The following is a 57671-nucleotide window of genomic DNA, read 5'->3' as shown; positions in this document are numbered from 1 at the left end:
TCTTTCACAATTACAACGTATAAACTCAATATGCTCAGGTGCCTTTTGCGGGTATGGTGTTGCTGTAAAGGATTTTCATAATCCTGTAATTGATTTTGATCGAAACGATACCTACATTCAGAGCGAGGGCATTAACCATGACTTCGGAATTTATGATTGTCCGGATGAGTTACTAAAAGATCATAATCAAGAACTGTCAGTACTTAAAGGCTTCTTGTATAGAAATTTGGGAAGGCATTTAATGAATAACAATATCAGAAAAATAAGAAATGCTGAATAACAACTTGAATGTTTGTGACCGATTGTCTAAACTTGATGAAGGGATTCAATGATTATTCAAATGAACGGTAGGAGGGATTTTATGTTTAAGATGTTTAAAAATTCTTTTTGGGTGCCCTATGAAAATGGCGATATTTATCCGACTGTTGCAAAAGCGCAACAGGCAATTTCTAAATACTGCGAGGAAAATGGATACTCCTATTCTTTTAATGGTGATGATGAAGTTATAATAAATGAGAAAACATATGAAATATATCGAGGATACGAGAATGGGAGCCGGGGAAGTTACGGAATTAAGTGCAGAGAAAGATAATTAAATGATAATTCACAGTTTGTCCAGAAAACTTAGAAGTTGTAGAGGAGGGTTCATAATGAAAAAAATTGGATTAGGCGTTGCAATACTACTTTTTGCAATTGTAATTTCTCTTTCTTCATCGGGTATGGGATTGCTTGCTATCGGAATAGGTGTCGTTGGATTAATTTTTTCAATCATTGGATTTATAGAACATCAGTAAAATAACTTACAGTTTGTGGTAAGGAAAATTTGAATATGGAGAGATAGCGTTTATAAACCCTCTTACGTTTTGACTAAGTTCAAGGATTGTATCCATAAATTAAAGGAGAGTAGTTATGGAAGTGAGAATAAATACACTATCACCAGAACTGTTTCTGGATTTATACACGTCAGTTGGATGGGAAGCGCCATGTATTGGACAAGTCGAAAAGGCTTTGAGCAATACTATTGCAACATTTACAGCTTATGATAAAAAACAGCCGATAGGAATGGTGCGGTTGATTGGAGATGGGGGTATGTCATTTTATATCAAAGATTTTGTTGTAATACCAGACTATCAGGCAATGGGAGTAGGAACGTTGCTAATAGAATGTTTAGAAAATTATATAAGAGAAAATATCAATCCTGATTGGGCTGTCAGTTTAGAATTGATCAGTACGAAAGATGCACTCTTGTTTTATAAGAAAAAGGGATTTGAAGAAAGACCTTGTGAATGGGATGGTCCGGGAATGTTCAAAATGATTAGATAAATCCCAGTTTGATTTGATGATATCGGCATCGGCATTGAAAATTATTATAGATAGCTTCCCGCACACAAAAAGGAAAGCTGCTGTCCGGCGCAGTCATGAGCCCCGGACAACAGCATCTTTCTTTTTTATGCTTTTATTTCCTCTTTTCTGAACACCCGTGAAAATAAGAATCCCCCGAAGATCACCCCATTTAATATCAAAGCCGGAACCAGCATCGCCCAGCTGACCGACTGGTCCTGAATGACTGATGCACTATAGCTCCCGGATATAACCGGAACAAGATTATTATTCAAAAAGTGTAAAATAACAGGCACCCATATATTTTCAGTCTTCATATATGCATATGCGAAGAATATTCCCAGAGTGATGCAGGTGATTTGCTGTCCTGCCATACTGATTATTCCATCAGCAGGATTCGTATAGTAAAAGAAGTTCACCGGCATATGCCATAATCCCCATACAACGCCCAGAAGCAGCACACCGGCACGCTTTCCGAATCTTTTTTGCAGAAGCGGCTGCAAATAATATCTCCAGCCATATTCTTCTCCGAAAAAAGCGATAAACGCGAAGAAAAAGTTAACCAGAATGCTGATCAGCATTACCCATGTAAGAGGGTTTACTGCAATCTCACCCAGCATCCACAGCTGTCCTGATACCCCATAGGATATCGCCGTCCGCAGAATATAAAGCACTACAAAAAGCAGGATGCAGAATACAGACAGTTTTGCATTTTTACCTCTTAAACCATACCGTGAACGGCGCTCTTTTTTATCCGTCAGAAGCAGGATACCGCATACAATACTGCCGCCTATAAGGATAAACTGGCAGATGAGTAACCAGTTTCCCCCGATCCCAGTCACACTGCATATAGCACACAGGATCATCAGGGCCGTCGCAATCAGATAAGAAACAAAAAATCTGCGCGGCATATTACTGTCAGTTTTTCTTGTGATGAGATATGCCAGCATGACGCCTGCTGCCGGATAAAGCATCTGTGCATTCGGAAAAACACTGACATCCTTTCCGGCCGAGTAACTATACCCCATAAGCACACCCAGCAGATAAGTGATACCATATGCGATAATCACAAATATCATAAGCTGCTTCTTTTCTATTTTTGTCAGTTTCATATTGTATCCGTCCCCTCTATTTAATCAAAAACTGTACAAGCTTCATATCCTCGTCAAAACCAATGGTAAACTGGATCTTCCCGTCTTCATATGTCCCTACCATGACAGCCCCGCCGTACTCGGCACCCGTCTTTTTATCCTTGCTTCCCATAACCACGGTCTTGCTGATCTCCTTAAACTCACCACATTTATCTAAAAAGGGATCACACTGCTCTTTATATTCTTCATAGGTCAGTAAATCTTTGAACTCCTGTGTTCCCATGTCACATATTCCTTCATAATCACGGTCATTAAACAGCTCAATAGCCTTCATCGCCTCACTCTTTACCGTTTCCTCATCAAACTTATCCGACAGCTCTGTACCGGCACTCTGGCAGCCTGTCAGTGCTGCTGTCAAAAACATTGCCGCCGCGAGGATACTCAAAATCTTTGTCACCCTTCTCATTTTACCCTTCTGTTTCATCACACATCACTCCTTTTGTCTGTTCTTATTTGCTTTGTTACAAAACTAACTGCTTCTGGCAAACAGCAGTGTTACGGAAAACATCTGTCCATCCGTCTGTATCTGCATCTCTCCCTGATATTTTTCCACTGCTTTTTTTACATTCTGCAGCCCGATTCCTTCGTGTCCTGACTTTGCAGATTTTCCTTCCTGATAGGGCACGTACAGCGGGTTGCTAATCTTCACAATGGTGAAATCCTGAATCTCCTCTCCGCGGATTTTCAGCCGGAAATCATCGTGTCCCCTCCCGGCTTCCACGGCATTTTCCAACAGGTTGGCGAAAATGGTTGTGATATCAATATCGGCTATAAACTCCAGTCCGATTCCTCCCAGATTGCAGTCCACCCGGTCCTGGGGAATTCCTTTTAGCTTATCATTCAATATGATATTAAGCATCCGGTTCTCTGTATAGAACTTCATGCCCATTGAATTCAGCATGGTATGGACGTCATCGATATATTCCCGGTCTTCTATTTTATACTTCTGCTCAATAGCATTAAGATGATTTCGTATATCATGAATAATAGTCCTGGATTTATCATAGTTTTTTTCCATCTCCTTATAATACTGCAGTGTCAGCTCCCTCTGCTGCTCCATCAGTTCCACCGTATGTCTCAATTCCTTATTCTTTGCCACATCATACCAGAAATACAGGCAGTACAGGTTCATCACGATTAAAAGCAGACCAAACACAAGGCACCAGTAGTAGCCATATCTGACAAAGAAAACATCTCCTGCAATCAGATACATAAATATCAATATCGCGCTGAACATCGGAACAATAACCATTCCTTTTATTTTCAGATGCGGTGCATCCTGAAATCCCTTACGAATCACATATCTTAAGATCAATGTCATGCCGATCAACAGGATACACCTTAATGTCTCAAGCATTAAAATATACGTCTGTAACTCCACCTGAAGAATTGAAAAGATGTCTGCCGCTATCATCAATGCCATATACTGTGCCAGCATCAGAAATGCATGGTACATAATCTGGCATACCATCCCCATTTTACTGTGGAAGTAAAGCAAATAACCTGTCAGAACATTCCATACTGCAAGAACCAGAATAGTCAAAAGATCATTTCCCAGCATTGGAAGGAACAGCGCCAGTGCACCGTATATAATCCAGGCAGCCGCCTTTTTCCATCTCTTCTCCTCTATCCCTCCCGGAATCGCACGGGTCACACTCATAACACAGCCAATCAGTACAGCCATATCAATGATTTGGATAAAGAATAAAACCACTGTATTCATTCCCTTTTTCCCTCCAATCTCCCTGCAAGATAATTCAGAAGTTCCTGTTTCCAGACTTTCTGCTTTTTCTGGGCCAGAGGGATTTCCATTCCGTTATCCAGCAGAATCCTCCCCGTCAGAACATTTTTTACATGAAGCATGTTCACGACAAAACTCTGGTGTGGCATGGAAAAACCAAATGGTTCCATCCGCTCTGCAACACTGCCGATCTTCTCCTGCATCGTATATCTGCCGTTCTCCGTAACAATCTGCACTTTCCTGCTCAGATATTCAAAATAATAAATTTCTTCCACAGGAAGGCACAGAAGCCCCTGTCCAGTCTGGAAATCCAGTACTTCTCCCTTCGAAGTGTGAAGGTAATCAAATATATCTTTTAAAACCTGACTGATTTCCTGCCTGTTAACCGGCTTTATCAGATACTGGAACGCATGGACCCTGAATGCGCCTGCCACATAATCCCGGTAAGCCGTCAGATACACAATCTTAACGGATTTGTCCATTTCCCTGATACGCATTCCCGTCTCAATCCCATTCATCCCGTTCATATCAATATCCAGAAATACCGCCTGACACGGCTGGTAATTCTCAAGCAGTTCCTCTCCTGACGTGAAACACTCTGTCATCAGCGCAGGATTACACTCCCGTATGATAGAAGCCACCAGTTCTGCCGTCTTTTTATCATCATCGCATACTGCGACTCTGTACATATGTTTTCTCCCTTTCCTTTGTTGATTGTTATTAGTGTAACATAGTCTGTCAAATTGTAAATATGTACTGCATGATTGACAAAAACAATGTATTAAATGACCGGAAAACCCAAAAAGGACAGAAGCATCTGTAAATTATACAAATACTTCCGCCCTTTTTATCTTTCTGCTTATAAGGAAGAATGACTCTGTCCTTCTGTTATTTTACCTTTTTCCTCCAAGCTGCCGCAAATGCGATCCCTGCCAGAGCCAATATGGTCATAACTGCCGGCACAACAGGTGATGCACCGTCTCCGGTTTTTACACTTGTGCTGGTTGTCCCTGCCTTTACAGGCGTTTTTCCCGCCGGGGAATTTCCGTTTGACCCTTGGTCTTTATTTCCGCTGCCGTTCCCCGTACTGCCGCTGCCGTTTCCATTATCGTTGTTTCCATCATTACTGTTTCCATCGTTACCCGGTTCCTGATTTTCATTGCCGTCGCCGGACCCTCCTTCTTTCTTTACAAGCTTCTCCATCGCCTGTGCCAGTTCTGCTGACGCCTTATCCACTGCACTCTGGTCGGAAACATTCTCATCTGAGTTAATTTTCTTTGCATTCTCGAAAGCAGCAGTAAACGCCGATACACTTTCCTTTGTATACTCCTCCGTCTTAATCATGGAAGCCTTTGCAAGCTGGATGAGTAATTCTGTCTTGTCGGCCCTGTTTACTACTTTTCCCAGTAATGTTTCTAAACCGGATATTGCTGCCTTTAAAGCCTCTTCATCTGCCTGGCCGGAATCTGCAAGCTGCTTTGCCTCATCTCTTAACTCCTGAAGGCCTGAGATGCTGTCCGGTGTATATTTCGCCTGCTCCATAAGAACTGCATCCGCTTTTGCTATTGTGCTGTACAGCTGTGACAGCTGTTCCTCAGACTTTTCCTGCAGCCCGGCCGCTGCCGTACTCAGGTTATCAAGTGCTGTATTAACTCTGTCCGCATCTGCCGATGCTGTTTTACTTCCTCCTCCAAGGTCTGCCGGCACGGCCTCTGGTTCTGCTTCGTTTTGCTCTGCCTCGCTTAGTTCCTGTAAAAGTGCTTTGCCTTCTTCGACAGCTGTTTCAAATATCGCCCAGCTGTTCTGTGTATATCTGCCTGAATTCAGGACTTCGGCGGACTGTATGGCCTGTGTAAGCCCTGCTATATTTGCAGTTCCCGGATTCAGATTTCCTACGGCTTTCAGCACCTCGATTGCACCTGCTGCCATTTCATGTTCTTTGGCCATGCCGCTGTCCAGCATCTGCTGTACCTTTGCGATTGCCTCATCCAGCTGTGCGGCTGCCTCCTCTGTGGCGTTTGTACGGTCAGCCTCTGCTGCGGCTGCCAGAATGTCTTCCGCATATTTCTTTACTGCCGCGGGCTTTAGTTCTTCTTTCCTGCTCATCAACTCATCATATGCCTTATTGACTGCTGTCTGGCCTGCATCTTTATCTGTCAGGATTTCTTCCGCCCTGGTACGCGCCGCATCAAATGCCGCATAACTTTCTTCCGTATAACCGTCACCTGTAATATCCTTTACTTCATCAAATAAGTCCTGCAGTGCCGATTTGTCAGCCTGTGGTACTTCTTCCTTTTTCACAAGGCCGTCAACTGCATCGTTCAGCTGTTTAGTTACAGAATCAATCTCATCCTGAAGAGATTCGTCTGTAATCAGCATTGCATTCTGCAGCGCCTCCATCAGCTTTGCAACGCTCTCTTCTGTATATGTCTCCAGTTCATCGTTTCCGATTGACAGCACTCTGAGCATTGCTTCTTCAAATTTGCTGTGATCTCCTGCTTTTACCCGGATCTCATAGCTCTTTGTTTCGACATTGCCGGAACGGTCTTCTGCTTTATAAAGCAGCTTATATGTACCTGCCTTTTCTAATTTCACAGTCTTTGCTTCCGTCTTTCCATTCTCCCCGGTCAGTGCGGCAAGTTCGCTTCCGTCCGGTGCCGTCAGGACGGTCTTTAACGTAACAATTGTACTGTTATCCGCCGCCTGTGCCGCCGGTATCGTGTAATCCTTGTTCATTGTTCCGGTACCGGCCGGCTCGGATTCCAGCTGTATAACCGGTTTGGTTGTGTCAATCGTCTGAAGCTCCCTGTTTGCAAGCATGGAAACCTGTTTTGCCGTCAGGGCCTTGCTGTACATACGTGCCGTAGAAATCGCGCCGGTCATTGGTGACTGAACACTGCCGTTAGAACCGGAATCTCCGCCGATTACATAATATTGTGAACTCTTGGCCGGTGTCTTCACCTTGCCTGTTGCTTCTCTCGAGGCGATCTTAACGCCGTTTACATAAAGTGTTACTTTACTACCGTCATAAGTGATGACTCCATGATTCCACTCACCGTATTTTAAAGCACCTGCCGCCGTCGGTTTCTGATAGGAGCCCCCGACATGTACCCATGCCTCCAGACTTGCCGATTCATCGTCATAAGGAGGAATCTCAAAACCAATTCCTGCAGACTCCATATTGGCAAACAGGTCTACATAACTTCCGGAGAACTTGTCTACCTTAAACGTACTTTCAATTGTAAAGTCGTCATTTGTCTGATCATACTGCTCGGCTGACCAGTCTGTCAGAAATGCTTCTTCTGCTTTTCCGGTAAATCTGGCCGTATATTTCCCTAGCTCCTCGTCCATAGCTATATTACTGCCGTCACTTCCATAGAACGTATTGCCTGACACAGAATGATCTGAAATGGCTCCGTCTGAGAAATCTACATCCAGAAGGTCTGCTTTCGGCACACCCTCGACCATGTCATCAAATCCCGGCTCGGAAGAAGATTCCCCGGTTGTCTTAAATGTCTGTGACAGATAGTTTTCACTCACCTTCTGGTAGGCATCAATCGCATAAATCCTTACCTCATAAGACATTCCGCCTTCCAGGTCCGGAGCCTTCTGCGTGATCTGCTCCGGCATAGGCTGCAGATAATATTCAGACCATGTTTTGAATGTCTTCACGACTTTCTGTGTCTCCGTATTGATAAAGTCATATCTGTAGGAATGCACGATATCCCCTACGTTATTCTCTGCCACTTCTGCCTGGTCAAATGTCAGTTTTGCAGAATTCTCCCCAACCTCACTGACCGTCAGCTGTGCATCGTCTGCAAAATAAGGTGCCTGTGCAGATTCCGCTCTTTCGTCTGTATAAGGCAGCGTTTCCGTCACATCAAACGTCCATGTCTGGGGAATCCACTTGTCTGCGAGAAAATCATAGTTTTTAATCGTAACCCTGCTGCCGTTCGCCTCCACAACAAGTCCCTGTGCAATCTGGCTTGCATTAGGCGGTACAGAGCCATAGATCATCCCGGATTCCATTTCCATATAGGACAAAGTTACCGTGTTTACTGCCGTATAGCCGCCGTCCTGCCAGATACTTGTTGGCATGTTATTTGGACTGTGAATATGTCCGGAGAATGTCACCGCATGCGGATGGTTTTTAAAAATCTCATCCAGCCCGCTTCCATACCATTCCGTGGAAACGTAAAATGTGTTTTTAATCGGATGGTGGAAAAATACAAAAATCGGTTTGTCCGGTGTGTCTGCCTCCGCCTGCGAAAGCTGCTCCTCAAGCCAGTCCAGCGTATAGGTATAATTTCCGCCTCCCTGCTTTGTACCTTTGCCTGTCTCTGCATCCAGTTCCCCGCTTCCCGGACTCAGCGTGATAAAATGATACCCATTCACAACCTGATGGTCATTCGGCTTATTTCCCGTTGTCTCGGTAAATGCATCAGCGCTGTTATTCTCATGGTTTCCCATTGACGCGATCAGAGGTATTGTCAGATTCTCTTCTTTGATCTGTTTCCATGCCGCATACTCGCTGGCAGCCCCGTTATCTGTCAGGTCTCCGGCTACTACCATACGGTCCATGCCGGATTCACTAAAAAACGAAAATGCCTTCGCAAGTCTGCTTTTCTCCGTCGCCTTATCCTGGCGTACATGTGTATCGGATACGACTCCGAAACTAACTTCTGCAGCCGGATCAGATACAGAATCTATATCCCCCTCCGGTGAAATAAAGCCATTGGCCTCCATCGGCTGGCTGTCACTGCCTGTTTCCTGAGTCCCTCCCATATCCTGGGTGTTCTCATATGCGGGCTGGGCCACATTTCCGGCGGCGCTTACCGCAAGCACTGACGGTGATGACATCACGCCTGCCACAGTAAGGAACAACGCCAGTAATTTGTTGATTGTCTTCCCTTTCATTGCATTTTCCTCTCCTTCTCATCTTGAAAGTTGTCCCGTCTTTTATGGACGGCCACCTCTCACAGGTTAACGAAAGCAAATAAGAGATAAATCATTACGGTGTTAATACTTAGTTAATGTTTTTATTGCCTAAATAAAATTTTTGTATATTTTTTTAACATTTCCTTTTCGCTTTATATAAAACAGATGCTGCCGCAGAGGTCAAAGGAACTGTCAGGATCACCGCTATCGTCCCTGACAATCCCTGTCCAATCTCAATCGCCAGAAAGTCTGAGCTGACAAGCTGATGGTACTTGATCCCGTATCCTGTCAGGACCAGCAGCGTGCTCAGGCCGCTTCCGGTAAACGCGAGAATGAGCGTATTGCTCATGGTCCCGATCATATCTTTGCCGATATTAAGCCCGGACCTGAATAATTCTCCGCGGCCAAGCTCCGGACTCACGGCGTGCACCTCATATAAAGCAGATGCAATCGACATCCCTACATCCATCACCGCTCCCAGAGAAGCAATCAGTACTCCCGCAAAAAGTACCTGTGAAATCTGAAGATGTGTGTTCTTTGAAATCAGGACCATAAATTCTGTCTCGTCAGTATTGTATCCGGAGATATGAAGCACTGCTGCAAAAACTGCAAATATAACCCCTACCAGAATCACGCCTGACGCCGTACCGCAGATTGCCGCCATCGTTTTCCTGCCGGTCCCGTTCAGCAGGACCAGTGCACATGCTGTTGTCATGACAACCGTAAGGACTGCCATTACAACCGGGGAGTGCCCCAGATAGATCATCGGTATCATCCACATCACAATCGTAAATAAAGTAAACCCGAGTCCCAGAAGCGCTCGGATGCCCTTTTTCCCGCCGATGAGGATCATGAAAAAGAAAAACACAAGAATGATCCCATATATAGCAGGCGATCTGTAATAATTATAAATGACAAAGTAAGGAGCCGTATCCTCGGGTTCATCCTGTGAAACAATCACCCTTGTGCCCGGCTTTACATAGATATTATTTGCCGCCGTCAGGTAGTTCTCCGTCTCCACTGTCTCTCCCTTATATTTCCCGCTTAACAGCTTAATCTTAGCAGTCTGCATCCCCAGATATCTGTCCGGATTTGTCTCATCCACAGTCAGTTCATCATTGCCTGTCTCTGTCACAATCCCCTTTTCATATGTAATATTCGTATTATTATAATGCTCGTACTGATCCTGAATCCCCCTGTTCCATATAATGACAGCTACGGAAAAAATCAAAATCAGTACAACACTGGCCAATTCTGCCCGGTGAGAATGAATCCAATGATTCTTTTCCTTACTCACTTCCCCTTTTAATTTTGCCATCTGTTTTTCCTCTTTTCTTAAAAATATATCCTGTATCTCTTTGATGCTGACACGGGATATCCTCTATTATAAAAATGAAAGATTAAAAACAGATCAAATATGGATTAAATATTCTGCTTCTGCCACCCGTCTGTAACCCCGGGCACAATCAGAATGGGCACCCGGAAAAGATATTCCCGGGTGCCCATTCTTTCTTATATAAAATTATGCAAGCCCTATTCTCCCAGAGCCCTGACTTCCTGATATTTCCTCAGATCTGTATACAGCTCTCCCTTATAAGGGTTCTTCTTTGTCTTTACGATCCGGTAAATCATATACGCAAATACAGCCACGTTAGCCAGCAGTGCCAGCAGGCTCATTACGAATAAAAATGTGGTATTCGGAGCTGCGCCTGCCACCTGATAGATTCCTGCGTCTTTGAGCATGGTAATTCCGTCAGATGCCAGAATGCCTTCCTGAATTGCTGCATCCGCAATGGCCTTGCTGGATGTGGAATGGACGAGCCATCTGCTCGCATCCTGAAATGCAGGGAATGTCTGGGCAAACATGCACCACAGGGCAAGTGTATGTGCACGGTGCTGGAGCCATGCCCCTTTACCAATCGTAAATGCACATACCGTAGGTGCCAGCAGAAGTGCGAATCCGCAGTACCATGCATGAGTAGGCAGGCAGTTGTATGTATAGGCGAAGTTCCACAAATCATAAGCCACGATCCAGAACCACATCATATCCGGCCAGAGCATATCCCTGCTGTTGTCCTTCGCAGTTTTCTTGCGGATACAGATTCCGAACCATCCTGTAATCGTGATAATATTCAGGATTCCTGCAATCCCGTTCATGATATTCCATGAACCGCCGACATAATACTGGACCTGGTTGTTCATATATTCTACAACCGGAGTTGCATACCGGCTGATCTGGAAATCTCTGGAGCATGCTTCCAGAATATTAATTGCAAGAATCAGTGGCGGAAAACACAATGCAATCTTGTTATGCTGCAGTTTTTTGATATGGCGGATACACCAGAAACCGATACACCCTGCTGTAGACGAATATACTTTTGCAAGATGGAACCAGTCCATATAGGACGTATCTTTCAAAACGGTCAGCCACAGGATCGTCAGAACAACCGGCAGAACCACGAAACATCCGAATCCAACCCATTTAAAGCGGCGGCTTAATTCATTTGCCGCAAACAGTGACACAAACACACCAATCCATACGAGCCAGACTAATATATCCGGCACATTTTCTGTAAATACAAACATAATAACACTCCTCTTCTCCCATTCCTCTTAACAGGCAGCTATTTCCTTAATATTAAACTCATTCCCCGCTGACAGATATGTATTCTCACTCCCGCAGTACGGACATATCTTCTTATATTCCAGTGTTGAATATGTTTTCTGGCAGTCCTCACAAAGGGTAACCGCCGGAATCGTCTCAATTTCCAGCTCTGCCTCTTTTAATAAGTCCGACCTTACGCGGAAATACTTCCAGCAGTCGGTAAGATAATCGGGTATAACGCCGCTCACCTCACCGATTTCCAGCGTGACGGAAGCGACTTCCGTCAGCTTTTCTTCCCTGCCGATCTCCTCGATGGTTCGGACAACATGCGTGACAAGACCTAATTCATGCATATCTCATTCATCTTCTTCCTTATTTTTTATTACGCATAATCTTAATCTGACGCTTCGCTGCATAAGGCAGGATTGCCTTCATCTTGTCTTCGCTCTTCATCATTCTGCTTGCATCAGGCAGTTCCCTGCTTAGATGGATTGCATCAAATTCACATTTCGTTGTGCAGACACCGCATCCGATACACCGGTTTTCGTCCACCACTGTTGCGCCGCATCCGAGGCAGCGTGCCGTCTCCGCTTTCACCTGCTCCTCTGTAAATGTAAGACGTGTATCGCGGAATGTAGTCTTCGCATCGATACCAGACTGATGTCCCGGAACCTGTCTTACAGAATTATCATAACTGTCTGAAGGGATATCCAGCTTCTTCTTATCCAGTTCCACAAATTCCCGTCTGTTACGTCCGATCGTCAGACTCTGCCCTTCATGTACAAAACGGTGGATCGATACTGCCGCCTCTTTGCCCGCTGCAATCGCATCGATTGCAAACTTCGGTCCCGTATAGACATCGCCGCCGACAAAGATATCCGGCTCCGCAGTCTGGTACGTCAGGGAATCTGCCACTGCTCCGTTCCCGCGTCCCAGCTTCACTTTCGAGCCTTCCAGAAGATTTCCCCAGATTATGCTCTGGCCGATACTCATGAGAACATTTTCACATTCCACTGTCTTGAGTTCGTTTTCATCATACTGTGGGCAGAACCGTCCATCTGCATCGAAAACGGAAATACATTTCTTAAACACGATTCCTGTCACTTTTCCGTCCGCAGTCAGGATTTCTTTCGGTCCCCAGCCGTGATTCACGGCAATGCCTTCACTCTCAGCCTCTTCCACTTCATCCGCTGCTGCCGGCATGGAATCCTTATCCTCCAGACAGTACATGGATACGTCTGAACTACCCGCACGCACGGCACTGCGTGCAACATCAACGGCCACATTTCCGCCGCCGACAACGATGGTACGCCCTGTCAGGCCTGTCGTCTCATCCGTATTGACCATATGGAGGAATTCTACTCCCGTCAGCACGCCCACTGCCTCTTCGCCGGGAACTCCTGCTTTTCTTCCCCCCTGGCATCCAATTGCAATATAAAATGCTTTATAATCCTGTGCACGGAGTTCTGCAAGTGTTACGTCTTTTCCAACTTCTACACCGCACTTAAACTCGACGCCCATCTCACGCAGGACTTCAATCTCTGCATCCACAACATCCTTCTCAAGCCTAAAGCCCGGAATTCCGTGCGTCAGCATTCCGCCTGGATGACGATGCTTTTCAAATACAGTGACCGGATACCCTTTTTGTGCAAGGAAGAAGGCACAGGACATTCCGGCCGGGCCGGCACCGATAACGGCTACCTTCTGCGGATACATCTTTCCGATCTGGTTGACCATCGGCGGGATGTAACGTGTCTCTGCATTCAGTTCCTGCATGGCAATGAATTTCTTCACTTCATCAATCGCCACTGCCTGATCAATTTCGCCCCTTGTACATGCCTGCTCACAGCGGCGGTTGCAGATACTTCCGCAGACTGCCGGGAACGGGTTTTCCTTCTTGATCAGTTTCAATGCATCCAGATATCTTCCCTGAGATGCCATCTTAATATATCCCTGCACCGCAATATGTGCCGGGCAGTTCGTCTTACACGGAGATGTTCCTGTATCATAACAGTTGATCTGGTTGTCGTCCCTGTAATTTTCATTCCACTTCTCCGGTCCCCATTTCACGGCATCCGGAAGCTCCTGCTTCGGATATACGACCGGGCCCTCCTTCGTACACAGCTTTTGTCCCAGTTTGGCTGCGCCGGACGGACAGTATTCCACACACTGTCCGCATGCCACGCAGTTATCGGCATCCACTCGCGCGATATAAGCGGAACGGGACAAGTTTGGCGTGTTAAAAAGCTGTGAGGTGCGCAGAGCATAACAGGAACAGACACAACAGTTGCAGATGGCAAAGATCTTATCTTCCCCGTCTATGTTGGTGATCTGGTGTACCAGCCCGTTGTCCTCTGCACGCTGAAGAATCTCCATCACTTCTGCTTCATCGATATACCTTCCCTTCCCGGTCTCGACGAGGTAATCCGCCATATCCCCTACACCAATGCACATATCGTCCTCAAGATGCCCGCAGCCTTCCCCCTGGATCCTGCGTGAACGGCGGCAGGAACAGGCACCCACTGCATATTTCCCTTTATACTTCTGTACCCAGTGGGATATATGTTCCACACTGACAGACTTCTGCTCCGTCGGGATCGCTTTTTCCACCGGAATCACGTGCATCCCTACCCCGGCCCCGCCAAGAGGCACCATCGGTGTGACTTTCTCCAGCGGAAGGCGTGACATTCTCTCGAAAAACCGTGCGATCTCCGGATGTTCTTCCACCTGTTCTTTATTCATGTTCATAAATTCCGCACAGCCCGGTACGAACATCGGAAGTATGTACTGCTTATGGTGGTCAGCATTCTCCCAGTTATATTCCAGAAGACCGATCACACTCATTTCCTGCAGAAGTTCTTCTGTCCGCTTCAGCGGTTTTTTACACTTCTTTGCGATCTCCTGCGCGCTGGCCGGTCTGCGTACCTTCATGGCCAGCGCCACTTCCGCCATCTCATCCGTAATTACACAGGCAAGCCCCCAGTATTCCGGATCATCCACAGTCACCTTGTGCCCGATACGGTCCGTAATCTTCTGCCCCAGCTTTAATATTAATTTTCTCTCTTCTGCCATCACTTTCACTCCTTCCCCCGGGTATATCCATACCCGGATTCAGACAGCCGTCTTTACGACTGCCAGCCTCTCACTTCTTCCTTCAGCCAGTTGGTCCATTCCTCTATCCCTTCCCCTGTGCGGGCACAAATTGGAATAATCTTTGCATTGGGATTCCTCATCAGAATGTTCTTCCGGCATTTTTCCATATCAAAGTCGAAATACGGGAGCACATCGATCTTGTTGATCAGCACCACATCACAGATGGAAAACATCAGGGGATACTTCAATGGCTTATCATCCCCTTCCGGCACACTCAGGATCATGGCATTCTTTACTGCCCCTGTATCAAACTCTGCCGGGCAGACAAGGTTTCCCACATTCTCCAGAATCGCCAGGTCAAGATCCCCGGTCTTTAGCCCTTCCAGTCCCTGACGCGTCATATCCGCATCCAGATGGCACATTCCCCCTGTATGAAGCTGGATTGCCCTCACACCAAGATTGGAAATCGTCTCTGCATCCACATCTGAATCGATATCCGCCTCCATCACGCCGATCTTCAGTTCGTCTTTCAGCTGTTCGATTGTCCTCGATAATGTCGTCGTCTTACCCGACCCCGGGGAAGACATCAGATTTAGCAGAAAGACTTTTTTCTCTTTCAGCTCGTCTCTTAATTCCTGTGCCCGTTTATCATTGTCTGCAAATACACTCTGCTTGATTTCCAGTACCCTGAATTCTCCCATCTCATTTCCTCCTTCATTCAGTAAATCTGGCTGTACCAGATAATGTTATCTTTTTAACATTATACTATGCCACGAAATACATGTCAATTTCAGCCTTTATTTTTGTGCACTATGCTGTTATTTCGGAATGTTTTTCGTGCATTTCCACCTTATGTTTTCAATGTGGTTTCTGGTATAACCACATCCACGATTCGGAAAATAGTTTATTTACGAAACGAATGCTTCATCTTTCTTCAATATAAAAAAACCACATAACAAAATGCCCTTTCAGTAACAGAGCAATTTGTTATGTGGTTTTTGTGTCAGTCATTCTTTTATAATTGTATATCTGTCAAAGACTGTACAGTCAGGATATCATTATGTTGCTGTTTTCCCGTACGGTCCACCAGTATAGGCCGTATTCCCGCCGCCTGTGCACCCAGAACATCTGAATCGTAAGAATCCCCGATGTGGACCGTCTCCTCCGCCCTGCATCCGCTTATCTGCAGCGCCTTTTCGAAGACTTCCCGATGCGGCTTATATGCCCTTACCATATCTGCGGAAATAATCCCTGCCGGAGAAAGTCCTTTTTTCTTCATGCTTTCCTCGACATAGGGAACTCCATTATTCGTAATTACATAGACAGGAACTTCACATCTATTATAAAATCTTTCTGCGTCATCAAACAACGGTGCATTCACCCAGAATCCCCGGAACAGCTCATGCAGTTCATCCACATTCTCCTTAAGGCCGTCCCTCCTGCACAAATCTGCCAGCACCTTCTCGACAATCTCATCTTCGGTCAGATACGCTTCTTTGTAACTGCTTTCTTCATACTGCTTCATAAGTTCCCACCAGCGGCCTACAGCCTCTTTTGGGTCATGGATATTGCTGTTCCTGCAGATTCTCATAATGATCTCCTGCAGTTCATCCCCGCCTTCCTGTACCGTTGTCCCTGTATAATCAATAAATACCGCTTTTACCATCTCTGCCGCGTCCCTTCAGTTCTCTAGTATTTTGCTTCTATTTAGCGTCCATTAATTATTATAAGTGTTTCCGGGATGAGTTGCAACGGGTTTCTATGGACGGCGCTTTACAGCCCCGCCGGCTGTTTCAGCTTTTCCGTAAAATCATGCATCGCATCTGCAATCGCCAGCTGCTGTGGACAGACAGCCTCACAGCTCTTACAGCCGATACACTGGCCCGGCCTTTTCTCTTCATCAAGTGCATCTACTGCCATATGCGTAATCGCTCCATTAACAAATCTTGTTTCATTATAAAGTGACAGCAGTACCGGTATATCCAGCCCCTTGGGACAATGTGCCACGCAATAGCGGCATGCTGTGCAAGGAAGAATATCCAGCATACTATCTGCCACTTCCATCAATGCCTTCATTTCCGTTTCATCAAGCGGCTTATCTTCCTCAAAGGTACGGACATTGTCTACCATCTGTTCCATGTCAGACATTCCTGACAGAGTTACTGCTACTCCTTTCACGCTCTGCAAAAATCGGAATGCCCATGCAGGAATGTCCTCTTCCGGACGGAGCGCTTTTAATTTTTTCTCGTTCTCTTCGGAAAGAGAGACTAGCTTTCCTCCCCGAAGCGGCTCCATTACCCATACCGGAATCTGATATTCACCCAGCAATTCCACCTTTGCTTTTGCATCCTGCAGCTTCCAGTCCAAATAATTCAGCTGGATCTGGCAGAATTCCATATGCCTTCCATATGTATCCAGAAAACGTTTGATCGTATCATAACGCCCATGTGCCGAAAACCCGAGATGTCTGATGCGTCCGTTTTCCTTCTGCTTTAACAGATACTCCATAATCCCGTAATCAGGGTCCATATATGGATCAATATTTTTCTCATACACATTGTGAAACAGGTAAAAATCAAAATACTCTACGCCGCATCTTTCCAGCTGTTCCTCAAAAATCTCCTCTACTTTTCCCATATTGGAGAGATCATATCCGGGAAACTTATCCGCTAGATAATAGCTTTCCCTCGGGTATGAGGAAAGAACTTTTCCCATAACGACTTCTGATTTTCCGTCGTGGTAACCATATGCAGTGTCAAAATAATTCACACCGTGTTCTATTGCATAAGCAGTCATTCTGGCCGTCTGTTCCTCATCAATCTGTCCGTCACCAGTAAGCGGCAGACGCATTGCCCCAAACCCTAATGCAGAAAGCTTTAAATCCTGAAAATCTCTGTATACCATGTTTTAGTCCCTCTTTCTTAAATCCTGTCCGATATGCTTCTTTTTTACTATAGACCTTTGAGTGAACTCCATGTCAATACTTTTTTGCAATTTCCTCTATTGCCCGGCCCCCTGTATCATCTGCACCACTGCTGCAGCCGTTTGCTCCTGCTGTTTCTCACGGCTGATCCCCGCCGCACCGTCGCCTTTTTGTTTCCCGTAGTTACCAAAGTAAGCATGGCATCCGCCCTCAATACACAACTCCGTATAACGATCCGGCATCCATTTAAGCCCCTCCTCATACTTCGTCATATTCAGGACGCCGTCTTCACTGCCGTATACGGACAGCACGGAAAAATCCTCCGACTTCAGGCTTTTCGTTGGGTATGCCGCCAAAAGGACCAGACCGTCCAGATCTTCCAGGTGTTTTGACGCATAAGATGCCGCCATAGCCCCTCCCAGAGAATGCCCTGCCAGATACCAGTGATCGTACTTGTATCCATCTAAAATGGAATCTGCTTTATTCTGCCCCATAATAGCAAGATTGCATGGCATTTTAATCAGGAAACAGTCTATCCCCTGCTCTGCCAGCTGATAAAGCAGCGGTACATATGCGGTGTATTCCACCTTTGCTCCCGGATAAAAAACAACAGCATCCTCAGTTCCCGGCCCGTCAAGGAATAGGCCTTCCTTTATCTCATTGACCTTCACATCCCCTTCTTTCTGCATGTATGTCTGTACACTGTCATCGCTATGGTAATAATCCCCCACATACCATGCCCCCGCCCCGGCAAGCACAATTATAATAATCAGGGGAATCAAAATCTTTTTCTTCATACAGCACTCTCCAATTCTGTCTTATAATCTTATTCTTTCAATTATATGTCCTATTGTACCATTAATATCATAAAAAGGACTACCGTAAAATCTATATTGAGCATTGATATACACAATATTATTTTACGGCAGCCCCTGATTATTTCTTTTAATTTTCCTACTATTTTATTCCATCCGCAGCCATGACCAGTTCTTTTATCCAGACAGTCATTTCTCCTATGCCCCTGTTATTCCAATAGGCATACGGGATTGCTTTTAATGTTGCATCGGAGAAAGTTAACGGATGTTCACCATACAATTCCGATTCCTTCCATGCAGTTTCTTCCATTCGCTTCCCCTTCAGTATAAGTTCCGTGACTCCCGCGAATGCGGAAGATTCCTGCTCCCTGATTTTCTGGTCCGTACTGACATACAATGCAGACAGATTTTTACCGTTGTCAGCCTCCTCCAGACAATATACGAGTGGGCCTTTCATAACAGCAGTCTTACCGCAGTCCGCCCGCACATTCGGATTTGCACGGACAAATCTTGCCGGTGCCTCAAAGGAAACTGTAATCACGGCATCTGCCATCAGTGTCACGTATGCATATCCCTTTTCTATTCTGCAGTTCACTGGCTGCCCATTTACATCTGTGCGGTAATCCTTCGCATATGCGGGAATTCTGACTGCCACTGTCATGCCTTCTGCCGGAATGTTCTGAATATTTATATCAATCCTGTTGTCAAACGGGAATCTGGTTTCCATCGAAATGCCGACAGTATTTCCATTCACCTCCGTTTCCGTTTTGTTTGAGACAAACAGGTTAATATACAGTTCTCCCTTACCGACAGAGTATACATACTGTCCAATAGAAGCAAGCGTTCTTGCGATATTAGGCGGGCAGCATGCCACACCGAACCATTTCTGTCTGACAGGTTTTACATGTTCCTTTGAAGTACGTTCCAGACAATTGTCCGGCCACACCTCAAGCGGATTCACATAGAAGAAGCTCTTCCCATCCAGAGCGATTCCTGCAAGTACAGTGTTATAAAGGGCTTTCTCGACGATATCCATATAGGATGCATCTCTTGTAATGTTTGCCATCCTGCTCCCAAACATTGCCAGGCCAATCGATGCACAGGACTCTGCATAGTTGCAGTCGTTGGGCAGGTCATAATCCACAGTGAACCGCTCCAGAATGCCGGACGCCCCGATTCCCCCTGTGATGTACATTTGTTTCTGTACGATATTATTCCAGAGTCTGGTGCACGCGTCCATCAGTTCCTGATCCTGATATTCGCAGGCAAGATCAGCCATTGCAGAATACATATATACTGCTCTGACCGCGTGTCCTTCCGCCGCTGTCTGTTCTCTTACCGGACGGTCCGACTGGGAGTATGCTGGCTGGTAGTCCGCAAATTCAGGAAAAATCTGCCGGTAATCCGGTTTATCCATCTCCTCCAGAAAATAATTTTTCCCGACGCCCCTCGCATCAATAAAGTATTTTGCCAGATCCACATACTTCTTATTTCCTGTCACCTGATAAAGCTTGATCAGTCCAATCTCTACTTCCTGATGCCCGGGATAACCGTGGATTTTCCCCTCTTCACTGCCGAAGGTGTCACAGAGCAGGTCTGCAAGCTTTCGTACTACATTCAGAAACTTATCCTTACCGGTCCCCTGATAGTAAGCCACTGCTGCCTCCATCATATGTCCCGCCGTATATAATTCATGTCCTTCACAGAGATTCTTCCACTTGCGGTCCGGTTCTTTGATGATAAAATAGGTGTCCAGATATCCATTTTCCTGCTGTGCCTCCGCGATCAGGTCAATAACCTCATCCGCAGTTTTTTCCAGTTCCGGGTCCCTGTCATAGGCCAGAGTAAAGCCTGCAGCCTCCAGCCACTTTGCAATATCAGTGTCCTGAAAAACGGCCCCGTAAAACTCACCTTTTTTTCTCCCTGCCGCTATTTTAAAGTTCTCCAGACAGTGAGACGGCTCGGCATCCGGTATGAGGTCATTCATTGCATTCCACTGGTAAGGGATAATTGCATCCTTTACCAGATTGATATGTTTTGACCAAAATGAATCATGAATCTTTATTTTCTTTAAATCCACTGGATGTAATTTCATTTCAAAACCTCCTGATTATGCTTTAACTGCCCCGTTCGTCAGACCGCTTACAATGTATTTCTGCATGAATATGAATATCAGTACTACCGGCAGAATTGCGATGATTCCGAACGCCATCGTCGCATTCCACAGCGTCTGGTACTGCTGTACATAATTGTAAATGCTGGATGTAATTGGCCGTTTATTGGGATCTGTTATGAATGTAATACCATAAATCAGGTCACCCCATGCATATACAAATGAGAATACGGCAGCTACTACTACACCCGGCTTTGCAATCGGCAGCATGACTTTTGTAAACGAGGTAATGCTGTTGCATCCGTCGATTTTTGCGGCCTCGTCCAGTTCCTTCGGTATGGACAGGAAATATGTCCTTAGTATAATAATACTGAACGGAATTCCCAAAGTAGCGTCTGCCAGCATCGGTGCCAGATAGGAATTCAAAATCCCCATTTTTGAAAACATAATATACAGGGAAGTCAGGATCAGTGTGGACGGAAGCATCTGTGTCATCAGGAAGTAAAGGATCAGTACCTTTCTGCCGCTGAATTTAAATCTTGCCAGCCCGTAAGCCGCGGGAATGGAAAGAATCGTAGCTATAACGGTCGCCCCGCAGCCGATAATCAGACTGTTTTTAAATCCCCGGAGTGTATCACTGGAAGAGGACAGCTGGGCTGCGAAGGCGTCAAACGTCAGAGCTTTCGGCCAGAGTGGTGTCGGGATCTGAAAGATTTCCACCTGTGTCTTTAACGCTGTAACTACCATCCAGTACAGAGGGAAGATAAAGATGACAAATACAATTGCACCGATTATAAAAAATTTCCAATTTCCTTTCTCATTCTTCATCTTACATCACCTCATCCTCATCATTGATTAATTTAATATAGAAAATACCCACTACGAACAGAATCAGAAACAGAATATTGGCTGCTGCCGCACCTTTGCTGAACTGGAACTGTTCGAAGGATAACTTATATGCATATGTAGATACAAGTTCTGTTGAATTCACCGGTCCTCCCTTGGTCATAACCCATACAAGGTCGAATACCTTAAATGTATAGACAAATCCGAGTGTCAGCACAGACATGATTGCCGGGCGGATCATCGGTATTGTAATCTTAAACAGAGTCTGGAACTTATTCGCCCCGTCCAGTTTGGAGCTTTCATAGATTTCTTCCGGTATGGTCGTAAGTCCTGTGATTAAAAGCATCATATTGAACGGGATACCGATCCAGATATTTGCAACCACGATCGCAATCATTGCAAGTTTTGGCTCCAGAAGCCATTCCAGCGGTGCATTGATTAAATGCAGTGACATAAATATCTGATTGATAATACCGCCCTTACTTGCAAACATAAACTTAAACAGCAGTCCGGCAACGGTAACCGGAAGCAGCCATGATATCATCGTAACCCCTCTGAAAAACGAGCTCCCCTTGAACTTTTTGCTAAACAGCAGCGCCAGACCGAATCCGATGAAAAACTGAAAGAAGATTGATGCCACGGTAAAGATCAGCGTATTGCCGATTGCTGTCGTCAGGATGGCATTCTCTCCTGCAAACAGTTCTTTATAATTGTCAAATCCTACGAAAGCCTGTTTGGAGGCATCAGCAAACGTATATACGTCAACATTTTTAAAGCTCAGGATAAAGTTCTGTATCATCGGATATCCTACGAATACCAGCATATATAAAGCTGCAGGAAGTGCAAATAAAAGCCCTGCCTTCATACTGGTGCGATTCCCTTTTTTCATTTTGTCTCATCCTTTCTGATTCACGAACTGGATTCTGAAAAACAAAGCAGACAGCTCCGTTTTACATTCTCCGTTTTTTAAAAAAGGGACAGGGGTCACCTGTCCCTCTATGATATTTTATTCTGCAGTTGTACTGCCTTCCCGCACTGACGGACCTGAGCATCATTATTTTTCTGATGCTTTTACCTTATCGACTGCCGCCTGGGTATCTTCTGCTGCTTTCTCCGGTGTCTTTGCAGAAGTCATCACTTCCTGAAAACCTGTCTGGATTGCATCTGAGTATGCCGGCCAGGATGCGCTTGGTCCTCTCGGAATGGAAGTATCAAGCTGCTGGATAAATGATTTCTGGATCGGGTCATCTGTCCAGTAGGAATCCTGTGCTGCTTCTGTCTTCGGTGGGAATGAGCCATACTCTTTCATTGCAGCTACCATGACATCTGTCTGGTCATAATATTCTAAGAATGCAATTGCGCCGTCCATGTTGTCCTGTTTTACTGCCCCCATGTTCTCGCCGCCCAGAATAGAAGTTGCCTGTCCTGATGCTGCATCTTTTTTCGGGAGAACCGTAACCCCGTAGTTTAAGTCCGGTGCATCTTTTTCAATACCCGGAATCTGCCACGGCCCGTTCTGCTGCATTGCCAGGTTGCCTGCAACGAAATTATTATTTACGTCTGACTGTGTCCAGTTTACGCAGTCCTTAGACCATGAGCCCTCTGACACCATTTCCTGCATCAGCTTATAAGCGTCGATTCCGTCCCCGATATTCTGATAATCCCCGCCTGCCGTATATAACCACTGCAGACACTGGAATGTTCCTTCATCTGTTCCCGTCGCTGCATTTCCGAAGCCTGCCACTCCATCTTTGGTCAGTGTCTGTGCCATCTTGCGGAAATCTTCCCATGTTGTATTCTCATCCGGATAAGCAACACCTGCGGCATCAAATAAATCTTTATTGTAGAACAATGCGGTACAGTTTGTTGCAAACGGAATGCCGTAATGTTTGCCGTCAGCCATTGTAGATTCCATCGGTCCTTCCAGATATTCATCCCATTTAATATCTGCATCTGATACGTCGCCGAACAGGTCCATTTCTATGAATGATGCCATGCCGCATCCATCCAGTATCACCAGGTCCGGAAGTTCTCCGGATGCCATGCCGAGTGTCAGCTGTTTCTCGTAATCCGCAAACGGAACATAGACATGAGTTGCCTCGTACTTGTCCTGTGAACTGTTGAAACCGTCAAGCATCTCCTCCATCATGCTTTTCTGGGCATCCGTCTCAAAATAATCCCAGATCACAACTTCTTCTTTCCCTCCGTCGGATTTTTTGCCGTCTGATGAAGAATCTGAAGATTTGTTTCCTCCGCTGCATCCTGTCACTAATCCTGCTGCCATCGTCAGGCACAGAAGCGCACTTACAATTTTCTTTCTCATGATTTCTCTCCCTTTCTTGAATCATTTTTCTGTAGCTGTTAAATAGAGTATAAGAAAATCATGTATCCTTTCGTAGTCTAAATAATTAAACAAGGTGGACATTTTTCAACTGAATTTTGAAACTGAAATTCTGCAGAAGGCATATGCCGGAAAAAGGGGACTGCAGAATGAACATCCGCAGCCCCCCCTTTTCCCGGGAACATCAATCCGTTATATCTTTTTCTCCTCCCATATTCTGCCTGATCTCTGTGCATACCTCTTGTGGCGTGCTTTCTCCTGTAATAATGCGGTACTGCCCGTCTGAAAGCAGCGGGGACAGCTTCGACCAGCCGGTATAGGCTGCCCTTGATATACAGTGTTCCATTTGGGACAGTATCACTTTATATTCTGGTTTCGCCTTCAGAAAAAGCTGCGCCACATCCTGCCTCGGTGGAAGGGAGTTTGCTCTGAGATTTGCATTCAGCATAATATCAATCTGGCTGTAATACTTCAGGAAAGCGATACTCCCCTCTACATTCTTCCCTTTCAGCACTGCGATGTCCTCTCCCCCAAGAAGGCCCATAGCCCTCTGGTCAGACGGGAAAGCAGCGATCCCATAGTTAATCCCTGATTCATCCAGTTCCGGGAAAACCCACGGCCCGTTTTCCATCATGGCACATTTTCCCGCGATAAATGTCCTTGCCACATCGTTTTGTGACCAGTTTACGCAGTCTCTCGACATCAATCCCTCTTCGGCCATATCCTGTATGAACCGGAAAGCTTTTAACGTTCCCTCCCCGCCTGCCTGTTCCAGGTCATCTCCTGCCGAAAGCATGTATGTTCCGAATTGGAACGCTCCCTGTTCCCCACTGATTGCAGACATGGCAAATCCATACCGCCCCGGCACTGTCAGTTTTTCCGCTGCCGCCCTCAGTTCTTCCCATGTCTCCGGTACATTTACTCCTGCCTCTTTCAGCATATCTTTGTTGTAAATCAGAGCGACATTGTTGCAGCAAAACGGCAGTCCGTAATATCTTCCGCCATACTCCACGGATTCCATGCTGCTGGGAAAATACTGGTCCAGATCCTCTATCGTGTTTACTGCATCTGTAATATCCTCCAGCTTCCCCATTTTCACATAAGAGGACATGTCCGGATTATCAAGGATCACCATATCCGGCAGCTGATTCTGTGTCATCCCTATTGCCAGCCTTTTGTTAAATTCTGTGACCGGCCCGTGATATTCCCATGTCAAATGATATTGATCCTGAGACTTGTTGAATCCGGCAGTAAGATCGTCCATTGTTGTTCTCTGCATTTCGGTCTCATAGTAAGTCCACAGCACCAGTTCCTCACGCTTTTCAGTCCCTCGTCCCTCTCCCTCATTTGGAAGGCCGGCACACCCCGTAAAACAAAAAAGGCCGGCCGCACATACACAGGCCATTACTCTCCTTAAACTACTTTTCATAAATTCCTCCCCGAATGCGCTGGTCCCACACATTAATTCATCTGCCTGTATTCCCCGGGCGAAATACCAATCTCTTCTTTGAATACCCGCTGGAAATACTTTGGATCGCTGTACCCGACTGCTCCTGCAATCTCATATATTTTCATATTACTTCCCTTTAACAGCCGCTTTGCATGGCTCATCCTGAACTGCTTCAGGAATGTGGAAAAATTGATTCCTACTTCCCGGTTAAACAGTGTACTTAAGTATTCAGGAGTAATCTCCAGAACAGATGCAACCTCATCCAGTGTAAGGCCCGTCTGATAATTTTCACGAATATAGCTGATTGCCTTTTTTATGACATAATTGCTGATGTCCTCACGCTTTGATTTCGTCGATGTCACAGCCTGTATCAGATCACGGTAAGCATACTCCAGTTCACGCCATGTCACAGCTGTCTCGATATTACGCAGCAGATTCCCGTTTTTCAGGTGCTCGTAAAGAGAGGGGTCTATATCCTGCAGCGTATCAGCGATTAAATAGTAGCTTTTCGAAAATGCCCTGTATATTTCCGCCACTTCAAACCGTCCCTTTTCCATATAATCCAGAAAGTCTTTCGCACTCTTTAAGAGTCCGTCCGTATCCCCCTGGCAGACTGCATTGCGTATCCGGTTATAAATCTCTGTAGGAGCCGTGAATGGCTGTGGACAGTACTGTAAGCAGTCCTCTGGTTCAAGCCACCCTTCCGGCTGAAGAACAAGCGCATAAGAAAGCATACCACTTAGCTGTTCCTCCGCCTTTTTCAGCCCGCTAAGCCTACTAAAGCGCTGTCTGCACCAAAGCGCCCGTTCAGGCTTATTCATACAGCAAAGAATCAGCCTGTTATAGAAAGACTTTTCCAGAGCAGGAATCCGGCCCGTATCTTTTTCCCCGTAAGCAGCAACATAGGCTTTCTGAGTATTTTCAATATAAATATAATAGATTTTCAACTCTGGGTATTTATCCTTCAATTGTTCCAGTGAATGCTCCATCTCGTCCCTGTAGGATGCCGGCGCTGAACCGATATATCCTTCGAACAGCACATAATCACCCTCTTTGGGGAATCCGCATATATCTGTCAGAATCTCACAGTTCTTCTGCTCCTTCTCTTCCCCCGAAATCAAATTTCTGATATACAACTCCGGCGTGCCATTGGTAAGCTCTTCCTTCCTGATCCTTTCATCAATCTTTGCCAGCATTTCCTGCACATCTTCCGCCGCAAGAGGCTTCAGCAGGTAATCATCGACCCCGTAGCGTATTCCCTTCTGTGCATATTCGAATTCCGAATAGCCGCTTAAGATAATCGTATGTACCGGTATTTTCCTCTCATACAGTTCCTTGATCATCTCCAGACCGTCCATTTTAGGCATACGGATATCTGTAATCACGAGGTCCGGCTTGAACCGCTGAATCATCTCGAGTCCTTCTTCTCCGTTTGACGCTTCTCCCAGCACGATATGTTCCGTCTGGGATCCGATCAGCTTCCCCATGCCTTCACGGATTTTCACTTCATCTTCAACGATTACAATTCTCATATTTCGCCCCCCTCTTTATCCGCTGTCCCTGATGTTCGTGCCTGTATCGGGATCTTCAGTGTAATAACCGTCCCCATCCCGGAGATGCTGCTCACATCCCATGAAACACTCTCCCCGTAATACATACGCATACGCGTAAATGCATTATGCAGTCCGATGCTTCTGCCATCGTCTGTTACCGCGGTTTCCGGATTGTTATACTTCTGGGTCATCTCACGGGGCATTCCTTTTCCGTTATCCTCTATAATAATATCCAGCTCATCCTTCTCCTCTGACCGCATAACGTCGATCCTGAGAATACCTCCGCTCTCGATTCCTTTAAAACCATGTATAATCGCATTTTCTACAAACGGCTGGATCAGCAGCTTATGCACCCTCACCTTTTCCGCCGCCTTATCCACATGCACTTCGCAGATAAAGGCATCGTTAAAACGCATTCTCTGCAGACTTATATACTTTTCCAGCCAGTCAGCCATCTCCCCAATCGTCACCATCTTATTGCTCTTACTAATGCTGTATCGTAAGATCACCCCGAGGTTTCTCAGCATCCTGCTGATCTCATACTCCTCTTTTTCAATCGCCATCCAATTAATGGAATCCAGTGTATTATATAAGAAGTGGGGATTGATCTGTGCCTCCAGTGCACGGATTTCTGCGTCCTTCTGCTTTTCGGTAACTTCCCTGACCTCCTCAATCAGCCCCTTGACCTTTCCCGTCATCGTATTAAAATTATCCGCAATCTGCCCCATCTCATCTTCACTATCAACGGTCACCTGCACATCCAGATTTCCCTGCTGTACCTCCCGGATTCCTCCTACGATGCTTCTGGTAGATTTTTCAATCAGGCTGACCGTGTAGCGGATCAGCAGGATGGATGCAACAAAAAGAACCGCCCCGATCAGGATGGTCAGATACTGAATATGCCTGACATCACGTAAAATATAGTCTTTGTCATATGCATTATAGAAAATCCACCCCAGATTTTCATCTTTATAGCTGTTAACCGCTATTTTCTTCCCTTTCAGCTCTCCTGTATTTTCCACAAACGCCTTGATTGTCCTGTCTTTTGTCAATGTAATTCCGGAATAAAAGGAATCCGGGTAAGTAAGCACATTTCCCTGCTTGTCCGTGATGAAATTAATTGTATATACATCCGCTCCCTCCTGCGCGGTGCTGCACACGGCGTTCAGTACCGATTCATTGATACTCATGACAATCGTCCCGATGAAGCCCTCCTGTATATTTTTAAAATCATACATCTGCTTCGAGATATGGAAAATCCTCTGCTCCTGACCGCCGCGCAGAATACGCTCCGTTGGCAGAATTACCATATTAGACTCGTCCTCCTGTGCCTGCCTGTACGCCTCTATATTCCTTTTATCTGTATAACTGTTCCAAAGATTATCAACCGCGGATGCCAGTCCGAAATCATACGTAATATCATCTCCATCCTTTAAAATGATACTGATGCATTCGATCCCGCTTGTGGAAATACCATACTGCTGTATCCGGTCACAGATTTCGCGATATGCCCTTGCACGCATTTCCGGCTCAGCTTCTTCATATGCATTCACCCCGTCTATAATCTGGTTGTCCGAATAAATCTGATAGACCAGATTCGTATATACGTCCAGCGTCAAATTTGTTCTCTCCGAAATCTGTGCAAGCTGGCTCACCATCAGGTCATCAATCTTCTGCTCCATATTGTTTGAAATCACATAGAGCATCAGCACCTGAGCTGCCAAAAGCGGAATGACCGTGGCAGGGATAAATGTATAAAGTATTTTTTTGCCTAGCTTCTGGTTCTTAAACCACTGCAGAAAACCTGTCTTTTGCTTCATAGGCCGCTCCACTTCTTGTTATTTCGGATCATGCTGATACAATTATATGCTGTACAACTCGTTTTTTCAAGATACCTTTCATATTCGTCGGCTCCATTCCGATTTCATAGAAAAAAGACGCCGAATTCTTATCCGCGTCTTTCCCTATTCTTATCTACCTTACTATCCCAATATCTCTTCCAGATCTTTAGTAGGATCACCTATAGGAGCAATCTTATAATTATCGACCAGATAATCCCGCACATTTCTGGAAATGAAAGCCGGGAGTGTCGGCCCGAGTTTTATATTCCTGATCCCAAGATGCAGCAGTGTCAGCAGTATGCAGACCGCTTTCTGTTCATACCATGACAGGATCATTGACAGCGGCAGGTCATTCACGCTGCATTCAAATGCTTCTGCCAGTGCCGCCGCAACCTTGACCGCACTGTAGGCATCATTACACTGTCCCATATCCATGAGCCTCGGAAGGCCCCCAATCGTCCCGAGGTCCAGATCATTGAATCTGTACTTGCCGCATGCCAGCGTCAGAACGACAGAATCCTTCGGAGTCATTTTCACAAAATCAGTGTAGTAATTCCGTCCCGGCCGCGCGCCGTCGCATCCACCCACGAGGAAGAAATGTCTGATCTCCCCTGCCTTTACAGCCTCAACCACTTTATCCGCCGCATCCAGAACAGTGCCATGCCCGAACCCTGTCAGCACTGTCCTGCCTCCGTTTATTCCGGTAAATTCTGTATCCTCTGAAAAACCGCCAAGTTCCAGCGCCTTTTCGATCACCGGTGTGAAATCTTTCTCATCTCCCACATGCACCATTTCAGGATAAGAGACTACCTCTGTCGTAAACACTCTGTCCGAATAACTGTCCTTCACAGGCATCAGGCAGTTTGTTGTAAATAAAACCGGAGCCGGAAGATTAGCAAATTCTTTCTGCTGGTTCTGCCATGCCGTGCCGAAGTTTCCCTTCAGGTGCGGATACTTTTTTAGTTCCGGGTAAGCATGGGCCGGAAGCATTTCCCCATGTGTATACACATGGATTCCTTTCCCTTCCGTCTGTTCGAGCAATAGCTTCAGATCATAGAGGTCATGTCCTGTGATTACTATAAACGGCCCCTTCTCGACCGTCAGCGGCACCTCTGTAGGAATCGGCGTTCCGAATGTCTCTGTATTGGCACGGTCAAGCAGTTCCATACACTCCAGATTGACTTCTCCAACCTCCATAACTAAGGGCAGCAGTTCCTCCATTCTCCAGTCTTCCGCCAGAACGAACAGTGCCTTATAAAAGAACTCATTTACCCGCGCACTTGTATATCCCAGAACCATAGCGTGGTAAGCATAAGCCGCCATGCCTCGGATACCGAACAGGATCAGGGACTTCAGAGAACGGATATCCTCATCTGCCTTCCAGAGCCGTGACATATCATAGTTGTCTATGTTTCCACATCTGGAAGGACATTCCGCACATCCGGGTACAACATGTGCTTTTTCCTCATTTACCCTCGTGATCATTTCACGGAGTGTATCGTCATTAAAGTTTACATTCGTAACTGTCGTAAATAATCCTTCCAGAATCAGACGGTCCGTTTTGTCTGTCCTGGGATTACCGGAACAGGCCCTTGCAAGTCCGATCAGAGCCCCCGTCAGTTCATCCTGCAGTTTTGCATTTCCTGCCGTCTTCCCGCAGACTCCTGCATTTCCTGTACACCCTGTACATCCGGCTGTCTGCTCACACTGAAAACAAAACATTTTATCATCCATTTTACACATCTCCTTTATTAAGATTAGAAAATATCTCTCATTACTGTTACATGCCCAGTATAGTACGATGTTTGATTCAAGTATGTTGTTAAAACAACAGATTCTAAAACAGATAAAAAAATCCGGTATCGGCCACATAGTCCCTATACCGGATTTCATAATTTAGTTTATATGTTAAAAAGAATTGCTCCTATACGTGTTCCGTTCACCTGCTTTTTGCAGCATAAATTCCACCGTCTCATCCTCCGGCATTGGCCTTGCATAGTAAAACCCCTGTATCTGGTCTGCACCGAATTCAACGACCATATTTTTCTGTTCCTCATTCTCCACCCCTTCAGCGATCACCTTCATACCAAGGGCCTTAAATGTCCGGGTCAGATTCCGGATGGCCAGCGCTGACTTTTCACTGTTCATTGCCGCATATACAAGGCTTTTATCCAGCTTCACTGTCCCGAATGGAATATGGATGACTGTTGCAATATTGGAATAGCCTGTCCCAAAGTCGTCCAGTCCCATCTTAATCCCGCGCTCCAGCATCTGCAGGGCAAAATCTGTAACAACCTGAGTGCTTTCAGCCAGAGTACTCTCCGTAAACTCAATCTCTAGTGCAGGCATAGGGGTCCCGTTCTTCTGCACAATCTCCAGCACCCTGTCAGCCAGATCTGGTCTTGAGAACTGAATCCCTGAAAAATTGACATGGACCGCCCCTACCTCGATGCCGGTTTCAATCAGCCTGTTGATAAACTTACACACCTTATCCAGCATAATATATGTAATATCTACAATCAGCCCCGTTTCCTCCGCAATCGGAATAAACTCGGACGGATATATCGGCCCGATCGGTGATTTGGGAATCCGCATCAATGATTCTGCATATAAAAACTCACCGCTCTTTACAGAGTAAATTGGCTGGTAATACATCTCAAAATCCGGTTCCGTAAGCTGCTGCTTCAGAATCTGTATGATTCTGCGCCTCCTCTCCAGCTTTTCCAGCATCGCCCTGTCACAATAGCAGACCTGCCCATGCTTTCCTTCTTTGGCCCGGGCAACCGCACATTCCACCGAATTAATGATTTTCTCAAGTGTGTCTTCGTCCCCTGTATGATAGAATATCCCCATCACTGCCGGTAGAACGAACCGGTACTCATCTACCTGCCACGGACCGGACATACGTTCCTGAATCCGGGCAATACACTGCGTAAGCTCATCTTTATCAGGCTGTAAAAACAACAGGGCAAACTCATCACCACTGAAACGATAGACATTTCCCGCCGGTCCGGTCCTGCACAGAAACTGGCTGACCTCTTTCAGGAACACATCCCCTTTTTGTTGACCGCAGGTATTATTAATCTGGCGGAAATCCCGCAGGGAAACTACCAGAAGGTAAAACTCCTTATCCGGTGCTTTCTTTATTGTCAGGCCAATCATATTGAGCAGTTCCTGACGGTTGGGTATATTGGTCAGGTAATCCAATGATATCTGTTTATTCTGCAGATGCAGGTAAATAATCAGCAGCGCACAGGTCGCCGCCGACCCTGAGAGAATCACATCAGGATACAACTGCTGGACAAAGATAACCAGTACAGCAAGAACCGGAAATGCAGCCAGTATCCCGTAAATCTCTGCTTCTATCTTTTTCCGGTTGCAGACAGTCACTACAATACTCGCCAGACAGTAAATATAAAAAACGAGATAGGTCGTAAAAACCCAGCTCCCCCTCGAATACCCGTTCTGTGAATTGATGTCAAATATATTGCGTGTGAACGGATTTACCAAAATCAGCAGCGTATATCCGGCACCGGGTATCAGTCCAATGCCGATCACCTTTTTCGCCTGGTCCATATCCGTATAGATGACAGAAACCGTGTATAAGAAATAAGTAAGTCCCATCAGCGGCGTTAATACAAAGTAGACCGAAGTCACAATCCATGTCAGCCAAATTGGGATATACTCATACTGGTAAATCATAATTGTTGACAGAATATTCGTCAATATCGCGCTGAATGTAACCAGCAGGCACCATTGAAATATCTTGTTTTTTAATGTTGGAAGATGACTCCCTTTACGGGCATAAACCCATATAATGCCAAGCATAACAAGCGAAATAGATTCCGCCGCTATATTCCACCTCATCCTTATACACCTGCCAATCCCCTCATGAAATATTTTTCTATAAACAACTTCTTTTATTCTATCATATGCAGAATTTACTGTCTATCAAAGGAGTAAGATCTTATACAAATCTCATTATTTAAGTAGATTTCCAATATAAGTTCATTGCAGGGCCCCTCATTGTTAACCATTATTTATATTGTGGTTGACAATTCTCCTTATTTGATTTATACTGGCAACAGATAAAAATGAACAGACACGAAAGGAATACAAACATGGAACAGACTTCAGCCAAGAAAACATTTGTCACCACGAAACAACTTACACTGATAGGAGTCATGACAGCCGTCATCTGTATACTGGCGCCATTTACCATTCCGCTGCCATTCAGTCCGGTGCCGCTGTCGCTGGCCACCCTTGTCATTTACATATCTGTCTTTGTGCTGGGCATGAAATTCAGCACGGTCAGTTTACTCATTTATCTGCTGCTCGGTGCTGTCGGACTTCCTGTTTTCTCTGGGTTCAGCGGAGGCCTCGGTAAATTTGCCGGACCTACCGGCGGGTATCTGATCGGGTATATTTTTGTAGCGATTATCACCGGATACTTTGTCGACCATTTTCCGGGCAGGCTCTCCTTCGCTGCTGTCGGTATGGTACTCGGTTCCCTCATCTGCTACCTGTTCGGTACAGTCTGGCTCGCGGCACAGATGGAATTGTCTTTCTTCGCCGCCCTGTCCGTAGGGGTCCTGCCTTACCTGCCCGGCGACATAATCAAAATCATCGTCGCATGCATTCTCGGGCCCAAACTTAAAAATGCAGTTCACCGCATAGGAAATTAGCACATGATTGTCCACTAATGGTTTTTTCATAAAAGAGAGCCATCCGCACCAGATTATACCGGTATGGATGGCCCTCAAAATTCTTAACTTATATGCCTCTCATCGTCAGCTGAATTCTCTTCTTCTTTAAATCTACGCTCATAACCTTGACATCCACGATATCACCAACACTTACAGCTTCCAAGGGATGTTTAATGTATCTGTCCGTGATCTGCGAGATGTGGACCAAACCGTCCTGATGCACTCCGATATCCACAAACACACCAAAATCAATGACGTTGCGCACGGTTCCTTTGAGCACCATGCCTTCCTTGAGGTCCTTCATGTCAAGCACGTCTGTACGCAGGATCGGCTTCGGCATCTCATCACGTGGATCGCGTGCCGGCTTCTCCAGTTCTTTGACAATGTCCCTCAATGTAATCTCTCCGATTCCGAGTTCTTCCGCCAGCTCCTTATAATCTCTGATCGTCAGAGAAAGCCCTGTCAGGTTGCCGCCGGTAATGTCTTCCGGCTTAAATCCCTGCTTTTGCAGAAGTTTTTCCGCCGCTTCATAAGACTCCGGATGGACGCCTGTCGCATCGAGCGGATTTTTCCCGTCCATTATTCTCATGAATCCGGCGCACTGCTCAAACGCTTTCGGCCCCAGCTTTGCTACCTTCAGCAATTCTTTTCTGCTCGTAAACCTTCCGTTTTCTTCTCTATATGTCACAATATTCTTTGCAATCGTCCCCGTAATGCCGGAAATGTAGGAAAGAAGCGGTGCAGAAGCCGTGTTCAGATCGACCCCGACTTTATTCACACAGTCTTCAACAACACCATTTAAGGATTCACCCAGCTTTTTCTGGTTCATATCGTGCTGGTACTGGCCGACCCCGATTGACTTCGGATCAATCTTAACAAGCTCTGCCAACGGGTCCTGAAGCCTTCTCGCGATAGAAGCCGCGCTTCTCTGTCCGACATCGAACTTAGGAAATTCTTCAGATGCCAGTTTACTTGCCGAATATACAGATGCTCCTGCCTCATTTACAATGACATACTGGACCTTCTGTGGAATCTCCTTCAGAAGCTCCACAATAATCTGTTCAGACTCTCTGGAAGCCGTCCCGTTTCCAAGAGAAATCAGTGTGATATGGTACTTCTCTATGATCTTCTTTAAAAGGTCCTTCGATGCCTTTATCTTCTGCGGTGTGGTCGGGGCTGTCGGATATATGACTGTCGTGCCAAGTACCTTTCCTGTCTCATCTACAACGGCCAGCTTACAGCCTGTACGGAAGGCCGGGTCCCATCCGAGCACTACCTGCCCTGTAATCGGCGGCTGCATCAGAAGCTGGTGCAGGTTCTTGCCGAACACCTCGATTGCTCCATCCTCGGCCCTTTCCGTGAGTTCATTCCTGATTTCTCTTTCTATGGCCGGGGCGATCAGACGCTTATAACTGTCCTCAGCCACCTCTTTTAACACTGGTGTTGTATACGGGTTTTCCCTGATAATCGTTTTCTTTTCCAGATAACGGATAATATCTTCTTCCGGAGCCTCAATCTTCACCGCCAGTATCTTTTCCTTCTCACCGCGGTTTAAAGCAAGTATCCTGTGCCCCGCAAGCTTGCCGACAGCCTCCTCAAACTCATAATACATTTCATATACAGACTCAGCTTCCGCATCCTTTGCCACAGAAATCAGTTTCCCTTTCTGCATCGTAATCTTCCTGATCCAGCTTCTGTAATCTGCTTCATCAGAAATGGATTCGGCGATGATGTCCTTTGCCCCGGCAATCGCATCTTCCACACTCTTGACGCCCTTCTCCTCTGAAAGATACTTTTCTGCTTCCTTTTCAAGCGGGACTTTTGTCTGCTGCAATGTAATCACCGCCGCAAGCGGCTCCAGCCCCTTCTCTTTCGCAATCGTCGCGCGCGTCCTTCTCTTCGGCCGGTATGGACGGTATAAATCCTCCACGACAACCAAAGTCTCCGCCGCCAGAATCTGCGCTTTCAATTCCGCCGTCAGCTTGCCCTGTTCCTCAATGCTGGATAATACCTGCTCCTTTTTCTCCTCAAGGTTCCGCAGATAAATCAGGCGTTCATACAGCTTTCGAAGCTGCTCATCGTCCAGGGAACCTGTCACTTCTTTTCTATAACGCGAGATAAAGGGAATCGTGTTTCCCTCATCAATTAAATTAACCGCCGCGTCTATCTGCCAGCGCTTCACATCAAGTTCTTCTGTCAATCTCTGATTAATGTCCATATAATCTGTACCTCTCCTTTTTACTCCTGGCATATGACTCAAAGAATCATAACGCTTTCTATTATACAGGAAATCCCCTTTCCTTTACAACACATTTACCTATGTTTTCCTTCTTTAAATGATAAATTGTTTTACTAAAACTAAAACATAGTATGGCTGTAACCTCATCCAGAGATTACAGCCATACTGTGTTTTGTCTATCTTAATATACTTCCGATCCAAACGGCATCAGCGCCAGCTTTGCCAGTTTAAACTGCTGCATTCCAAATGGAATTCCCACAATTGTCACGCAGAGCAGTGCACCAATAACCAGTGATTCCAATGCCAGCGGTATCCCGGATACGATCATCCAGATAATGTTCAGAAGCATGGACCCCGCTCCCCCGCCATAATGGACTTCCTTCCCAAACGGGAAAAAGCTAAGTGCCGCAAACTTAAAACACTGCATCCCAACCGGTATCCCGACGATCGAAATACACCACAACACTCCTGCGAGCATCCAGCTCAGTCCGCTGATACAGCCTCCAAATATAAACCATAAAACATTTCCCAGACATCCCATTAAGCCTCAGCCTCCTTTCCGAGCATCAGCTGCTTCTCCCATTTCATCAGGTCCGCAACCATCTGCTCCACACGTTCTATCGCGTAATTTAATTCATCCTTCGCCTCGTTAATCTTAGACTGTACAAGCCAGTCTGCAATAATACCATCAAAAAAGAAATCAGCAAATGTAAGGAAGTCATCTATCTGTATTGTAAAATTATATGGCAGTTCGATGTCTTTTAGTTCACATTGAAAAAGTTCTAAATGACATCTTGCCTCCTCCAGCCTTTCTCCTGCATCATCCAGTTTGGAGTGCTTTACCAGATCAACAAGGAAGCCGCCTCCAAGTAAATCTGCAACGCCCCAGTTTCCGGCGCTGTTCAAAGCCTCTTTCGCCGCCCTCATGCTGTTCAGGGCTTTCTTCCCGGCGATAATCGCCTCATTCATTTCCACAATGTTTTCCTTTTCTCTCATCATTAGAATCTCCTTTCCGGTGCTCTTCTTATGCAGCAGACAGGTGTATCTTCAGAGATTTCTGTGAAATAAAAAAGACCCTTATTCACGACATGTCTGCCGCAATAAAAGTCTTGCACATCTCATTTGATACGGATACCTCTCGGTATCGGGTGACGGTTTCAAACCCACCTTTCGGTGTTCGGCTACTCCCTTTTACTTGCTTGTCTTGAAATATACCACCTTTCCGGTTGATTGTCAATAAAATAACGAAATATAATTCTTAAGATTTCTTTAGAACTTATCATATGCATCTTTCCCTGAAACTGGTATACTATTCAGGTAATTAAAGCCAGTTTAAGAATCGGAGAAACAAAATGGAAAGAGTTTTAACCTACCACATAAAAGAGGCGGAAAACGGCCTGCGCATAGAACAATATCTGAAGCATTACGGATATTCCAGACAGAATTTTACGGATTTAAAGAAGATGGAGCAGAGTATCCTTGTAAACGGTGAATGGTACTATCTGAAACAGAAGTTAAGCACCGGTGATATTCTGACGGTCCATATAAAAGAGGCCGAGTCCTCTGAAAACATCCCCCCGGTGCAGCTTCCGCTGAATATCGTTTACGAGGATGAAGATATTATCGTCATCAATAAAGCCGCCGGTATGCCGATTCACCCATCTATGAACAACTACACGAATTCTCTCGCCAATGGCCTTGCATGGTATTACCAGTCCCAGGGGAAGCCTTTTATCTTCCGCTGCACAAACCGTCTGGACCGCGATACCTCCGGACTCACAGTCATCGCAAAGCACATGCTCAGTTCCAGCATCCTTTCTGGCATGGCGGTCCGAAAGGAAATCAGAAGGGAATATCTGGCCGTTGTCCGCGGACAGGTTACACCTCCAGAAGGAACGATCAATGCGCCTTTATCCAGAAAATCCGGTTCCATCATCGAGAGAATCGTTGATTTTGAAAATGGAGAAAATGCCGTGACACACTATAAAGTTGTCGATGAAAAAAATGGGCACAGCCTTGTCTCCCTCGAGCTGGAGACAGGCCGCACCCACCAGATACGCATTCATATGAAATATCTGGGTTTCCCGTTAGTTGGTGATTATCTTTATAACCCGGATATGGAATATATCCACAGACAGGCGCTGCATTCCCACCGCCTGTCCTTCCGGCATCCCATAACCGGAGAAGACATGTGTTTTACTGCACCGCTGCCCGACGATATGCAACAGATCTTGACACCGTCCGTATTATAGGTTCGAATAACCCATCAGTGATGTGTCCACCGCTTTGGCCGCTTCACGTCCTTCCCTGATTGCCCACACAACCAGTGACTGGCCTCTGTGCATATCTCCCGCGGTAAATACCCCCGGGACGGATGTTTCATACTGCTCTGCCTTTGTCTTTACATTATTGTGCCCATCTGTTCCTACCTGAAAAGCTTCTGTGACATAAGCCTCACTCCCGGTAAATCCTGCCGCAATCAGGACAAGATCGGCAGACACCGTTTTCTCGCTGCCTTCAACCGTAACCATATTCAACCTGCCGGTTTTCTTATCCTTAACCGGTTTAAGGCTGACTGTCACTGCCTGTGCCACTTCTCCTTTCTTATTTCCTGTAAACGAAGCCACCGTTGTCTGATATACACGTGGGTCTCTTCCAAATAATGCCGAGGCCTCCTCCTGCCCGTAATCAGTCTTTAAAACACGGGGCCATTGTGGCCACGGGTTATCTGCCGTCCTTGTGTCGGGTGCCTGCGGCATCATTTCCAGCTGGGTAACAGATTTTGCACCAAGCCGGATGGCAGTGCTTACACAGTCGTTTCCAGTATCGCCTCCGCCTATTACAAGCACATTCTTGTTTTTCGCCAGATGATAAGGCGCCTTCCCGAAATCGGAATCCAGAAGTTCCTTCGTCACTGCCCCCAGGAAGTCTACCGCAAAATAGATTCCTTTCAGTTCTCTCCCCGGCACCTTAATGTCCCGCGGACTGGATGCTCCACAGCAAAGCACGACTCTGTCATATCCTGCCTTCAGTTCGGCAGGCATCACGTCCTTTCCGATATCTACCCCCGTTTTGAATGTAATCCCTTCCTCCTCCATGAGACGGATTCTGCGGTCAATGACCTCTTTCTCCAGCTTCATATTAGGAATCCCATATCTGAGCAGGCCCCCGACACGGTCACTTTTTTCAAATACAGTTACGAGGTGTCCCCTCCTGTTCAACTGCTGGGCACACGCAAGTCCAGCCGGACCGCTTCCGACTACAGCCACTTTCTTTCCCGTACGGACTGCCGGAATCTGGGGCTTCACCCACCCGTTTGCAAATGCACGGTCAATAATGGCATGCTCGATCTCTTTCGTTCCCACTGGTTCCCCGTGCAGGTTGCAGGTACAGGCAGCTTCGCACAGCGCTGGACACACTCTGGATGTAAACTCGGGAAAACAGAGTGTCTGTGACAGGCGCAGGTACGCCTGCTTCCATTTGCCCTGATATACGAGATCATTTGTTTCCGGCACAAGATTGTGCAGGGGGCAGCCGGAAACCAGCCCTCCAAGCATCGCGCCTGACTGGCAGAACGGAACTCCGCAGTCCATACAGCGTGCCCCCTGCTTCTGCTGTTCTTCCTCAGGCAGGTAGTTCTTAAATTCCCGGAAGTGCCGGACTCTCTTTTTCGGTTCCTCCATCCCTGCATATTTTCTATCATATTCTATAAATCCTGTCGGTTTTCCCATTTTTTACATTCCTCCCTTCTGGAAATTTTCATTGAATGCTTCCAGCTGTGCCTCTTCCGGTTTCATTCCCTGTTCTTCCAGTCTGGCTGCTATCATTATCATCTTCTTATAGTCATTTGGAATGATCTTTTTAAATTTAGGAATGTATGTTTCAAAATGCTCCAGTATTTCCATTCCTTTCTCTGAAGCCGTTGCCTCAACATGCCCGGTGATCATCTGGCGGAGTTCCTGAATGTCCGGTTTTGTCTCCACATTTTCAATCGAAATCATCTCTTTATTCAGGTTTTTATATAATTCATTTTCCTCATCCAGAACATAGGCCACACCGCCGCTCATGCCTGCCGCAAAGTTCTTTCCCGTCCGTCCTAAGACTACTACACGGCCTCCGGTCATATACTCACAGCCATGTTCTCCCACACCTTCCACAACTGCATAAGCCCCGGAATTACGAACGGCAAAGCGTTCTCCTGCAACACCGCTGATATAGGCTTTACCGCCTGTCGCACCATAAAGGGCGACATTTCCCACAATCACGTTTTCATCCGCCCTGTAGTTCCTCTGTTTTGGAGGATAGAGTATTAGTTTTCCACCTGACAGTCCCTTGCCCATATAATCGTTACAGTCACCGCAAAGCTTCAGTGTCAGTCCCTTCGGGATAAATGCCCCGAAGCTCTGTCCTCCTGCTCCTTCGCAGTTTACCGTGATGGTATCTTCATCCAGTCCGTGATGGTGCTGTCTTGTGATTTCCGCCCCCAGTATTGTACCAAAGGCACGGTCCGTATTCGTCACGGCCACATCGACAGTGGCTTTTTCCTTTCGCTCTACAGCCTTCTTCAGTTTTCCCAGCAGGATTTTCTCATCCTTTGTATCCTCCAGATGGAACTGGTAAACCTTATCCGGATTGAAGATTCTTTCTTTGCCTTCTGCTGCAAATGGATTATTCAAAATGGCGCTCAGGTCGATCTGGGATGCTTTTGGATTTTGTGCATGCGCCTTCACCTTCAGCAGATCCGTGCGGCCTGTCATCTCATCCAGTGTACGCACTCCGAGCCGGGCCATATATTCCCTCAGTTCCCCGGCAATGAATCTCATGAAGTTTACAACATACTCCGGTTTTCCACGGAATCGTTTCCGAAGCTCCGGATTCTGGGTGGCAACCCCTACAGGGCAGGTGTCCAGATTGCAGACACGCATCATCACACACCCCATCGTTACAAGCGGTGCCGTGGCAAATCCAAATTCTTCTGCCCCGAGCAGTGCCGCAATGGCGACGTCGCGGCCGCTCATCAGCTTTCCGTCTGTCTCAATCATAACCCGGTCACGAAGTCCGTTCATCAGCAGTGTCTGATGTGTTTCCGCCAGTCCAAGCTCCCACGGCAGTCCTGCATTATAGATAGAACTCTGTGGCGCCGCCCCTGTTCCGCCGTCATATCCGGAAATCAGGATGACCTGCGCCCCCGCCTTTGCAACTCCCGCCGCGACGGTTCCCACACCGGCCTCGGAGACTAATTTAACAGAAATCCTCGCATACTTATTGGCGTTCTTTAGATCGTAGATCAGCTCAGCCAGATCCTCGATAGAATAAATATCATGGTGCGGCGGCGGAGAAATCAGGCTCACCCCCGGTGTGGAATGTCTGGTTTTAGCAATCCACGGGTATACCTTTCGGGCCGGCAGGTGTCCGCCCTCTCCCGGCTTCGCTCCCTGTGCCATTTTGATCTGGATTTCCCGCGCGCTGACCAGATAGCGGCTGGTCACGCCAAAGCGCCCCGAAGCCACCTGCTTGATTGCAGAACAGCGGTCCACTTCACTTCCCGCACTGTCCAGACGTTCCTCACTCTCACCGCCTTCACCCGTATTCGATTTACCGTGGAGGATATTCATAGCAACCGCAAGCGTCTCATGTGCCTCTTCCGAGATAGAACCATATGACATGGCCCCAGTCTTGAAGCGTTTTACAATCTCATCCACACTCTCGACTTCTTCGAGCGGAATTCCTTCCTCCGGATATGCAAAATCCATAAGGCTGCGAAGGTATCCGCTCTGCTCACTGTCCACCATCTTCGTATACTGCTTAAATAAATCATAATCTCCCCGCTTTGTAGACTCCTGAAGTGTATGGATCGTCTGAGGGTTGTAACGGTGTGCCTCCCCCTCACTTCTGCTCTTATGGATTCCCATGCTCTTGAGTTCCAGATCCACCGGTAGTCCCAGCGGGTCAAAAGCCCGGGAGTGATTCAGGTCAACGTCTTTTTCAATATCCTTCAGCGTGATTCCGCCCACACGGCTGACTGTTCCCGTGAAATACTTGTCAATCACCCCGGCCGATATCCCGACTGCCTCAAATATTTTTGCCCCCAGATAGGACTGTATCGTAGAAATTCCCATCTTAGATGCTATTTTCACAATACCGTGGGTGACTGCATAAGTATAATCGTCAACAGCCGCATAGTAATCCTTATCCAGCATCTTATTATCGATCAGCTCCTTGATTGTATCCTGCGCAATATAAGGATTCACCGCACAGGCACCATAGCCGAGAAGCGCCGCAAAGTGATGTACCTCCCTTGGCTCCCCGGACTCCAGAATAATCGACAGCGCCGTCCTCTTTTTTGTCTTTACCAGATACTGGTGCACTGCGGAAACTGCCAGCAGGGAAGGCATCGCAATATGATTTTCATCCACTCCCCTGTCTGAAAGCACCAGTATGTTCGCCCCGTCCTTATATGCTTTGTCAACCTCCACAAACAGGCGGTCGATGGCCCTGTCCAGACGGGAGCTTTTATAATATGTGATTGGTACAACCTCTACCTTAAAGCCCTTCACGTTCATGTTCTTAATCTTTAACATGTCAGTATTTGTCAGGATCGGATTGTTGATCTTCAGCACCTGGCAATTCAGAGGCTGTTCTTTCAGTAAATTCCCGTCCCGGCCCACATAGACCGTCGTGCAGGTCACAATCTCCTCGCGGATCGCGTCAATCGGCGGATTTGTCACCTGTGCAAAGAGCTGTTTAAAATAGTTAAAAAGCGGCTGGTGTTTTTCAGAAAGTACGGCCAGCGGCGTGTCCGCCCCCATAGCCGAAGTTCCCTCGGAACCATTTAAGGCCATGCTGTAAATAGACTGGCGGTACTCTTCATAAGTATAACCGAACGCTTTCTGCATTCTGGTCAGTTCTTCCCCCCGGTACTCTTCTACACGCTGATTCGGAATCTTCAGGTCTTTCAGTTCAAGCAGGTTGCTGTCCAGCCATTCACCATACGGCTGTTTCTTTGCATAGATTTCTTTCACCTCTTCATCACTGAAGATGCGTCCCTTCACGGTATCCACAAGCAGGAGTTTCCCCGGGTGGAGACGTTCTTTCACTACAATCTCCTCCTCAGGCACCGGGATGACGCCCACCTCTGATGAAAGAATGATATCTCCATCCTTCGTAATATAGTATCTTGAAGGTCTGAGCCCGTTTCTGTCCAGAACCGCCCCCATCACGTCACCATCGGAAAACAGGATAGATGCCGGCCCGTCCCAGGGCTCCATCATCGTCGCATAATATTGATAGAAATCCCGTTTGTCCTGTGATATCGTCTGATTGTTCGCCCAGGGTTCAGGGATGGTGATCATTACTGCAAGAGGGAGGTCCATCCCATTCATCACAAGGAACTCAAGCGTATTATCCAGCATGGACGAGTCAGATCCGCGTGTATCCACGACCGGCAGCACCTTATGGAGCTGATCCTTCATATAGTCGGATGCCATCGTCTCTTCTCTGGCAAGCATCTTGTCTGCATTTCCACGGATCGTATTGATTTCCCCGTTATGTACAATCAGCCGGTTCGGATGAGCCCTCTCCCAGCTTGGGTCTGTATTTGTACTGAAACGGGAGTGTACGGTGGCAATCGCAGATTCGTAGTCTTCATCCTGGAGGTCCGTATAAAAGGTCCGAAGCTGGTCTACCAGAAACATTCCTTTATAAACGATCGTGCGGCTGGACATAGACGCCACATAAGTCGTGTCATTGCTCTGCTCAAAGACCCGGCGGGCAATATAAAGCATCCTGTCGAACATAAGCCCCTTCTCGACATGTTCCGGTTTTTTCACAAAAGCCTGCACAATATCCGGCATCTTCGCCCGCGCCTTGTGTCCTAAGACACCCGGACATACAGGGACCTTGCGGAATCCCAGAAATTCCATACCTTCCTTCTCCACGATAATCTCAAACATCTTTTTAGCCTGACTGCATTCCAGCTCATCCTGGGGGAGGAAGAGCATAGCGATTCCGTATTCCCTCTCCCCGCCGATCTCAATTCCTTCCTGCTTACAAGCCTTAGAAAAAAATCTGTGGGAAATCTGAAGCAGGATTCCTACTCCATCTCCGGTTTCTCCCTCGGCATCCTTCCCTGCCCTGTGTTCAAGCCGTTCCACAATTTTAAGTGCATTTTCAACAGTCTTATGGCTTTTTATCCCCTTACTGTTCACAACCGCGCCAATTCCACAGTTATCATGCTCAAACTGCTGTCTGTACAGACCTTCTTCTGTTCTCATAAATAAAAACCTCCATCATTTCTTTCCATTTCCTATGAAACAAGAAAGGCGCCGGAAGTCTGTGCTGTTAATAGCACAGATTACCGACGCCTTTGCCGCAGATCATATTCACATCTTCCGCCAGCCCCTGAGAAACTTTCAAAAATCAATTCTCCTAAGGCAGGCAAAAAATTATGAAACTACTATATCTTATTTTCAGAAATTTGTAAATCCCCAATTTTTGGGGATTGACTTTTTCAGGAAATCGTGCAATACTATACGCCAGAAAGCAAAGGCGCTTTGGATAACCCTATCCAAGGTGCCTTTTCATATTTTATAAGAGGTGTAAAAACGATGAATTTATATTCTGACCCTAAAATAAAAGAAGCCTGCGGTGTATTCGGTATCTATTCTCTTTCCGGCGAACCTGCTGCCGAATCCATATACTACGGGCTCTCGTCCCTCCAGCACCGCGGCCAGGAATCCTGCGGCATGGCAGTATGTGACACAAGGGGGCCGAAAGGAAATATGAATGCCCATAAAGGGATGGGGCTTGTAAACGAAGTATTTAATGAAGATATACTGAATACGCTCCAGGGCAATCTTGGAATCGGACACGTGCGCTACTCCACAACAGGAGCCGCTTCTATTAATAACGCGCAGCCCCTTGTCCTGAATTATATCAAAGGAACTCTGGCCCTTGCACATAACGGAAATCTTGTCAATACACGGGAACTGCGTGAGGAGTTGGTACAGACCGGGGCAATCTTCCAGACGACAACCGATTCAGAGGTCATTGCTTATCATATTGCAAAGGAAAGGGTGCATACTCATAATGTAGAAGAAGCAATCCTGCATACAGCAGGGAAAATACGCGGTGCGTATGCCCTGGTCATTGCGAGCCCGCGCAAGCTCATCGGGGTCCGCGACCCTCTGGGATTGAAGCCTCTGTGCCTTGGAAGGCGGGACGATGCCTATATTCTGGCTTCTGAAAGCTGTGCATTGTCTGCCGTCGGCGCAGAATTTATCCGGGATATCAGACCTGGTGAAATCATAACGATTACCTCAGAAGGTATCACCTCCAACTGCCATCTCTGCCAGACTCAGCATGCACACTGCATCTTCGAATATATTTATTTTGCCAGACTCGACAGCACACTGGATGGTGTCAATATCTATGATGCCCGGGTAAAGGGCGGCGCCGCTCTTGCTGCCGCCTATCCTGCAGATGCTGACCTTGTCGTGGGTGTGCCGGATTCCGGAATTCCCGCAGCAAAAGGGTATTCAGAAGCTTCAGGAATCCCGTTTGCACTGGCATTCTACAAGAACAGCTATGTAGGGCGGACATTCATAAAACCGACCCAGAAGGAACGGGAATCGAGTGTCCGGCTAAAATTAAATGTATTAGCTTCCGTTGTTAACGGGAAGCGGATTGTTCTGGTCGATGACTCCATCGTCCGGGGCACAACAATTGCAGGCCTGATACGCATGTTAAAAGGCGCAGGGGCAAAAAGCGTACATGTCCGCATCAGTTCGCCCCCGTTTCTGTATCCATGCTATTTCGGGACAGATGTCCCTTCTAATAAACAGCTGATCGCCTCCTCGCACACTTCCGGGGAAATCTGTAGTATGATTGGCGCTGATTCTCTTGGTTATATGAAATTGGAAGATTTACAGCTTATGACCGGAGATTTGTCTCTCTGTAAAGCATGTTTCGACAGGCAGTATCCGATGGATATTACAGGACATACAGAGGAAAAAATACAGTAATTGCGGGAATGCATGTCATTTTCCGATTACATAAATCAAACGATGCCATATTGAAGCAAGTATTTTGCCTCCGACATCATCACATTTTTTATGCAAGGGTGCGTAATTCTATTTTCGGGAATACGCACTCTTTTTATTACCAGATTTTCTGGTATCTGCACAGAGAAATGTGAAATAACAGTAGTAAAGGAAGGGAGAATTAACTATGAATGCTTTTTCATCTGTCAACACAATCTGGGTGCTCCTTGGCGCCGCCCTCGTCTTCTTTATGCAGGCCGGTTTTGCAATGGTCGAAACAGGGTTCACCCGGGCAAAGAATGCGGGTAATATTATCATGAAAAACCTGATGGATTTTTCAATCGGCACACCAGCCTTCTGGCTTGTAGGTTTTGGCCTGATGTTCGGAACAGGCAATGGAATCATCGGGTCTATATCCGGTATTGCTTCCGAATCAAATTATGGGGCAGGAATGCTTCCTGACGGCGTGCCTTTCTATGCCTTTTTGATTTTCCAGACTGTTTTCTGTGCAACCGCGGCAACCATCGTGTCCGGGGCTATGGCCGAGAGAACCAAATTTTCGGCATACTGTATATACAGTCTGATCATCAGCCTTGTTGTATATCCTGTATCCGGACACTGGATCTGGGGCGGCGGCTGGCTTGCTGAAATGGGATTCCATGATTTTGCGGGTTCCTGCGCCGTCCACATGGTAGGCGGTGTCGCAGCACTCGTCGGTGCAAAGATCCTTGGCCCCCGTATCGGAAAATATTCAAAGAGCGGGAAGTCGAAAGCAATCCCGGGCCACAACCTGACCATTGGCGCACTCGGTGTCTTCATTCTCTGGTTTGCGTGGTTTGGTTTCAATGGTGCCTCAACTGTTTCTATGGAAGGAGATGCAATCGTCTCCGCCTCCAAAATCTTCGTGACGACTAATCTGGCCGCGGCAGTAGCTACTGTCACGGTTATGATCCTTACATGGATTCTTTACAAAAAACCAGATGTATCTATGTCCCTCAACGGTTCTCTGGCAGGTCTTGTAGCCATTACCGCCGGATGTGATACTGTATCACCCGTTTCTGCCGCTATTATAGGTATTCTGGCAGGTCTTGTAGTAGTCTTTGGTATTGAATTTATCGACAAAGTATGCCGCATTGATGATCCTGTAGGTGCCGTAGGCGTACACGGAATGTGCGGTGCACTTGGTACCCTCTGCGTAGGGCTGTTTTCAGATGGAAGCGGCACCGAAGGAAAGGGACTCTTTACAGGCGGTGGATTCACACAGCTTGGAGTTCAGTTCACCGGGTTTATTGCAACGGCTGCATGGGTTGCCGTAACGATGATCATTGTATTCGAGATTATTAAACATACAATGGGGCTTCGTGTATCCGCCGAAGAAGAGATTGCGGGTCTGGATATCCGGGAACACGGCCTTACAAGCAGTTATGCGGACTTTGTTACCCAGGATGTTATGAATCCAGTTCCTAATGTCATGGGGACTGCTTCCAAAACAGCCCATTCTGCTTCATCCGCATCAGCCGCACAGGCTCCCGCTGAAGCTGCACGCAGCATGGCTGACAGCGCTGTAGGAAAGAATGGAAGTATTACAAACAAGCTGACAAAGGTGGTCATCATTACACGCCGCAACAAGCTGGAAGACTTCATGCAGGCCATGAATGAAATCGGAGTGACAGGAATCACCATCACCAATGTTCTTGGCTGCGGCGTGCAGAAAGGCTCTACTGCTTATTACCGTGGAGTCGAAATGGATATGAATCTGCTTCCGAAGGTCAAGATCGAGATTGTAGTCAGCCTCGTACCAGTCCAGAAAGTCATCGATACTGCGAAGTCCGTGCTCCATACCGGACAGATCGGAGACGGAAAAGTCTTTATCTATGATATAGAAAATGTTGTAAAAATCCGTACAGGCGAGCAGGGATACCTCGCACTGCAGGATACTTCTGACGAAGAATAAAGTTTAGGGTGCCGGAAACAAAAGAACATACAATTCCTGGAATTGGATGACTTTTGTTTCCGGCATTTTTTTACTTTTTTAACTCACGCCCTTGACGAGGGGTTTTTCAAATTATATAATGTAGTTATCAAAACTACATGTCGTGTTAAAGGAAGGTAATGTTTATGAAAAGTATAAAAAATATAGAAGTACTTGGAGATTCTATCTTAAAAGGAATTCAGGTCAATCCGGTCAATAAGAAATATCAGACGAAGAATGACATCGATTTCGATATGTTAAGCCGCGAATACGCTCTGTCCATAAAAAATGACTCACGTTTTGGATGTACTGTCACCAAAGGTGCGCGTATCCTTCTGAAAAAACTGGATACCGGTCTGAATTGTGACGCCGTTGTCATGGATTTTGGCGGAAACGACTGTGATTATAAATGGGCGGAAATTGCAGAGAACCCGGAAGGAGATTTTTCTCCCAATACGCCTTTAAAGCAGTTCATCGAAGAGTATACCTGCTTAATCCAAACATTAAAAAGCAGAGGCATTCTGCCAATACTGACCACACTGCCTCCGCTTGACCCCCAGCGGTTCTTCAACTGGTGGTGCCAGAACCTTAATAAGAAAAATGTTATGAAATGGCTCGGCTCAATTGGCCATATCTCGGACCATCAGGCCACATACTCTTCTGCCGTAGAAGCCCTGGCTGCAAGCGAACATGTGCCGCTGATTGATATCCGGTCAGCATTTCTCAGACATGGTACAATATCCGATCTGATCTGCGAAGATGGTACCCATCCTAATTCCAAAGGGCAGCAGATTATTACAGGGGTGTTTCAATCATTTGCGGCAGAGAAGCTGCCCGTTGTATTAGTCAATTAAATCATTCTGAAATCTGGATAAATGTTCATAAGGCAGAATTACCCTGCCGCGGTATAATCCACAGCCATCATTTATCAGGCTGTTATCTGCGGCAGAAAACATATTGACGTCAATCTTTGAAAGCTCCAGCTGCTGTAACTGGACAACCCTCTCGTAAGCCTCATCAAAATATATACATTCCCCGGCCGGTACAGCATTTCTTTCTGCGCGCTCATTATCCTGCCGCTTTTCATACCACAGATGATTTGCCGGGCCTATTTCAGCATAATCATCCATCCCTTTCGTGCGCAATTGAACTTCGATATAACAGCGGGCGCTATTATCATAAAAAGTAATGTGAAGTGACTGATAGCCGGAGCTGTTTACATTCGCAATATAGTCTTTATAATAAGGCTGCACAGATTCTTTTAGAAAGGCTGATTTCCTTTCCACCTGACTGCCGGAAACAATTGCAGTAAAACCCCGCTCTTCCAGAAACTCCGGAAGGTAATTTGCAATCTCATATAGATACTTTATTTCTTCCGTTTCCACATCTGTCTCCTCATCAAGGTGGCATTTTGGCATAGAAATTACAATTCTGTAGGCAATCAAATCCCGGAAACAGCTAAGCTTATTCTTCAGTTCCGGAACCGGAGGATACATCCCATGCTCATGATAATAGTCTGATATATATTCCACGACATATCCATTAAACTTTGCCTCTGCCCTGATTAAAGATTTTATCCTCCCTTTAAAGGTAAACGCCAGATACGGGTACTCTGTCGCCATAAACTTATAAAATTCCCTGAGGCGCTGTGATTGAGATGTCAGAAAATCATTATGTTCGAGAAGGTTTGCAATCTGAATTAAAAAGTTGCAGTGCATCAGGTCAACCGGATTATGTGTCCGCCTTGCAGATTCCCGAAGGTCCTCCATGTATTTATACAAGATCTTAATAACTGTATCACCAGAATATAAATAGTCATTTAATTTAATCATTGCAGTTTACCCCGTTTCTTTTTTTTCATTAAAAAGAGGCATAGTTCGTAAACTATACCCCCTTGTACTATGTACAGTATAATTAAATGAAAAATAAATGTCAATTACCGCTTTCAATTCACTATGCTTCAAAAATGACAGACTGACCTGTGCGACCAGATTCTCTAACTGCATCCATCAGGGCAAGCACCCTTCTCGTCTCAGGAATCTGAACCAAAAATTCTGTTTCACCCCAATATGCTTTTCTATAATTTTCAAAATAATCTTTATGATTTGTGTTTACTTCTGGAACAGGTTCAGTCAGAATCTTTCCATCTGGCGGAGGTCCAAAAGAACGTGTAGGACCTGCTGCCGTCATGGTTCTTTTATCGCCTGCATTCTGCAGCAGGCCCGCCGTTCGCACAATTTTCCCTTCCGGACTGAATCCATCGAGATAAGCACTTCCTTTGTTTCCACCGATAAACCAATGGCGCTCGAACCATTTGTCATGCATCTTATCTGTCAAATAATAAGTTCCCAGCTCTACTTCTGCTGTTATATGATTATCAAACCGCATAAGAATCTTAAAGTAATCATCCACTTCATGATTAATGACATTACGAATATCCGCGTAAACATTAGTCAGTTTTGCTTCCGGCATCATAAACAAAATCTGATCCAACAGGTGTACACCCCAGTCATACAGCATTCCGCCGCCTTCACGAATATATACATGCCAGTCATGCATGTTGCCGTTAAACCCGTACAAGCTGCTTTTAATAGTATAGATATCGCCTAGTGTTCCCTGATCAACTATCGCCTTTGCTGTACAAAAATCGGGGTCCATCCTTCTCTGATGGTGAACAGTAAATCTCACCCCACACTCTCGCGTTATCCTCATCATATCGTCCAGTTCTTCCAGATTCATAGCTACCGGTTTCTCACAGATTATGTCTTTTCCCGCTCTTGCTGCCTGCAAAGCCAGGTCATGATGCTGGTTGTTGTTCGCGGCAATCAGCACAACCTGTACCTCCGGATCCTGAAACAATTCTTCGTTTGAATGATATCTTTTTATACCTTCCTTCACATCCTCAAGCTGCTTCAAATCTATATCTGAAATTCCAACTACCCGGTAGCCATCCATAACGGTAAGCATCTTCTCATGCTCATGTCCCATAAAACCGTGACCTATAATCCCAATTCTAATGTCTTCCATTATCCCTCTCACCTCTAAACAATTAACAGCCTTCTTTGGTTAACATGATGACCAAATTCCGGCATTGAAATTTTACTCTCACAATCAGGATCCAATGCATCCTGCATAACCGGCGGCATGTAGGATGATGTGAAGCAAAATCCCAGTGTCAGGTCATGATACCCCTGCGCCAGTCCATCCTTTTTTTTCACTTTAATAACTGCAGGCTTTGTAACACTCCAATGAGTATCCATATCTGTTTTCATTTCTTCATATGTAAAATCTTTTCCATTAATATTCCAGATAATCTCTTCTCTTTCAAAACGCTCCCCATCTACGAAAAGCGTTCCCGGCCGCAGCTGACTTAAGAATATTCCTCTATAATACGGAAGTCTGACCTTAAACTGAAACCCAGTAACAGCCCCTGCCTCTTCTACATTCCTAAACCCAATTGACTGAATTACGTCCCGTTCTAACATTGTTTACCTCCTAATCTCCCAGACAATTTTTAAGTAAAATGTGATGCTTTCTAAGTGTCTGTCCTACTTCATACCCTTTGTCGTACTTATCATGGCCTTCATACTCACTCAGTAAATACCCGTCCCATTTATGTACCTTCATAATCTCAATAATTTCTTTATACGGAATGGTTGTTTCTTCAAAATCATCACTCATATTGTTGAATTTTGCATGACAGCAATATATATATGGAAGTAATGGAATAATATCCTCTGGTTTACTTGCAACAAATCCTGGCTGCCTGCGTTCGCCTTCTTTAAAAAAGTTACGAAACAGACCAAAATCAATGTTTAACCCAAAATGTTTTGTTCCTGTCTGTTCTATGAAATCCACATAATCCGCCACCAGCTTATTGCTTAAGTTTGTCGGTGCATGAATCTCCGGACACATTTTAATATTTAATTCTTCCGCAAGTGGAAGAGCCATTTTAATAATCTCGCGCCAGTTCTTTACTGGTTCCAGATCACCTGATATGACAGGCATCTTTGTTCTCATTACTGTAAACCCAAGCCTGGCAGCAAGGCGCATATCCCTCTTAAGCATCTCATAGGACTCTTCTGTTGTTAAATCTCTATGGCCAAGTACATGGGAGTCGATCCAGTTGCCATACTCCACAGGTACTATCTCATATTTATCTAACAGTCTAAACCACTCCTCCACCCATTCATCTGTCGGATTTGGATAGTTTTCAATATGAGTGTTTGCCAGAATTTCCAGACCATGTGCCCCCATATCAAACATATCTTCCAGACAATCTTCTAAGTTTTTGCTTATTCCAAATTCAGCTGAATAGCTATATAATGCAACGCCCCTTTTGGGCCCTTTTTTATTGTATTGATACATAACTGCCTCCTATTTTTCCATCATATTATTACAATTGTACCTCATGGCCTTCTGCTGCCGCTTTGTAGATGGTGTCAAGAATCTGCGTTACAACGAATGCCTGTTCCGCCTTTACAAGAGGCTCTTTATCTTCTAAAATAGCTTCCAGCCACTGCTTGCATTCTTTATCTGCCGGTGTTCCGCCTCCATTCCCTTCAAAGAATGCAACAGCGCCTGTATCAGAGATATGTTCCTCCGTCAAAATTCCACCTGTTGTCTCATTGATAACCAGGTCATAGGCCTTTCCACTCATTCCGCCAATCATTTCTGCCCCTGCTTTTGTCCCGCACAAAGTAGTTGCTGCTTCACGAGAATCTTTTACATTCAAAGCCCATGAAGATTCAAGGAAAATTGTCGCTCCATTTTCCATTTTGATATAGCCAAAGGCAGAATCTTCTACTTCATATGCCTTCGGATCCCAAGGTCCGAACATATTGCCTTCTGTAGCTTCCGGAAGATGTCCTAATTTTTCAAACACAGAACCAGTCACTGTTTTTGGCTTATAGTTGTCCATGCACCACAATGTAATATCCAGCGCATGTGTCCCGATATCAATTAACGGTCCGCCACCTTGTTTTGATTTATCCGGGAATACGCCCCACGTAGGAACAGCCCTTCTTCTTACTGCATGTGCTTTAGCAAAATAAATATCTCCGAGTTTCCCTTCCTCGCAGGCTCTCTTTAGTGCCTGAGCATCTGTACGGAAACGGTTCTGATATCCGATTGTAAACTTTTTACCAGATTTTTTCCACGCATCCATCATCTTCTGTGCATCTTCTGTTGTTGCTGCCATAGGTTTCTCGCACATAACATTTTTCCCTGCCTCAAAAGCTGCAACTGTAATTGGACAGTGTGCTACATTTGGTGTACACACATGTACTACATCAATTTCTGCATCTTTTAACAGTTCTATATAATCTGTATATACTTTTGCATTGTCAGCTCCATATTTATCTGCTGCTTCCTTTGCACGTTCCTCCAAAATATCACAAAATGCCACAATCTCGCATTTGTCTGTCTGCTTACTTAATGCCGGGAAGTGTTTTTGGTTTGCAATTCCCCCACATCCTATAACCGCCACCTGTAATTTTCCGTTTTTCATAATCACTGCCTCCTGTTATTTTATTCAGATATTTAGTTTTACTTTTTATTCGGCTGCGTTGCGTACTGCAATCTTTTCTCTAATTTCGTCTGCCTCTTTATCAGTCAGCTTCCAGAATATTAGTGGAAGCAGTCCCGCAGCAATAAAGAAGATTCCCGGAACAAGGTTAGCCGCCATATTAATTCCATGCTGTGCTGTTGATGTAATATTTTTACCTGCAACATAACCAAATGCGGCCATTAACATAACTCCGATAGAACCGCCAAGGGCATTTCCCACTTTTGTTGCCAGTCCATAAAAAGCATATGCAACACCATCTGAACGTACTCCTGTCTTTAAGTCCTGATAATCTACGGAATCCGCAACCATTGACAATGTAGACGGGAATCCAAAGCCGGCAATCGCAAAGAAGACATGGGCAGCAATCACCATCTTGATATTGTCGAACGGCACCATAAATATCCAGATAAGACCAATTCCCTTACCAATCAGGCTGGCAACCAGAACATTCCTTTTACCATGCGCTCCAAGTTTGCGGATTAAATAAGGTGCTATAATATTACCAATAATACTTCCAATTGAAGGCAGTGTCATAAGAAGTGCCATCAATGTAAAATTACCCAGACAGTCTCTCACATAGAATGCCATAATACCAATGCGTCCCATGTTTCCTGTCATTTGCAGCAGCATTGTAAGTACAATGATCATAAGATACCTGTTTGTAAAAATTACTTTTAAATTCTTTACAATTGAAACTTTTTCCGTGCTGGTTTTTGGCATGATGACTTCTTTTGAATTCTTAAACACCATAAAAAACATAGGCAGGGAGATTACTGCAAAAATTATCGCTGCAATCGTATAACTACTTCCTGAAATCTGTTCTGTACTTCCTGAAATCTTGACCAATATGATGGATGATGCAAAGTTAATCGTCATCATACCAACCTGCATCCCAATCCCTCTTATAGAATTCAATTTGTTCCGGTCACTGTCATGTGTAGTCATTACACCCGCCATTGCACCGTAAGGGATGTTAACCAATGTGTACAGCATACCAGCCCCAATATATGTAAATATAGCCCATACAATGCCTGCTGTACCATTGCCAAATGGAGATGTAAATGTTAATACACTAAACAACCCAAGGAACGGGGCCCCAAATAGAATGTACGGTCTGAAACGCCCCCATTTAGTACGCGTTCTCTCTGCAATTCCCCCCATCATAGGGTCATTAATTGCATCCCAAATCTTTGCAGCCATTAAAATTGTTGAGACAGCCAGAGGCGCAAGTCCTACAACATCCATATAGTACACAGTGAGATATGTTCCCACAAAGCTCCATACGAGCTGACTCGCCATGTCCCCCAGCCCATAACTGAAAATACTTTTTTTAGAAAGTTTTTCCATATCATTTACTTCCTTTCTTTTCCTTTGTTTTGATATATTAAGTATAGTAAAATAAAACTTATTTGACTTTCCTTTAAAATTTAAATTGCTTTTCATTTTTTGCTAATTTTAAATAAAAACAAATAGAAGGTGCAAAAAACAGCTTCCATTTTTTGCACCTTCTATCTCTTCTAATATTCATTGATATAAACCATTCTCATTTCATGCGGTTCTAGTTCAACTTGGAATTTAATCTTATGATTTTCACTTCTCTCATGATGTATATAAATTTTTGGTATACAAATATTTTTCAAATAATGAATTTCCTCTTTTCCCAATTCTTCCTGATTTCCAAGCAGCCTCCATTCATCCATAATGCTTCCAAAATGACTGTTGATAACTTCTTCTTTTATCATATACTCCTTGTTGTCATCCAGTTCTTCAATAGTAAATTCAATTTTCTCCTTTTCCTCACTTTGAAACACTTTGGATAAATCTAAATGTTCATTTTCTTTCTTAAGGTAATAATAATAACTATAATCCCTGTGATTAAAACACAGGCACGTAATGGTATTCGCTGAATCTCTTGTTACAATATAATTATTTCCTATCCGCAGGATATCCCTGCCTAACTTTTTCATAAATTCGAACGCATAAAAAGATGGTTTCTTGATTCCATCCTTAGTCAGGAGTCCCCCTCCTCCATATATCAGCTTCCTTGAATCGTAAAAAGTATCAACAGCATCTGAACCATGCCAGAAACCAATCATATCCGCCAGCTTCCAAATACTTAAAATGAACTTAATAATATACGTTCCCCTTGCACAACTGTCCTGTAGAATATTACGGTTAGATACACTATTGGACCACTCTGAGATGCATATTTTGCACTCTATGTTTTCATTTTTAAGCAAAGCATGTACCTTTTCCATATACTTTCTGGCATACAAATAGTCATTTCCCATTTGCAAAGAATAATCTTCCATCATCTTATGAGAATAATCAGCAAAAATTTTCACTGTGAATATTTCTGGAAAAATCCCCCGGGTCTTCAAATCATGAATTACATTTTGAAACTGTACTTCATTGATTTCTCCATGCGGGCTAAGTCCTGCCACCCTCCCATTCCCCAGATTAGACTTAATGATTTTCCAGCCGGCCTCATATGCATCTATATATACATAATCTTTTTCATAATATGGCTCTTTATTCCAGGGAAATTCATAGATCCATTTCTCAAGTACACCCTTGTCATATCTTCTAATCAGATGTTTGATTAGGTGTTCCATCAGATTCTTCCACTCATCTATCGTTTTCAGATTATACTGCATGTTGGCAGAATAAAGCTCATTATTTCTCCCTGCCATAATCACACGATTACGCTTACCAAAATCTAGCAGAAGCAGTATCTTATTTTGTACAAAAAAGTCAAAGATGCGGTCAAGTGATTCAAAGTTAAAATTTTTCCCGGAAAAATCTGTGGAAATCATAAATTTTTCCGAGAATAGATTCCATATCCTAACATACTTAATGTCCAAAACTTGTTTCAAAAATAAAATATGTTCCTGTATAGCAGCTTCACTGACACACGAAGCCTCCCCTATATTGATAATCTCATTGTGATTCATCCACTGTACATGGTTTGTCTGTACCTTGATTGCCACTTTCTTAATATTCTGGTCTTCTTCCCTATTCTCAATTTTTTCATATAAGTTTTTTCTTAACTCTTCTACTTTGTCATTTTCAATTTTCTCATTATGAGTAAACTCTTCCATCCGTTTTCGAAACTCCGAAGGGGTTATCCCATACTTCTTTTTGAAGATACGATTTAAAACTGAAGGAGTAGAAAATCCACTATCCACAGCAATATTTGTAATTGTTGCGTCGGTTTGGCAAAGTTCATTAGCCGCATTCTCAATTCTCACTTCATTTAAATAATTCACAAAATTCTGACCTGTCTTATTCTTGAAATAACGTGAAAGATATGACTCCGATACCTGGAAATGATCCGCCACATCAGTCAGACTCAAGGTCTCAAAATAGTGGTGATGAATATAATTTAAAATCCGGTCAATCTTTTCACTCATATGTTCTTTCACATACAACTTCATGCTGTTCTTATCTAGTTTATAATTAGCAGACAACTGGTGTATTATCTGAAATAAAATACTGGCCATCTCACTCAAATCTGATTCTTCAATATTTAAATACCGCAAAATCAACGTTTCTATTAGAGCTCGTAGTTTTTTATCCTCCTGAGACGGGTACAGCACAGAGTTACACCGGAATATAATGTATTCATCTCTAACCAGCTTTCTTAGAAGCCGGTAGGGAATCAATATACGAAATACTATCGTATTACAACAGTTAAAAAGTGTATGGTGTTGATTTGGATTTATGACTGCAATATCATCTTTCCCAATCTGATACTCCTGTTCCTCTTTAACAGAAACTCCATTTTCAACAACGTATAGCAATTCCAGATCCTGATGAAAATGTATATTTTCATTAGAAAGATACATTAATTCTATTTTACATCCCTGTATAGTCTCTTGCTTCATCCTCTTCACCTCAATAGTGCAAATAAAAACACCGACAGCCCCTATCAAATAAGGACGTCGGTGAAAATAAATAATGCCGCAGACCGGAATCGAACCGGTACGGGTATCACTACCCACGGGATTTTAAGTCCCGGGCGTCTGCCAGTTCCGCCACTGCGGCATTTCTTTGCAGTACATTACATACTGCAAAATGGGACCTATAGGGCTCGAACCTATGACCCTCTGCTTGTAAGGCAGATGCTCTCCCAGCTGAGCTAAGATCCCATACTATTTAATTATCCATCGGTAAAGATTATACATCTTTTTTACTCCGATGTCAACGACCCAGAAGAGACTCGAACTCTCGACCTCCGCCGTGACAGGGCGGCGCTCTAACCAACTGAGCCACTGGGCCTTATTTAAAAAAGTGGACCTTCGGGGACTCGAACCCAGGACCGATCGGTTATGAGCCGATTGCTCTAACCAACTGAGCTAAAGGTCCACGTGTATTATGTCCCATAAAGGAAC

At 45.3% G+C, this 57671-nt stretch carries 43 protein-coding genes and 4 tRNA genes (1 of these 47 running past the window's edge); 9 read left to right on the top strand and 38 right to left on the bottom strand.

Annotated elements, in window-relative coordinates; translation table 11 throughout:
• The 4 genes from DWX43_RS21200 to DWX43_RS21190 all read left to right on the top strand — a co-directional run.
• Positions 1-280: the 3' portion of a transglutaminase-like domain-containing protein gene (locus tag DWX43_RS21200; protein ID WP_118621749.1), read on the top strand. It extends 422 nt beyond the left edge of the window; only the last 280 of its 702 coding nucleotides appear in the window; its start codon lies beyond the left edge, outside the window; it ends in the stop codon at positions 278-280.
• An 81-nt stretch (positions 281-361) separates the two neighbouring features.
• On the top strand, positions 362-592 hold the full coding sequence (locus DWX43_RS21195; protein WP_243099427.1) for a DUF4318 domain-containing protein: 231 nt from the start codon (positions 362-364) through the stop codon (positions 590-592).
• 58 nt (positions 593-650) lie between these two features.
• Positions 651-794 carry a hypothetical protein gene (locus tag DWX43_RS27080; RefSeq protein ID WP_181368678.1) on the top strand — a complete coding sequence of 48 codons (144 nt, stop codon included), beginning with the start codon at positions 651-653 and terminating at the stop codon, positions 792-794.
• Between the two features lie 115 nt (positions 795-909).
• Positions 910-1323, top strand: coding sequence for a GNAT family N-acetyltransferase (locus DWX43_RS21190; protein ID WP_109731392.1), 414 nt, complete (start codon positions 910-912; stop codon positions 1321-1323).
• Positions 1324-1448: 125 nt separating this feature from the next.
• Here DWX43_RS21190 and DWX43_RS21185 read toward each other — a convergent pair whose 3' ends face one another.
• The 22 genes from DWX43_RS21185 to DWX43_RS21080 form a co-directional block, all read right to left on the bottom strand.
• Positions 1449-2453 carry a type II CAAX endopeptidase family protein gene (locus DWX43_RS21185; RefSeq protein WP_118621748.1) on the bottom strand — a complete coding sequence of 335 codons (1005 nt, stop codon included), beginning with the start codon at positions 2451-2453 and terminating at the stop codon, positions 1449-1451.
• Between the two features lie 16 nt (positions 2454-2469).
• Complete coding sequence (locus DWX43_RS21180; RefSeq protein WP_118621747.1) at positions 2470-2916, bottom strand: DUF3887 domain-containing protein; 447 nt, start codon at positions 2914-2916, stop codon at positions 2470-2472.
• Positions 2917-2961: 45 nt separating this feature from the next.
• Positions 2962-4215: a GHKL domain-containing protein gene (locus tag DWX43_RS21175; protein WP_118621746.1), complete on the bottom strand. Its 1254-nt coding sequence runs from the start codon at positions 4213-4215 to the stop codon at positions 2962-2964.
• Positions 4212-4922, bottom strand: coding sequence for a LytTR family DNA-binding domain-containing protein (locus DWX43_RS21170; protein WP_109733444.1), 711 nt, complete (start codon positions 4920-4922; stop codon positions 4212-4214). The genes DWX43_RS21175 and DWX43_RS21170 overlap by 4 nt, the downstream gene beginning before the upstream one ends.
• Positions 4923-5121: 199 nt before the next feature.
• Entirely contained in the window at positions 5122-9150 is a 4029-nt protein-coding gene (locus tag DWX43_RS21165) for a LamG-like jellyroll fold domain-containing protein (protein WP_118621745.1), read from the bottom strand.
• A gap of 154 nt (positions 9151-9304) precedes the next feature.
• Complete coding sequence (locus DWX43_RS21160) at positions 9305-10489, bottom strand: YibE/F family protein (protein WP_118621744.1); 1185 nt, start codon at positions 10487-10489, stop codon at positions 9305-9307.
• Between the two features lie 215 nt (positions 10490-10704).
• Positions 10705-11757, bottom strand: a complete 1053-nt coding sequence (locus tag DWX43_RS21155) for a DUF5692 family protein (RefSeq protein WP_118621743.1) — start codon at positions 11755-11757, stop codon at positions 10705-10707.
• Positions 11758-11784: 27 nt separating this feature from the next.
• The gene (locus DWX43_RS21150; protein ID WP_109733440.1) at positions 11785-12129 is read right to left on the bottom strand and encodes a hydrogenase maturation nickel metallochaperone HypA; all 345 of its coding nucleotides are present in this window, start codon (positions 12127-12129) and stop codon (positions 11785-11787) included.
• 19 nt (positions 12130-12148) lie between these two features.
• Entirely contained in the window at positions 12149-14848 is a 2700-nt protein-coding gene (locus DWX43_RS21145) for an FAD-dependent oxidoreductase (protein WP_118621742.1), read from the bottom strand.
• Between the two features lie 53 nt (positions 14849-14901).
• Positions 14902-15570 (bottom strand): hydrogenase nickel incorporation protein HypB, encoded by a 669-nt coding sequence (gene hypB, locus DWX43_RS21140; protein WP_118621741.1) that lies wholly within the window; start codon positions 15568-15570, stop codon positions 14902-14904.
• A 314-nt stretch (positions 15571-15884) separates the two neighbouring features.
• Entirely contained in the window at positions 15885-16535 is a 651-nt protein-coding gene (locus DWX43_RS21135; RefSeq protein ID WP_118621740.1) for an HAD family hydrolase, read from the bottom strand.
• Between the two features lie 107 nt (positions 16536-16642).
• Complete coding sequence (locus tag DWX43_RS21130) at positions 16643-17773, bottom strand: aldo/keto reductase (protein WP_118621739.1); 1131 nt, start codon at positions 17771-17773, stop codon at positions 16643-16645.
• Positions 17774-17869: 96 nt separating this feature from the next.
• The gene (locus DWX43_RS21125) at positions 17870-18589 is read right to left on the bottom strand and encodes an alpha/beta fold hydrolase (protein WP_118621738.1); all 720 of its coding nucleotides are present in this window, start codon (positions 18587-18589) and stop codon (positions 17870-17872) included.
• Positions 18590-18749: 160 nt separating this feature from the next.
• A complete protein-coding gene (locus DWX43_RS21120; protein ID WP_118621737.1) occupies positions 18750-20702 on the bottom strand; it encodes a beta-L-arabinofuranosidase domain-containing protein in 1953 nt (650 codons plus the stop codon).
• A gap of 15 nt (positions 20703-20717) precedes the next feature.
• A complete protein-coding gene (locus DWX43_RS21115; RefSeq protein WP_118621736.1) occupies positions 20718-21548 on the bottom strand; it encodes a carbohydrate ABC transporter permease in 831 nt (276 codons plus the stop codon).
• A 1-nt stretch (position 21549) separates the two neighbouring features.
• Positions 21550-22455 carry a sugar ABC transporter permease gene (locus DWX43_RS21110; protein WP_118621735.1) on the bottom strand — a complete coding sequence of 302 codons (906 nt, stop codon included), beginning with the start codon at positions 22453-22455 and terminating at the stop codon, positions 21550-21552.
• 165 nt (positions 22456-22620) lie between these two features.
• On the bottom strand, positions 22621-23889 hold the full coding sequence (locus DWX43_RS21105; RefSeq protein ID WP_118621734.1) for an extracellular solute-binding protein: 1269 nt from the start codon (positions 23887-23889) through the stop codon (positions 22621-22623).
• Between the two features lie 202 nt (positions 23890-24091).
• On the bottom strand, positions 24092-25336 hold the full coding sequence (locus DWX43_RS21100; protein WP_182440784.1) for a sugar ABC transporter substrate-binding protein: 1245 nt from the start codon (positions 25334-25336) through the stop codon (positions 24092-24094).
• A 32-nt stretch (positions 25337-25368) separates the two neighbouring features.
• On the bottom strand, positions 25369-26889 hold the full coding sequence (locus tag DWX43_RS21095) for a response regulator (protein ID WP_118621732.1): 1521 nt from the start codon (positions 26887-26889) through the stop codon (positions 25369-25371).
• Positions 26886-28730, bottom strand: coding sequence for a sensor histidine kinase (locus DWX43_RS21090; protein WP_118621731.1), 1845 nt, complete (start codon positions 28728-28730; stop codon positions 26886-26888). Before DWX43_RS21090 ends, DWX43_RS21095 begins: the two co-directional genes overlap by 4 nt.
• A gap of 162 nt (positions 28731-28892) precedes the next feature.
• A complete protein-coding gene (gene hcp, locus DWX43_RS21085) occupies positions 28893-30485 on the bottom strand; it encodes a hydroxylamine reductase (RefSeq protein ID WP_182440783.1) in 1593 nt (530 codons plus the stop codon).
• A gap of 174 nt (positions 30486-30659) precedes the next feature.
• Positions 30660-32618, bottom strand: a complete 1959-nt coding sequence (locus DWX43_RS21080; RefSeq protein WP_118621730.1) for an EAL domain-containing protein — start codon at positions 32616-32618, stop codon at positions 30660-30662.
• Positions 32619-32872: 254 nt separating this feature from the next.
• Here DWX43_RS21080 and DWX43_RS21075 point away from each other — a divergent pair, with 254 nt between their 5' ends.
• Positions 32873-33436 carry a biotin transporter BioY gene (locus DWX43_RS21075; protein WP_118621729.1) on the top strand — a complete coding sequence of 188 codons (564 nt, stop codon included), beginning with the start codon at positions 32873-32875 and terminating at the stop codon, positions 33434-33436.
• 88 nt (positions 33437-33524) lie between these two features.
• Here DWX43_RS21075 and DWX43_RS21070 read toward each other — a convergent pair whose 3' ends face one another.
• The 3 genes from DWX43_RS21070 to DWX43_RS21060 all read right to left on the bottom strand — a co-directional run bounded on the left by DWX43_RS21070 (position 33525) and on the right by DWX43_RS21060 (position 36695).
• On the bottom strand, positions 33525-35675 hold the full coding sequence (locus DWX43_RS21070; protein ID WP_118621728.1) for a Tex family protein: 2151 nt from the start codon (positions 35673-35675) through the stop codon (positions 33525-33527).
• A gap of 202 nt (positions 35676-35877) precedes the next feature.
• Positions 35878-36237, bottom strand: a complete 360-nt coding sequence (locus DWX43_RS21065) for a YccF domain-containing protein (protein WP_109733432.1) — start codon at positions 36235-36237, stop codon at positions 35878-35880.
• Positions 36237-36695, bottom strand: coding sequence for a hypothetical protein (locus DWX43_RS21060; protein WP_330405442.1), 459 nt, complete (start codon positions 36693-36695; stop codon positions 36237-36239). Before DWX43_RS21060 ends, DWX43_RS21065 begins: the two co-directional genes overlap by 1 nt.
• 353 nt (positions 36696-37048) lie before the next feature.
• On the opposite strand from DWX43_RS21060, the gene DWX43_RS21055 reads away from it, so the two are divergent.
• Positions 37049-37948 (top strand): RluA family pseudouridine synthase, encoded by a 900-nt coding sequence (locus DWX43_RS21055; protein ID WP_118621727.1) that lies wholly within the window; start codon positions 37049-37051, stop codon positions 37946-37948.
• Here DWX43_RS21055 and DWX43_RS21050 read toward each other — a convergent pair.
• Both DWX43_RS21050 and gltB read right to left on the bottom strand, forming a co-directional pair.
• A complete protein-coding gene (locus DWX43_RS21050; RefSeq protein ID WP_118621726.1) occupies positions 37943-39427 on the bottom strand; it encodes a glutamate synthase subunit beta in 1485 nt (494 codons plus the stop codon). The genes DWX43_RS21055 and DWX43_RS21050 overlap by 6 nt on opposite strands.
• A 3-nt stretch (positions 39428-39430) precedes the next feature.
• Positions 39431-43969, bottom strand: a complete 4539-nt coding sequence (gltB, locus tag DWX43_RS21045) for a glutamate synthase large subunit (RefSeq protein ID WP_109733428.1) — start codon at positions 43967-43969, stop codon at positions 39431-39433.
• A gap of 333 nt (positions 43970-44302) precedes the next feature.
• Here gltB and purF point away from each other — a divergent pair, with 333 nt between their 5' ends.
• The 3 genes from purF (at position 44303) to DWX43_RS21030 (ending at position 48562) form a co-directional block, all read left to right on the top strand.
• Positions 44303-45718: an amidophosphoribosyltransferase gene (gene purF, locus DWX43_RS21040; RefSeq protein ID WP_118621725.1), complete on the top strand. Its 1416-nt coding sequence runs from the start codon at positions 44303-44305 to the stop codon at positions 45716-45718.
• A gap of 205 nt (positions 45719-45923) precedes the next feature.
• Positions 45924-47690: an ammonium transporter gene (locus tag DWX43_RS21035; protein WP_109733426.1), complete on the top strand. Its 1767-nt coding sequence runs from the start codon at positions 45924-45926 to the stop codon at positions 47688-47690.
• Positions 47691-47854: 164 nt separating this feature from the next.
• The gene (locus DWX43_RS21030; protein WP_182440782.1) at positions 47855-48562 is read left to right on the top strand and encodes an SGNH/GDSL hydrolase family protein; all 708 of its coding nucleotides are present in this window, start codon (positions 47855-47857) and stop codon (positions 48560-48562) included.
• On the opposite strand, the gene DWX43_RS21025 is transcribed toward DWX43_RS21030, so the two are convergent.
• From DWX43_RS21025 to DWX43_RS20975, 11 genes are all read right to left on the bottom strand, one after another.
• Positions 48551-49540: a guanosine polyphosphate pyrophosphohydrolase gene (locus tag DWX43_RS21025; protein ID WP_118621723.1), complete on the bottom strand. Its 990-nt coding sequence runs from the start codon at positions 49538-49540 to the stop codon at positions 48551-48553. The two genes, DWX43_RS21030 and DWX43_RS21025, sit on opposite strands and share 12 nt — an antisense overlap.
• 121 nt (positions 49541-49661) lie before the next feature.
• Positions 49662-50735, bottom strand: a complete 1074-nt coding sequence (locus DWX43_RS21020; RefSeq protein ID WP_182440781.1) for a Gfo/Idh/MocA family oxidoreductase — start codon at positions 50733-50735, stop codon at positions 49662-49664.
• Positions 50736-50749: 14 nt separating this feature from the next.
• Positions 50750-51193 (bottom strand): DUF6379 domain-containing protein, encoded by a 444-nt coding sequence (locus tag DWX43_RS21015; protein WP_109733391.1) that lies wholly within the window; start codon positions 51191-51193, stop codon positions 50750-50752.
• 10 nt (positions 51194-51203) lie between these two features.
• Complete coding sequence (locus DWX43_RS21010) at positions 51204-52076, bottom strand: TIM barrel protein (RefSeq protein ID WP_118621722.1); 873 nt, start codon at positions 52074-52076, stop codon at positions 51204-51206.
• A gap of 28 nt (positions 52077-52104) precedes the next feature.
• Positions 52105-53217: a Gfo/Idh/MocA family oxidoreductase gene (locus DWX43_RS21005; protein ID WP_118621721.1), complete on the bottom strand. Its 1113-nt coding sequence runs from the start codon at positions 53215-53217 to the stop codon at positions 52105-52107.
• 45 nt (positions 53218-53262) lie between these two features.
• Positions 53263-54624: a glycoside-pentoside-hexuronide (GPH):cation symporter gene (locus DWX43_RS21000; protein WP_109733388.1), complete on the bottom strand. Its 1362-nt coding sequence runs from the start codon at positions 54622-54624 to the stop codon at positions 53263-53265.
• A 170-nt stretch (positions 54625-54794) separates the two neighbouring features.
• Entirely contained in the window at positions 54795-57164 is a 2370-nt protein-coding gene (locus tag DWX43_RS20995) for a helix-turn-helix domain-containing protein (RefSeq protein ID WP_118621720.1), read from the bottom strand.
• A gap of 74 nt (positions 57165-57238) precedes the next feature.
• Positions 57239-57324, bottom strand: a tRNA-Leu gene (locus DWX43_RS20990).
• Between the two features lie 31 nt (positions 57325-57355).
• Positions 57356-57428: transfer RNA gene (locus DWX43_RS20985), tRNA-Val, on the bottom strand.
• A gap of 56 nt (positions 57429-57484) precedes the next feature.
• Positions 57485-57558, bottom strand: a tRNA-Asp gene (locus DWX43_RS20980).
• 13 nt (positions 57559-57571) lie between these two features.
• Positions 57572-57645, bottom strand: a tRNA-Ile gene (locus tag DWX43_RS20975).
• Positions 57646-57671 lie beyond the last annotated feature (26 nt).

It is taken from the genome of Clostridium sp. AF19-22AC (genome assembly GCF_003479085.1).
Lineage (GTDB): Bacteria > Bacillota > Clostridia > Lachnospirales > Lachnospiraceae > Faecalicatena_A > Faecalicatena_A orotica.
Note: the sequence above shows the minus strand (reverse complement) of the source record. Positions and strands in the feature narration are given on the sequence as shown.

Coding starts and splice junctions, on each gene's coding strand:
- DWX43_RS21195 (WP_243099427.1), top strand. CDS start 362: ATGTTTAAGATGTTTAAAAATTCTTTTTGGGTGCCCTATGAAAATGGC.
- DWX43_RS27080 (WP_181368678.1), top strand. CDS start 651: ATGAAAAAAATTGGATTAGGCGTTGCAATACTACTTTTTGCAATTGTA.
- DWX43_RS21190 (WP_109731392.1), top strand. CDS start 910: ATGGAAGTGAGAATAAATACACTATCACCAGAACTGTTTCTGGATTTA.
- DWX43_RS21185 (WP_118621748.1), bottom strand. CDS start 2,453: ATGAAACTGACAAAAATAGAAAAGAAGCAGCTTATGATATTTGTGATT.
- DWX43_RS21180 (WP_118621747.1), bottom strand. CDS start 2,916: ATGAAACAGAAGGGTAAAATGAGAAGGGTGACAAAGATTTTGAGTATC.
- DWX43_RS21175 (WP_118621746.1), bottom strand. CDS start 4,215: ATGAATACAGTGGTTTTATTCTTTATCCAAATCATTGATATGGCTGTA.
- DWX43_RS21170 (WP_109733444.1), bottom strand. CDS start 4,922: ATGTACAGAGTCGCAGTATGCGATGATGATAAAAAGACGGCAGAACTG.
- DWX43_RS21165 (WP_118621745.1), bottom strand. CDS start 9,150: ATGAAAGGGAAGACAATCAACAAATTACTGGCGTTGTTCCTTACTGTG.
- DWX43_RS21160 (WP_118621744.1), bottom strand. CDS start 10,489: ATGGCAAAATTAAAAGGGGAAGTGAGTAAGGAAAAGAATCATTGGATT.
- DWX43_RS21155 (WP_118621743.1), bottom strand. CDS start 11,757: ATGTTTGTATTTACAGAAAATGTGCCGGATATATTAGTCTGGCTCGTA.
- DWX43_RS21150 (WP_109733440.1), bottom strand. CDS start 12,129: ATGCATGAATTAGGTCTTGTCACGCATGTTGTCCGAACCATCGAGGAG.
- DWX43_RS21145 (WP_118621742.1), bottom strand. CDS start 14,848: ATGGCAGAAGAGAGAAAATTAATATTAAAGCTGGGGCAGAAGATTACG.
- hypB (WP_118621741.1), bottom strand. CDS start 15,570: ATGGGAGAATTCAGGGTACTGGAAATCAAGCAGAGTGTATTTGCAGAC.
- DWX43_RS21135 (WP_118621740.1), bottom strand. CDS start 16,535: ATGGTAAAAGCGGTATTTATTGATTATACAGGGACAACGGTACAGGAA.
- DWX43_RS21130 (WP_118621739.1), bottom strand. CDS start 17,773: ATGGTATACAGAGATTTTCAGGATTTAAAGCTTTCTGCATTAGGGTTT.
- DWX43_RS21125 (WP_118621738.1), bottom strand. CDS start 18,589: ATGAAGAAAAAGATTTTGATTCCCCTGATTATTATAATTGTGCTTGCC.
- DWX43_RS21120 (WP_118621737.1), bottom strand. CDS start 20,702: ATGAAATTACATCCAGTGGATTTAAAGAAAATAAAGATTCATGATTCA.
- DWX43_RS21115 (WP_118621736.1), bottom strand. CDS start 21,548: ATGAAGAATGAGAAAGGAAATTGGAAATTTTTTATAATCGGTGCAATT.
- DWX43_RS21110 (WP_118621735.1), bottom strand. CDS start 22,455: ATGAAAAAAGGGAATCGCACCAGTATGAAGGCAGGGCTTTTATTTGCA.
- DWX43_RS21105 (WP_118621734.1), bottom strand. CDS start 23,889: ATGAGAAAGAAAATTGTAAGTGCGCTTCTGTGCCTGACGATGGCAGCA.
- DWX43_RS21100 (WP_182440784.1), bottom strand. CDS start 25,336: ATGAAAAGTAGTTTAAGGAGAGTAATGGCCTGTGTATGTGCGGCCGGC.
- DWX43_RS21095 (WP_118621732.1), bottom strand. CDS start 26,889: ATGAGAATTGTAATCGTTGAAGATGAAGTGAAAATCCGTGAAGGCATG.
- DWX43_RS21090 (WP_118621731.1), bottom strand. CDS start 28,730: ATGAAGCAAAAGACAGGTTTTCTGCAGTGGTTTAAGAACCAGAAGCTA.
- hcp (WP_182440783.1), bottom strand. CDS start 30,485: ATGGATGATAAAATGTTTTGTTTTCAGTGTGAGCAGACAGCCGGATGT.
- DWX43_RS21080 (WP_118621730.1), bottom strand. CDS start 32,618: ATGAGGTGGAATATAGCGGCGGAATCTATTTCGCTTGTTATGCTTGGC.
- DWX43_RS21075 (WP_118621729.1), top strand. CDS start 32,873: ATGGAACAGACTTCAGCCAAGAAAACATTTGTCACCACGAAACAACTT.
- DWX43_RS21070 (WP_118621728.1), bottom strand. CDS start 35,675: ATGGACATTAATCAGAGATTGACAGAAGAACTTGATGTGAAGCGCTGG.
- DWX43_RS21065 (WP_109733432.1), bottom strand. CDS start 36,237: ATGGGATGTCTGGGAAATGTTTTATGGTTTATATTTGGAGGCTGTATC.
- DWX43_RS21060 (WP_330405442.1), bottom strand. CDS start 36,695: ATGATGAGAGAAAAGGAAAACATTGTGGAAATGAATGAGGCGATTATC.
- DWX43_RS21055 (WP_118621727.1), top strand. CDS start 37,049: ATGGAAAGAGTTTTAACCTACCACATAAAAGAGGCGGAAAACGGCCTG.
- DWX43_RS21050 (WP_118621726.1), bottom strand. CDS start 39,427: ATGGGAAAACCGACAGGATTTATAGAATATGATAGAAAATATGCAGGG.
- gltB (WP_109733428.1), bottom strand. CDS start 43,969: ATGAGAACAGAAGAAGGTCTGTACAGACAGCAGTTTGAGCATGATAAC.
- purF (WP_118621725.1), top strand. CDS start 44,303: ATGAATTTATATTCTGACCCTAAAATAAAAGAAGCCTGCGGTGTATTC.
- DWX43_RS21035 (WP_109733426.1), top strand. CDS start 45,924: ATGAATGCTTTTTCATCTGTCAACACAATCTGGGTGCTCCTTGGCGCC.
- DWX43_RS21030 (WP_182440782.1), top strand. CDS start 47,855: ATGAAAAGTATAAAAAATATAGAAGTACTTGGAGATTCTATCTTAAAA.
- DWX43_RS21025 (WP_118621723.1), bottom strand. CDS start 49,540: ATGATTAAATTAAATGACTATTTATATTCTGGTGATACAGTTATTAAG.
- DWX43_RS21020 (WP_182440781.1), bottom strand. CDS start 50,735: ATGGAAGACATTAGAATTGGGATTATAGGTCACGGTTTTATGGGACAT.
- DWX43_RS21015 (WP_109733391.1), bottom strand. CDS start 51,193: ATGTTAGAACGGGACGTAATTCAGTCAATTGGGTTTAGGAATGTAGAA.
- DWX43_RS21010 (WP_118621722.1), bottom strand. CDS start 52,076: ATGTATCAATACAATAAAAAAGGGCCCAAAAGGGGCGTTGCATTATAT.
- DWX43_RS21005 (WP_118621721.1), bottom strand. CDS start 53,217: ATGAAAAACGGAAAATTACAGGTGGCGGTTATAGGATGTGGGGGAATT.
- DWX43_RS21000 (WP_109733388.1), bottom strand. CDS start 54,624: ATGGAAAAACTTTCTAAAAAAAGTATTTTCAGTTATGGGCTGGGGGAC.
- DWX43_RS20995 (WP_118621720.1), bottom strand. CDS start 57,164: ATGAAGCAAGAGACTATACAGGGATGTAAAATAGAATTAATGTATCTT.